At 72.6% G+C, this 49,836-nt stretch carries 41 protein-coding genes and 1 pseudogene; 22 read left to right on the forward strand and 20 right to left on the reverse strand.

Annotated elements, in window-relative coordinates; translation table 11 throughout:
- Positions 1-243 precede the first annotated feature (243 nt).
- From ACFY2B_RS41825 to ACFY2B_RS41835, 3 genes are all read left to right on the forward strand, one after another.
- A complete protein-coding gene (locus ACFY2B_RS41825) occupies positions 244-1,389 on the forward strand; it encodes a serine hydrolase domain-containing protein (RefSeq protein ID WP_390768306.1) in 1,146 nt (381 codons plus the stop codon).
- A gap of 252 nt (positions 1,390-1,641) precedes the next feature.
- A complete protein-coding gene (locus tag ACFY2B_RS41830; RefSeq protein WP_390768307.1) occupies positions 1,642-3,255 on the forward strand; it encodes a purple acid phosphatase family protein in 1,614 nt (537 codons plus the stop codon).
- Between the two features lie 286 nt (positions 3,256-3,541).
- Entirely contained in the window at positions 3,542-4,318 is a 777-nt protein-coding gene (locus ACFY2B_RS41835; protein WP_390768308.1) for a methyltransferase domain-containing protein, read from the forward strand.
- A gap of 55 nt (positions 4,319-4,373) precedes the next feature.
- Here the strand turns inward: ACFY2B_RS41835 and ACFY2B_RS41840 are convergent, their stop codons facing one another.
- Positions 4,374-4,976, reverse strand: a complete 603-nt coding sequence (locus ACFY2B_RS41840) for a DUF4232 domain-containing protein (RefSeq protein ID WP_390768309.1) — start codon at positions 4,974-4,976, stop codon at positions 4,374-4,376.
- Positions 4,977-5,265: 289 nt separating this feature from the next.
- On the reverse strand, positions 5,266-5,736 hold the full coding sequence (locus ACFY2B_RS41845) for a carboxymuconolactone decarboxylase family protein (RefSeq protein WP_390768310.1): 471 nt from the start codon (positions 5,734-5,736) through the stop codon (positions 5,266-5,268).
- A 197-nt stretch (positions 5,737-5,933) separates the two neighbouring features.
- Between ACFY2B_RS41845 and ACFY2B_RS41850 the strand changes: the two genes are divergently transcribed.
- Positions 5,934-9,404: a phosphodiester glycosidase family protein gene (locus tag ACFY2B_RS41850; RefSeq protein WP_390768311.1), complete on the forward strand. Its 3,471-nt coding sequence runs from the start codon at positions 5,934-5,936 to the stop codon at positions 9,402-9,404.
- Positions 9,405-9,529: 125 nt separating this feature from the next.
- On the opposite strand, the gene htpG is transcribed toward ACFY2B_RS41850, so the two are convergent.
- A complete protein-coding gene (gene htpG, locus ACFY2B_RS41855; protein ID WP_390768312.1) occupies positions 9,530-11,428 on the reverse strand; it encodes a molecular chaperone HtpG in 1,899 nt (632 codons plus the stop codon).
- A 172-nt stretch (positions 11,429-11,600) separates the two neighbouring features.
- Here htpG and ACFY2B_RS41860 point away from each other — a divergent pair, with 172 nt between their 5' ends.
- Positions 11,601-13,061, forward strand: coding sequence for an MFS transporter (locus ACFY2B_RS41860; RefSeq protein WP_390768313.1), 1,461 nt, complete (start codon positions 11,601-11,603; stop codon positions 13,059-13,061).
- A complete protein-coding gene (locus ACFY2B_RS41865) occupies positions 13,051-14,556 on the forward strand; it encodes a pyridoxal phosphate-dependent decarboxylase family protein (RefSeq protein ID WP_390768314.1) in 1,506 nt (501 codons plus the stop codon). The genes ACFY2B_RS41860 and ACFY2B_RS41865 overlap by 11 nt, the downstream gene beginning before the upstream one ends.
- A 30-nt stretch (positions 14,557-14,586) precedes the next feature.
- Here ACFY2B_RS41865 and ACFY2B_RS41870 read toward each other — a convergent pair whose 3' ends face one another.
- Positions 14,587-15,681, reverse strand: coding sequence for a PP2C family protein-serine/threonine phosphatase (locus ACFY2B_RS41870; RefSeq protein WP_390768315.1), 1,095 nt, complete (start codon positions 15,679-15,681; stop codon positions 14,587-14,589).
- Positions 15,682-16,054: 373 nt separating this feature from the next.
- On the opposite strand from ACFY2B_RS41870, the gene ACFY2B_RS41875 reads away from it, so the two are divergent.
- Positions 16,055-16,387, forward strand: a complete 333-nt coding sequence (locus tag ACFY2B_RS41875) for a nucleotide pyrophosphohydrolase (protein WP_390768316.1) — start codon at positions 16,055-16,057, stop codon at positions 16,385-16,387.
- Between the two features lie 180 nt (positions 16,388-16,567).
- Here ACFY2B_RS41875 and lysA read toward each other — a convergent pair whose 3' ends face one another.
- The 3 genes from lysA to ACFY2B_RS41890 all read right to left on the reverse strand — a co-directional run bounded on the left by lysA (position 16,568) and on the right by ACFY2B_RS41890 (position 19,736).
- Complete coding sequence (gene lysA / locus ACFY2B_RS41880) at positions 16,568-17,905, reverse strand: diaminopimelate decarboxylase (RefSeq protein ID WP_390768317.1); 1,338 nt, start codon at positions 17,903-17,905, stop codon at positions 16,568-16,570.
- A gap of 14 nt (positions 17,906-17,919) precedes the next feature.
- A complete protein-coding gene (locus tag ACFY2B_RS41885) occupies positions 17,920-18,273 on the reverse strand; it encodes an SAV_915 family protein (RefSeq protein ID WP_390768318.1) in 354 nt (117 codons plus the stop codon).
- 404 nt (positions 18,274-18,677) lie between these two features.
- Positions 18,678-19,736 (reverse strand): cation diffusion facilitator family transporter, encoded by a 1,059-nt coding sequence (locus ACFY2B_RS41890; protein ID WP_390768319.1) that lies wholly within the window; start codon positions 19,734-19,736, stop codon positions 18,678-18,680.
- 409 nt (positions 19,737-20,145) lie between these two features.
- On the opposite strand from ACFY2B_RS41890, the gene ACFY2B_RS41895 reads away from it, so the two are divergent.
- The 4 genes from ACFY2B_RS41895 (at position 20,146) to erm (ending at position 24,340) form a co-directional block, all read left to right on the forward strand.
- Positions 20,146-20,580, forward strand: coding sequence for a hypothetical protein (locus tag ACFY2B_RS41895; protein WP_390768320.1), 435 nt, complete (start codon positions 20,146-20,148; stop codon positions 20,578-20,580).
- 137 nt (positions 20,581-20,717) lie between these two features.
- The gene (locus ACFY2B_RS41900) at positions 20,718-22,007 is read left to right on the forward strand and encodes a PLP-dependent cysteine synthase family protein (RefSeq protein WP_390768321.1); all 1,290 of its coding nucleotides are present in this window, start codon (positions 20,718-20,720) and stop codon (positions 22,005-22,007) included.
- Positions 22,004-23,254 carry an MFS transporter gene (locus ACFY2B_RS41905; protein ID WP_390768322.1) on the forward strand — a complete coding sequence of 417 codons (1,251 nt, stop codon included), beginning with the start codon at positions 22,004-22,006 and terminating at the stop codon, positions 23,252-23,254. The genes ACFY2B_RS41900 and ACFY2B_RS41905 overlap by 4 nt, the downstream gene beginning before the upstream one ends.
- Before the next feature lie 294 nt (positions 23,255-23,548).
- Complete coding sequence (gene erm / locus ACFY2B_RS41910; RefSeq protein ID WP_390768323.1) at positions 23,549-24,340, forward strand: 23S ribosomal RNA methyltransferase Erm; 792 nt, start codon at positions 23,549-23,551, stop codon at positions 24,338-24,340.
- Between the two features lie 66 nt (positions 24,341-24,406).
- On the opposite strand, the gene ACFY2B_RS41915 is transcribed toward erm, so the two are convergent.
- The gene (locus ACFY2B_RS41915) at positions 24,407-24,925 is read right to left on the reverse strand and encodes an adenylate kinase (protein ID WP_390768324.1); all 519 of its coding nucleotides are present in this window, start codon (positions 24,923-24,925) and stop codon (positions 24,407-24,409) included.
- On the opposite strand from ACFY2B_RS41915, the gene ACFY2B_RS41920 reads away from it, so the two are divergent.
- Entirely contained in the window at positions 24,924-25,181 is a 258-nt protein-coding gene (locus ACFY2B_RS41920; RefSeq protein ID WP_390768325.1) for a hypothetical protein, read from the forward strand. The genes ACFY2B_RS41915 and ACFY2B_RS41920 overlap by 2 nt on opposite strands.
- Here the strand turns inward: ACFY2B_RS41920 and ACFY2B_RS41925 are convergent.
- Positions 25,178-26,410 (reverse strand): FAD-dependent oxidoreductase, encoded by a 1,233-nt coding sequence (locus ACFY2B_RS41925; RefSeq protein ID WP_390768326.1) that lies wholly within the window; start codon positions 26,408-26,410, stop codon positions 25,178-25,180. The two genes, ACFY2B_RS41920 and ACFY2B_RS41925, sit on opposite strands and share 4 nt — an antisense overlap.
- Before the next feature lie 260 nt (positions 26,411-26,670).
- On the opposite strand from ACFY2B_RS41925, the gene ACFY2B_RS41930 reads away from it, so the two are divergent.
- Complete coding sequence (locus tag ACFY2B_RS41930) at positions 26,671-27,558, forward strand: SDR family NAD(P)-dependent oxidoreductase (RefSeq protein WP_390768327.1); 888 nt, start codon at positions 26,671-26,673, stop codon at positions 27,556-27,558.
- A gap of 51 nt (positions 27,559-27,609) precedes the next feature.
- Positions 27,610-28,548, forward strand: a complete 939-nt coding sequence (locus tag ACFY2B_RS41935; protein WP_390768328.1) for an SDR family NAD(P)-dependent oxidoreductase — start codon at positions 27,610-27,612, stop codon at positions 28,546-28,548.
- A 42-nt stretch (positions 28,549-28,590) separates the two neighbouring features.
- Here the strand turns inward: ACFY2B_RS41935 and ACFY2B_RS41940 are convergent, their stop codons facing one another.
- A complete protein-coding gene (locus ACFY2B_RS41940) occupies positions 28,591-28,953 on the reverse strand; it encodes a DUF6300 family protein (protein WP_390768329.1) in 363 nt (120 codons plus the stop codon).
- Positions 28,950-32,546 carry a DNA polymerase III subunit alpha gene (dnaE, locus tag ACFY2B_RS41945; protein ID WP_390768330.1) on the reverse strand — a complete coding sequence of 1,199 codons (3,597 nt, stop codon included), beginning with the start codon at positions 32,544-32,546 and terminating at the stop codon, positions 28,950-28,952. Before dnaE ends, ACFY2B_RS41940 begins: the two co-directional genes overlap by 4 nt.
- Before the next feature lie 226 nt (positions 32,547-32,772).
- Between dnaE and ACFY2B_RS41950 the strand changes: the two genes are divergently transcribed.
- A complete protein-coding gene (locus ACFY2B_RS41950) occupies positions 32,773-33,750 on the forward strand; it encodes a LysR family transcriptional regulator (RefSeq protein ID WP_390768331.1) in 978 nt (325 codons plus the stop codon).
- A gap of 10 nt (positions 33,751-33,760) precedes the next feature.
- On the opposite strand, the gene ACFY2B_RS41955 is transcribed toward ACFY2B_RS41950, so the two are convergent.
- Positions 33,761-34,561, reverse strand: a complete 801-nt coding sequence (locus ACFY2B_RS41955; RefSeq protein WP_390768332.1) for an aminoglycoside adenylyltransferase domain-containing protein — start codon at positions 34,559-34,561, stop codon at positions 33,761-33,763.
- 205 nt (positions 34,562-34,766) lie between these two features.
- Here ACFY2B_RS41955 and ACFY2B_RS41960 point away from each other — a divergent pair, with 205 nt between their 5' ends.
- Positions 34,767-35,303 carry a PhnD/SsuA/transferrin family substrate-binding protein gene (locus ACFY2B_RS41960; protein WP_390768333.1) on the forward strand — a complete coding sequence of 179 codons (537 nt, stop codon included), beginning with the start codon at positions 34,767-34,769 and terminating at the stop codon, positions 35,301-35,303.
- A gap of 51 nt (positions 35,304-35,354) precedes the next feature.
- On the opposite strand, the gene ACFY2B_RS41965 is transcribed toward ACFY2B_RS41960, so the two are convergent.
- The 7 genes from ACFY2B_RS41965 to ACFY2B_RS41995 all read right to left on the reverse strand — a co-directional run bounded on the left by ACFY2B_RS41965 (position 35,355) and on the right by ACFY2B_RS41995 (position 43,004).
- Entirely contained in the window at positions 35,355-35,783 is a 429-nt protein-coding gene (locus tag ACFY2B_RS41965; protein ID WP_390768334.1) for an SRPBCC family protein, read from the reverse strand.
- Positions 35,784-35,878: 95 nt separating this feature from the next.
- Positions 35,879-37,093: an MFS transporter gene (locus ACFY2B_RS41970; protein ID WP_390768335.1), complete on the reverse strand. Its 1,215-nt coding sequence runs from the start codon at positions 37,091-37,093 to the stop codon at positions 35,879-35,881.
- The gene (locus ACFY2B_RS41975; RefSeq protein ID WP_390768336.1) at positions 37,093-37,626 is read right to left on the reverse strand and encodes a GNAT family N-acetyltransferase; all 534 of its coding nucleotides are present in this window, start codon (positions 37,624-37,626) and stop codon (positions 37,093-37,095) included. Before ACFY2B_RS41975 ends, ACFY2B_RS41970 begins: the two co-directional genes overlap by 1 nt.
- The gene (locus ACFY2B_RS41980; protein ID WP_390768337.1) at positions 37,623-38,834 is read right to left on the reverse strand and encodes a type III PLP-dependent enzyme; all 1,212 of its coding nucleotides are present in this window, start codon (positions 38,832-38,834) and stop codon (positions 37,623-37,625) included. The genes ACFY2B_RS41975 and ACFY2B_RS41980 overlap by 4 nt, the downstream gene beginning before the upstream one ends.
- Entirely contained in the window at positions 38,831-40,162 is a 1,332-nt protein-coding gene (locus ACFY2B_RS41985; RefSeq protein ID WP_390768338.1) for a DUF6271 family protein, read from the reverse strand. The genes ACFY2B_RS41980 and ACFY2B_RS41985 overlap by 4 nt, the downstream gene beginning before the upstream one ends.
- The gene (locus tag ACFY2B_RS41990; RefSeq protein WP_390768339.1) at positions 40,159-41,190 is read right to left on the reverse strand and encodes a phytanoyl-CoA dioxygenase family protein; all 1,032 of its coding nucleotides are present in this window, start codon (positions 41,188-41,190) and stop codon (positions 40,159-40,161) included. The genes ACFY2B_RS41985 and ACFY2B_RS41990 overlap by 4 nt, the downstream gene beginning before the upstream one ends.
- Positions 41,191-41,513: 323 nt before the next feature.
- Positions 41,514-43,004, reverse strand: coding sequence for a glycoside hydrolase family 3 protein (locus ACFY2B_RS41995; protein WP_390768340.1), 1,491 nt, complete (start codon positions 43,002-43,004; stop codon positions 41,514-41,516).
- 445 nt (positions 43,005-43,449) lie between these two features.
- Here ACFY2B_RS41995 and ACFY2B_RS42000 point away from each other — a divergent pair, with 445 nt between their 5' ends.
- From ACFY2B_RS42000 to ACFY2B_RS42010, 3 genes are all read left to right on the forward strand, one after another.
- On the forward strand, positions 43,450-44,214 hold the full coding sequence (locus tag ACFY2B_RS42000; RefSeq protein ID WP_390768341.1) for a GntR family transcriptional regulator: 765 nt from the start codon (positions 43,450-43,452) through the stop codon (positions 44,212-44,214).
- A 277-nt stretch (positions 44,215-44,491) separates the two neighbouring features.
- Positions 44,492-45,844 carry an AAA family ATPase gene (locus ACFY2B_RS42005; RefSeq protein ID WP_390768342.1) on the forward strand — a complete coding sequence of 451 codons (1,353 nt, stop codon included), beginning with the start codon at positions 44,492-44,494 and terminating at the stop codon, positions 45,842-45,844.
- Positions 45,845-45,962: 118 nt separating this feature from the next.
- Positions 45,963-46,472, forward strand: coding sequence for a GNAT family N-acetyltransferase (locus tag ACFY2B_RS42010; protein ID WP_390768346.1), 510 nt, complete (start codon positions 45,963-45,965; stop codon positions 46,470-46,472).
- Between the two features lie 56 nt (positions 46,473-46,528).
- On the opposite strand, the gene ACFY2B_RS42015 is transcribed toward ACFY2B_RS42010, so the two are convergent.
- Complete coding sequence (locus tag ACFY2B_RS42015) at positions 46,529-47,287, reverse strand: class I SAM-dependent DNA methyltransferase (RefSeq protein ID WP_390768343.1); 759 nt, start codon at positions 47,285-47,287, stop codon at positions 46,529-46,531.
- A gap of 121 nt (positions 47,288-47,408) precedes the next feature.
- Between ACFY2B_RS42015 and ACFY2B_RS42020 the strand changes: the two are divergent.
- From ACFY2B_RS42020 to ACFY2B_RS42030, 3 genes and pseudogenes are all read left to right on the forward strand, one after another.
- A pseudogene (locus tag ACFY2B_RS42020) lies at positions 47,409-48,172 on the forward strand (nucleotidyltransferase domain-containing protein).
- An 80-nt stretch (positions 48,173-48,252) separates the two neighbouring features.
- On the forward strand, positions 48,253-49,209 hold the full coding sequence (locus ACFY2B_RS42025) for a GlxA family transcriptional regulator (RefSeq protein ID WP_390768344.1): 957 nt from the start codon (positions 48,253-48,255) through the stop codon (positions 49,207-49,209).
- A gap of 103 nt (positions 49,210-49,312) precedes the next feature.
- Positions 49,313-49,836: glyceraldehyde 3-phosphate dehydrogenase NAD-binding domain-containing protein (locus tag ACFY2B_RS42030; protein WP_390768345.1), on the forward strand; the 524-nt coding region annotated here is incomplete at its 3' end.

The following is a 49,836-nucleotide window of genomic DNA, read 5'->3' on the forward strand; positions in this document are numbered from 1 at the left end:
TGCCGTTGCGAGGGTGTCCAGGTCTTTCGTCACACATCGACAATGGGCGCCCTCGCGCCATGCCCGCAGGCGAACCCTTGGACTCATTCATCTAGAGGGCCGGCCCCGACACCTCGGGGGCTCGCAAGGCGATTCGCTCAGGGCCGTGCCGGGGTCGGCCCACTCCTTGCAGATGATCCGTGCGACGGCGCGGGACCCGAGGATGGCGTCACCGCCCGAACGCCGATCTTCGCAAGGAGCCCCATGCGACCGCACAGCCGCAGAGCCGTCCTCACCGCCTCCCTCGCCGTGGCGGCGGGCACACTGGCTCGCCCGGCCCTCGCCGCGCCCGGTGCCACCGCGCACACCCCCGCGGCGCCCGACGCGAAGGCGCTGAGCGCCGCTCTCGCCGGGCTGCCCGGAACCGACGCGACCGCCGCCCTCGTCCGGGTCGGCGGCACCGGCGGCAGCTGGCGGGGCAGCGCGGGCGTCCACGATCTGGCGAGCGGACGGGCGGCCGACCCCGATGCCCTGTTCCGGGCCGGTTCGACGACGAAGGTGGTGACGGCGGCGGCCGTGCTGCGGCTCGCGGCCCAGGGCGCGGTCGACCTGGACGCACCGGTCCAGCGTTACCTTCCCGCCCTGCTCGGCCCGGCGTTCGAACCCGTCTCCGTACGCCGGTTGCTGAACCACACCAGCGGCATCAGGGCGGGTGACGGCTGGGGCGAGGACTTCGATGACCAGTACGCACACCGCTTCGAGACGTTGTCCCCGGCCCAGGTGGTGGCGTCGGCGGTGGCGAAGGGTCCGGAGTTCGCCCCGGGTGAGCGGCAGCAGTACCTGAACATCAACTACACCGTCCTCGGGATGCTGATCGAGGAGGTGACGGGGCGCTCGTACGCCTCCGAGGCCGCCCGGCTGGTGCTGCGCCCCGCCGGGATGACGCACACGTACTTCCCGGGCACCGACCCGCGCATCCGCGGCCCGCACAACCACGGTTATCAGCTGGTACGGAACGCCGACGGGACCACCCGGTTCGTGGACGTCACGGACTGGAACCAGGCGGACCGCTTCGCGGCGGGCGACATGATCTCGACGGCGGCGGATCTGGAGCGGCTGATCACGGCGCTGTTCCGGGGCCGGATCGTCCCACGGCCGCAGCTGCGGGAGATGGTCACGCTTCCGCGGGACATCGCGGACGCCACCTACAGCGCCGGACTCCAGCGGTTCGAGTACGGGCACACGGTCTACTGGATCAAGTCCGGTGCCCGCTACGGCTACAGCACGGCGCTCGCCGCCACCCGCGACCTGCGCCGCACACTGGTGTACTCCGTCAACTCCACCGATGCCAAGGGCACGTCGATGAACCCCGTCGCCGAGCGCATCGCCATGGCGGCGCTCAAGCCGTAGCGAGCCGGGGCGGGTCCGCGCGCCGGCGAGCGCGCGGTTGGGGGGGGGTGCGTGCGCGCGGGTGGGTGGGCGTGCGCGGGTGGGCGGGCCAAGGGCAGGGCGGTCACTGGCAAAGCAGGGGGAAAGGAATCGCTCCACGGCCCGTCAACCGCCGTGTGATGGCCGGGTGGCAACGCGGTGTTCACGCGGGCGCCGTCGAGGGCCGCCAGTGTGCGGTGCCTGTCAGCTCACCTGCACGTCAGAGAGGTCACCATGACCGCACAGGCAGATACGTCGGACAGAGCACCGCAGTCCCCCGAAAGGCTCAGCCGCCGTCACGCCCTGGGCCTGCTGGGTACCGCGGGGGCCGGCGCGGCGGTAACCCCGTTGCTGGGCGCGGGCCCGGCCGAGGCCGCCGTCCCGTTCGGCGCGCCGGCTCTCCACCTCACCGCGGACTCGTCCGGCGCGCCCCCGGTCCAGGGCCTGCACCTGACCTTCGGCGCGGACCCGTGCACCCAGATGACCGTGTCGTGGATCACCGACACGCCGGTGACCAGGCCCGAGGTGCACTACGGCACGCTGAAGCACGGTTTCGGGTCCAGCGTGGCGGCCCGCACGGTGAGTTACCTGGACGGCACGTCCAACCGTACGGTCCACGTCCACCACGCCACGCTGAACCGGCTCACTCCGGGCACCGACTACGTCTACCTCGCCACGCACGAGGGGACGACGCCCGACAGCGGTACGTTCCGCACCGCCCCGCGCGGACGGATGCCGTTCACCTTCACCAGCTTCGGCGACCAGTCCGCTCCGCAGGTGACGTGGGCGGCGGACGGCACCGTGGCGCTCGACGCGAACTCGACACCCGCCACGAAGGACATCGTGACGGGCATCGAGCAGGTCGCCCCGCTGTTCCATCTCCTCAACGGCGACCTGTGCTACGCCAACCTCGACGTCGACCGGGTCCGTACCTGGAACAACTTCTTCACCAACAACACCCGTTCGGCGCGGTTCCGCCCCTGGATGCCGGCCGCAGGCAACCACGAGATCGAGAAGGCGAACGGCCCGCTCGGCCTCGGCGCCTACCAGGCGTACTTCTCCCTCCCCTCCACCGAGACCGACCCGGAACTCGCGGGCCTGTGGTACGCGTTCACGGCCGGTTCGGTGCGGGTGATCGTGCTGCAGAACGACGACAACTGCCTCCAGGACGGCGGCGACGTCTACATCAGCGGCTACTCCGGCGGGCGCCAGCTCGCCTTCCTGGAGAAGGAGCTGAAGGCGGCGCGCTCCTCCCGGGACATCGACTGGGTGGTCGTCGCCATGCACCAGGTCATGATCAGCTCCTCGGACGCGAACGGTGCCGACCTGGGCCTGCGCCAGAAGTACGGTCCCCTGTTCGACCGGTACGGCGTGGACCTGGTGCTGTGCGGTCACGAGCACAACTACGAACGCTCGCTGGCCGTCCGCGGTGTCGTCGCGGGCAGCGAGACCCTGACGCCCCGTCCGGCCTCCCAGGCCACCGACGCCATCGACACCGGGCTCGGCACCGTGCACATGGTGCTCGGCGGTGGCGGTGTCTCGGGGACCACCAACGAGAAGTTCTTCACCGACGGCACCGCGAAGGTGATCACCGCGGTGTCCGCGACGGCGGGCGCGAACGGCAAGCGCACCTCCACCTACGTCAAGGAGGAGGCGGTCTGGGTGGGCGTCCGCGACGTCGAACACCCCTACGGCTTCGCGGCCTTCACCGTCGATCCGGGCCGGCACGCCGGTGACACCACCCGGATGCACGTGACGTACTACAACGTGAACAAGCCGCACGGCGAGCTGTCGGTGTTCGAGACCTTCACCCTGCACCGCAAGCGCTCCGACGGCCACACCGGCTGACCCTGCGCGGAGCCACCGCCGACGCTGACGCATACGGGCCGGACGGCCGCCGCCGGCCGCCCGGCCCGTGACCCGCCGCATTTCCGCCGCCGTGCAGCCGCCTCGCGCCGGTACCGGCACGGGGCGGTGCCGGCACGGGGCGGTGCCGGCACGGGGCGGTGCCGGCACGGGGCGGTGCCGGCACGGGGCGGTGCCGGCACGGGGCGGTGCCGGCACGGGGCAGGACGGTTCACCGACCGGCGGGATCTGCCCCCTGCCCGCTCCCGCTTCTGGTTGGCTCGGCGGCATGAAGTCCTCTGTGTTCGAGACCGCCACACCCGATCCGGCCGGGTATCTCAACCGGGTCGCCGGGTCCGAGGTGGGCCGCTCCTACAAACGACGCATGCTCGACGAACTGGCCTCGCGGCCGGGGCAGACGGTCCTCGACCTCGGCTGCGGCAGCGGTGCCGATCTCGAAGCGCTCGCGGCAGCGGTCACCGCGTCGGGCACGGTCATCGGCATCGACCACGACCAGCACATGGTGGACACGGCCCGGGCGCGCGCGGCCGGTCCGGCCACGGTGGACGTCCGGCTCGGCGACCTTCACGATCTGCCGTTGCCCGACGACGCGGCCGACCGGGCGCGCACCGATCGCGTACTTCAGCATGTCGCCGAACCCCGTACGGTGCTCGGCGAGATCCGCCGGGTCCTGCGGCCGGGCGGACGGCTGGTCATGGGCGAGCCCGACTGGGAGACGCTGGCCGTGGACCATCCGGACGGCGACCTGACCCGTGCGTACACCCGCCACGTGGCCGAGCGGGTGATCCGCAACGCGGGAATCGGCCGGCAGCTCCCCAGACTGGCGGCCGAGTCCGGTTTCACGGTGCCCGAGGTCGTCCCCGTCACCCCGGTCTTCCGGAACGTCCGTGCCGCCGACCGGATCCTCGGCCTGGAGCGCTGCACACGGCGGGCCGTCGCCGCCGGCTACTTCACTGCCGAGGCGGCACGGACCTGGCTGACGCACCTCGCGCAGGGCCCCTTCCTGGCGACGGTGACGTTCTACGTCGTCGTCGCCGAGGCGTGAGGAGGCGAGCTCCTCCGGTCGTCACCCGGAGCCCTGCAACGGGCCGGGCCGGTGCCTACTTCCCGGTGCCCACGGGGTCGACGGTGATGGCGGAGCCGGAGCCGTCGGTCACCGGGACGTTGATGCTGACGGGCAGGGTGAAGGAGTGGGTCTCGTCGGGCGGGGTGACGACGAGGCTGGTGAAGGTCGCGCCGGTGCCGCCCGAGTCGTTCGGCGGGTAGTGCAGGGTGAACCGGGTCTCCTCGCCGGGCTGCACGCTGACCTGCGGCGCGGAGAGCTTGCTCCGGTCGGCGCTGACGGTGCCGTCCTTGCCCTTGAGGTCGGCGCCCGGGAAACCGTGGAGGGTGCAGGCGGCGGAGCCGGTGTTCTTGAGGTTGACGATGAGGGTGCCTTCCGCCATGCCGCCGGAGGTGCTGAAGCCGAGTTGCGAGGTCTGGCAGGCGCCGGAGCCGCCGCCCGCGACCTGGCCGCCGTTGACGGCTTCGTGGCCCGTGGACGCGCCGGCGGAGCCCTGCGTACCGGAGTTCTGGGAAGCGGAGTCCCCGGCGGAGGGGGAATCGCTCGTACCGGAAGACCCGCTGTCGTCGCCCTGGCAGGCGGTGACCGATAGGCCCGCGGCGACGGCGATGGCGAGGAGGGAGAGCTTCTGGACGCGCATGGTTGCCTTTCAGGGCGTTCCCGCTCACTTTGCAGGAGCGAGCAACAGTGACGGCTTGCTGATCAACTAGACCACGCGGGCGCTTGAAGGGTTCCGATCAACATCGCATCGACATTGCATCGGCATCGCTCCCCTACATTCCGGCCACACCGGCTTCGCGGGGCCGGGGCAACGCCCTGCGGAGCCGGGCCGCCGGGGCCGGAGGCGGGGCCACCGCCCGCGCGCGACGGCAGCAGCCCCGAACCGGTACTCGGACCGGGCGGCCGGGTGGTCCGAGCCGCCCAGCCGTCTAGCCGAACTGTCCGACCTGGTAGTCCCCGGCGGGCTGCCGGACGATGACATTCAGCCGGTTGAAGGAGTTGATCAGAGCGATCAGGGAGACCAGAGCGGTGAGTTGCTCCTCGTCGTAGTGCTTGGCGGCGTTCGCCCAGACCTCGTCCGTGACGCCCGCCGAGTCGGCGATACGGGTGCCCTGTTCGGTCAGCTCCAGCGCGGCGCGCTCGGCATCGGTGAAGACCGTGGCCTCCCGCCAGGCCGCGACCATGCTGAGCCGCACCGCGGTCTCACCGGCCGCGGCCGCCTCCTTGGTGTGCATGTCGAGGCAGAAACCGCATCCGTTGATCTGACTCGCGCGGATCTTCACCAGTTCCTGCGTCGCCGAGGGCAGCGACGTGTCCCCCAGCGCCTTGCCCGCAGCGGTGAAGTGCTTCAGGATCTTGGCCACGGTCGGGTTGGCCAGGACGTTCAAACGGGCTTCCATCGTGTGCTCCTCTGTCGTTGTCGACGGCTGCACACAGAGGACGCAAGGAACCGACCAGATGTGACATGGGCCGGTGTGATCCGGGTCTCCGACGCCACCTGCCCTTACCCCGATCGTGCCCTTACGGGCGCCCGAGTCCCCGGACCGCCACTTTGCGTTCAATGCATCGTTGATGTGGCTGCATAGTTTCAGCCACCATGAACTCAGCTGACCAGCACACTGACGGGCTCACCCGACGCGGTCTCATCGTCGGCGCCGTCGCCGCCTCGCTCGTCGCCTCCGGCGGCGTCGCGAGCGCGAACCCCGCCCGGCAGAGCGGAGCGAGACCGGCCGGGAGCGGCGGTACCGTTCCCGGCGACCCGGCCCGTGGCGATCTCGGCTTCTCCGTCCCGCAGTACCTGACGACCGTGCCCGGGGAGTCGGTCGAGGTGGACCGGGTGGACCGTCCCGTGGCCCCGGGTATCGTCCTGACCACCTTCAACACCTTCGGCCGCAGCGGCTGGACCCGGGTGCACGTGCTCAACGCCGACCTGGGCGACCGGTCGGTCGGCGTCGACCTGGTCGCCGCCGGGGTGAGCGACACCCGCCCGGTCTCGGCCGCGGCCGACGCGCAGCACTCGGTCGCCGCCGTCAACGGTGACTTCTTCGACATCACCGAGACCAACGCGGCCATCGGCCCGGAGGTCCAGAGCGGCCGGTTGCGCAAGGGAACGAACCAGCACTCCACCGTCGCGATGATCGGCGCCGACCGGGTGGCCCGGCTCGCCGACTTCATGATCTCCGGCACGGTCACCGTGGCCGGCACGAAGCGGACGCTGGCCGCCCTCAACTCCGCCGGCGTGCCCGCGGACGGCATCGCCGTGTTCACCCCGCAGTGGGGGCCGGGCAGGCGCACGCTCATCCCGGGGTCGGGTCCCTACACCGAACTCGTCGTCGCGGACGGCAGGATCACCTCGGTGGGCAGCGCGCTGACCGACACGGCCGTACCGGACAACGGTCTGGTCGTCCTCGGCCGCGGTGCCGCCGCCGCCCAGCTCGCCGGCGCCCGCCAGGGCGACCCCGTCACCGTGGCGTTCGAGCCGAAGACCGACAGCCCGTCGGCGCCGCACATGGCGCTCGGCAGCAACGCGGTGCTCGTCCGCGGCGGCACGGCGATCACCTTCCCGCCCAATGACGGCAACGACGCGCTCAAGCCGCGCACGGCCATCGGCTGGCTGGACGGCGGACGCCGCCTGCTGCTCGTCGCGATCGACGGATCGGCCGAGTTCTCCGCCGGGCTCAGCTTCAACGACACGGCCAAGCTCCTGGTGCGGCTCGGCGCCACCGAGGCGTTCATGCTCGACGGCGGCGGGTCCACCGAGATGGTCGCCCGGCGTGCGGGCGACAGCGCGGTGAGCGTCGTCAACACCCCCTCGGACGGCGCCGAGCGGCCGGTGCCCAACGGCGTCGGCCTGTTCGGCCCGAAGGGCTCCGGCATCCTGCGCGGACTCGACGTTCGGCCGGTGGCCGACCGGGTGGTGCCCGGACTCACCCTGAACGTCGTCGTCAACGGCTACGACGAGACGTGGTCACCCGTGCCGATCGACCGGCACCCGGTCACCTGGACGGCCCGGCCAGGCTCGCTGGGCCGGGCGGACGACGGTGTCTTCCGGGCGAAGAAGCCGGGCACCGGCACGCTGCGCGCCCAGTCCGGCCCCGCCCGCGGCGAGAGCGAACTGCGCGTCGTCGGCGAGCTGCACCGGCTGGCCTTCGCCCAGCGGGCGGTCACGATCGGACCCGGCGCGACGACGGCCGTCGATCTCGTCGGCCACGACGCCGACGGGTTCAACGCCCCGGTGTCGGCCCACGACGTGACGCTCGACTACGACAAGGCCGTGATCAGCGTGACCGCCCGCGCCGACGGGCGTCTCGGCGTCACCGCGGCCGCGGACGCGAACACCAAGGCCGCGATCGTCACGGCCACCGTGGGACCGGTCGCGGCGAAGCTCGCGGTGACCGTGGGTCTGAGCGCCTCGTCGCTGGCCGAGTTCGAGCCGGGCGAGACCTGGACCGCGGTCTCCGCCCAGGGCACCGCGTCGGTCGACATCGTGCCGGCGGCCGACCGGCCCGGCGCCGCCGCGGACAACCACGCCGTGCGCCTCACCTACGACTTCACCGGCAAGCCCAGCACCTCCGCGGCCTATGTGGTGGCGTCCGCGCCGATCACCCTGCCCGCCGGGACCAAGAAGCTGTCGTTGTGGGTCTACGGCGACGGCCGGGGTCACTGGCTGCGCGCCATGCTGCGCTCGCAGGGCACCACGAATGTGCCGTTCACCTTCACCACCGCCGTGGACTGGACGGGCTGGCGCCAGGTCGTCGGCGACCTCCCCACCGGCTTCTCGGATCCCGTCACCCTGCTGCGCCTCTACATCGCCGAGACGTCGCAGACCAACAAGAACGCCGGGCAGTTGACGTTCGACGCGCTCGCCGCCCAAGTCGGCCAGCAGCCCGACACCACCGAGGCACCGCAGCCGGACCCGTACGTGATCGAGCAGGGCGGCCTCCCGCACGGCCGGTGGACGTTCGCGGTCCTGTCCGATCTGCATGTCAGCGCCGCGGCGGGGCCCGACTCCTTCTCGGCGCGGCAGGCGGCCCTCGCGCTGGACCAGGCCGTTGCCGACAAGCCCGACTTCATCCTCATCAACGGCGACTTCGTGGACAACAACGGCGCCGCGGACTTCGACCTCGCCAACAAGCTGCTGAGCGAGCACGTGCCGAGCGGGCTGCCGGTCCACTGGACTCCGGGCAACCACGAGGCCGGGCTGTCGGCCACCGGGGGGCTCGACGCCTTCCTGGCCGCGACGGGCCGGCCGAACAAGCAGGTCTTCGACCACAAGGGCACCCGGTTCATCCTGCTGGACTCGCACACCGGCGACATGCGCACGTCCGACTGGGACCAGGTGCCGTTGCTGGAGTCCGAGTTGGCGAAGGCCGCGAAGGACCGGTCGGTCACGGGCGTGGTCGTCTCCTTCCACCACCCGCTGCACGACCCGTCCGGTGCCGAGGCGTCGCAGCTGTCCGACCAGTTGCAGGCCGGCCTCATCAAGCGCTGGCTCGCGGACTTCCGGGAGACCTCGGGGAAGCCGATCGCCCTGTTCACCGGTCATGCCCACACCGCGTCGGTCACCCGCGCCGACGGCGTGCTCGAAGTCACCACTCCGGCCGTGGGCAAGACGCCCTACAGCTCGCCCGACCAGGGCGGGTTCTTCGGCTGGATGAACGTCGGTGTCGATCCGCGCCCCGCTCGGATCAGGGCCGGACAGCCCAGCCCGGAGACCCGGGACTGGCTCCAGGCGGAGAGCCGGCCGCTGATCGACGGGATCACACTGTCGGCGCCCGGCCAGATCCCGGTGGGTTCCCGGGCTGCGGTCTCCGCGACCGCCACCACCAGCGAGTTCGGCCTCACCTTCCCGTTGCGCTTCCCGGCCAGCGTCGTCTGGGGCGGGGACTCGGGGCTCGTGGTGGCCCGGTCCGCGTCCGAGGTCCGAACGGCCACGCGCGGCCCGAAGACCCGTGCCGTACTGGATCTGACGTCCGGCACGCTCATCGCCGTACGCCCCGGGACGGTCACCGTCACGGTGACGTCGGGCGGTCTGACCGGCACGGCGACCGTCGACCTCGTCTCGTAACGGGGCGGGTTCCCGCCGCTCACGGCCGACGGAGTCGGCCGTGAGCGGCGCGGCGAACCCGGCCCGCGCCGGTGGAGGCGTACGCCGGGGAGAGCACCGCAGTCCCGGCGCCCCCGGGGTGGTCGCTACAGCGTGCGCCCCATCCGGTCCGCGACCAGTTGCACGAAGCGGGCGGGTTCCTTGGGGCGTCCGCCCTCGGCGAGCACCGCCAGCCCGTGCAGCAGTTCCGCGGTGTCCGTCAGCTCCGCACGGTCCGCACTCTCCTCGTACGCCTGGTGGAGGCCCCGCACGAGCGGATGGCCGGGGTTGAGTTCCAGGATGCGCTTGCTCGTGGGCACCTCCTGCCCCATGGCGCGGTACATGTCCTCCAACGCGGGCGTGAGGTCGTCGGTGTCGGAGACGACACAGGCCGGGGAGACGGTGAGGCGCGACGAGAGGCGTACGTCCTTGACGTCCTCGGCCAGTTGCTCCTTCATCCAGCCGAGCAGAGCGGCGTACTCCTCGTTCTGCTTCTCCTTCTCCTCGTCCGTCCCCTCGTCGGCGTCGGTCCCGAGGTCGATCTCGCCCTTGGCGACCGACCGCAGCCGCTTGCCCTGGAACTCGCCGACGGCGTCCACCCAGACCTCGTCGACCGGGTCGGTGAGCAGCAGCACCTCGACGCCCTTGGCGCGGAACGCCTCCATGTGGGGGGAGTTCTCGATGTTCTGCCGGGACTCGCCGGTGATGAAGTAGATGTCGTCCTGACCGTCCTTCATCCGCTCCACGTACTCCTGGAGCGTGGTCGGCTCCTCGCCGTGGGTACCGGCGAAGGACGCCACGGCCAGGATGGCGTCGCGGTTGTCGGAGTCGGTGATCAGCCCTTCCTTGAGGACCGCTCCGAACTCCCGCCAGAAGCCGGCGTAGCGCTCCGCGTCGGCCGCCCTCATGTCCTTGATCGCGGACAGCACCTTCTTCGTCAGCCGCCGCTGGATCAACTGGATGTGCCGGTCCTGCTGGAGGATCTCGCGGGAGACGTTGAGCGAGAGGTCCTGCGCGTCGACCACGCCCTTGACGAACCGCAGGTACGACGGCAGCAGCGCCTCGCAGTCGTCCATGATCAGGACGCGCTTGACATAGAGCTGAAGGCCGCGCTGGTGGTTCTGGGTGAACAGGTCGTGCGGGGCGTGCTCCGGCAGGAACAGCAGGGCCTGGTACTCGAAGGTGCCCTCGGCCTGGAGCCGGACGGTCTCCAGCGGGGCGCGCCAGTCGTGGCTGATGTGCTTGTACAGCTCGTGGTACTCGTCGTCGGAGACCTCGTCGCGCGAGCGGGCCCACAGGGCCTTCATCGAGTTCAGGGTCTCGGGTTCGGCCGTGGCCTCGTCGCCCTCGCCCTTCTCCGGGGCCATCCGGATGGGCCAGGTGATGAAGTCCGAGTACCGCTTCACGATCTCCCTGATCTTCCAGGGGGCGGTGTAGTCGTGGAGTTGGTTCTCGGGGTCGGCCGGCTTGAGGTGGAGGGTGACTGCGGTGCCCTGCGGGGCCTCGTCGACGGCCTCCAGGGTGTAGGTGCCCTCGCCGTGGGAGCTCCACCGGGTGCCCTGGGTCTCGCCGGCCCTGCGGGTCACCAGGGTCATCTCGTCGGCCGCCATGAAGCCGGAGTAGAAACCGACGCCGAACTGGCCGATGAGCCCCTCGGCGCCGCCGGTGTCCTTGGCCTCCCGCAGTTCCCGGAGGAACTCGGCGGTCCCCGAGTTGGCGATGGTGCCGATGAGCCGCCCGACCTCGTCGTACGACATGCCGATGCCGTTGTCGCGCACGGTGAGCGTGCGGGCTTCCTTGTCGGCCTCGATCTCGATGTGCAGATCGGAGGTGTCCGCGTCGGGCGCGTCGTCGCGCAGCGCCGCCAGACGCAGCTTGTCCAGTGCGTCGGAGGCGTTGGAGACGAGTTCGCGCAGGAAGACGTCCTTGTGCGAGTAGACCGAGTGGATCATCAGCTGGAGCAGCTGACGGGCCTCTACCTGGTACTCAAACGTTTCGGTCGGCATGTTCGGTGTGTCCCTCACAGGTCCTGCTCGCCGGATCTGGCGAGCATCACTGTAAAGCACCAAGTCAGCGCACAGCCGCCGTTGTTCGCCGAACGGGGCGTCCTCTTGTGTCCGGCGGGTGGATGTTCCATGCTCTGCGCCGTCCGCCCTCCGCCGCGTCTCCGGGACTCGTATGAACCCCACCGGTACCCCGGGCCCGCCCGCCGAGCCCGGTCCCGGCCTGCCCGGACCGCCGGGCGGGACGGCCACGGACCGCGGTGCGGACGACGGCGAGCCAGGCGCTGCGCCGGGGCTGTCCCGCACGGTGCGGATCGGCTACGGGCTCGGTTCCCTCGCGACCGGCACCTTCGGCACCGTCCCCGGGCTGATCCTGCTGTACTGCCTGACCGATGTGCTGGCCGTCGCGCCCGCGGTGGCCGGGGCGGCGGTCTTCCTGCCGAAGGCATGGGACGTCGTGGTCAACCCGCTGGTGGGGGCGCCGGCCGACCGCAGCCGGGCACAGGGCGGCTCCCGCCGGCCCTTCCTGCTGGCCGGCGCGCTCACCCTGCCGCCGCTGTTCGCGCTGGTCTTCGCCGCTCCCCCGCTGCACGGCGCGGGCGCCGCCGGATGCGTCGCCGTGCTGTTCCTGCTGGCGGCGACCGCGTACGCGGTGTTCCAGGTGCCGTACGTGACGCTGCCCGTGGAGCTGGCCGAGGACCCGGTCGAACGCGGCCGGCTGCTGGGCTGGCGCGTCGGCTTCCTCGGTGTCGCCATCCTGCTGTCGGGGGCGCTGGCGCCCGCCATCGCCCAGGCCGGGGAGGATTCCCGGGCCGGCTACCGGACGATGGGTGTGGTGGTCGCCGCGCTCCTCGCCGCGGGGATGCTGGGGGCCTGGCGCGGCACCCGGCACGCCCCGGTCGCCGCGCGCAGCGAGGCGGAGGGGCCGCTGCGCGCGCAGTTCGCCGCCGTCCGCGGCAACCGTGCCTTCGCGGCCCTGGCCGGCATGTGGACGGCCCAGGCGCTCGCGGTCGGCACGATGCTCGCGGGTGTCCAGTACTTCGCCACGTACACCATCGGCTCGGCAGGTGCCGTCACACCGCTGTTCGCCTGCATGATCGGCCCTCTCGTGCTGGTGATGCCGCTGTGGAACCGGCTCGCCCGCGCCCGGGGCACGGAGCGGGCCCAGTGGTGCGCCTCGTTGCTGTTCACGGCCGGCGCCGCGGCGCTGTTCCTGGCCCGGTACACGCACGCCGCCGTCGGGTACGCGGCGGCGGCCCTGGTCGGTGTCGCCTACGCGGGCCTTCAGTTGCTGCCGCTGACCATGCTGGCGCAGATGCTGTCGGCGGACGCCGCGCGCACCGGACGGCGCCGCGCCGCGACCTTCACCGGGCTGTGGACGGCGGCCGAGACGCTGGCGCTGGGACCCGCGGTGTTCGCGCTGGTGCTGGCGGTCACCGGGTTCCGCGCGTCCGCCGCCGACGAGGAAGTGGCCCAGCCTGCCTCGGCCCTCACCGCGGTCGCCGTAGGGACGAGTGTGCTGCCCGCCCTCGTCTCCCTGGCCGCGCTCCTGCTGCTCGGCCGCTACCGGCGGGAGTCCGCCGCCCCGGCCGCCGCCCTCACCCGCGCACAGAGAGAGAAGGACCGTGCCCCCTGACCCCGCCACCGCGACCACCGAGAACACCGAGACCGCCGTTCCCGCGCTGCCCGCCGGCCGCCCGGCCGACGAGTTGCTGGCCGAACTGCGCGAGCTGCGCGCCGGTGACGCCCCGACCCGGGGCGGCCGGACGTTCGCCTATGTCTACGACGCCGGGCTGCCCGGCCTGGACGAGCTGGCCGCCGCCGCGTACGGCGTCTTCGCCACGGTCAACGGCCTGGACCCGACGGTCTTCCCGAGCGTGGCGCGGCTGGAGAACGACGTGGTGGGCACGGTGGCCGCGGTGCTGGGGGCGCCCGGCGCGCAGGGCAGTTTCACCAGCGGCGGCACGGAGTCGATCCTGCTGGCCGTGAAGACCGCCCGCGATCACGCCCGTGCCGTGCGCGGGGTGACCCGGCCGCAGCTGGTGCTGCCGTCGACGGCGCACGCGGCCTTCCACAAGGCGGCCCACTATCTGGGTCTGGAGACGGTGGTGGTCCCGGTCGACCCGGTGACGTTCCGCGCCGTCGCGCCGGCCGTCGCGGACGCGGTCACCGACCGGACCGCGCTGGTGGTGGCGTCGGCTCCGTCGTACGCGCACGGCGTACTGGATCCGGTCGCCGAGATCGCGGCGGCCGCGGCCGAACGGGGCGTGCTGTGCCATGTCGACGCGTGCATCGGCGGCTGGTACCTGCCGTTCCTCGCCCGGACGGGCCGCCCGGTCGAACCGTTCGGCCTCTCGGTGGTGGGGGTGACCTCGGTCTCGGTGGATCTGCACAAGTACGGCTACGCCGACAAGGGGGCGTCCGTCGTGCTGTACCGGGACGGCGAACTGCGCCGCCACCAGTACTTCGCGCACGCCGACTGGCCCGGTTACCCGGTGGTGAACCCGACGGTGCAGGGCACCAAGCCGGGCGGGCTGCTGGCGCAGGCATGGGCGGTGCTGCACCACCTCGGCGACGCCGGGTACACGGCGCTGGCCCGCCGCGTCGCGCGGGCCGCCGAGGAGTTGCTGCCCGGGCTGCGGGCCACGGACGGCATCCGGGTGCTCGGCGAACCGGCGGGCAGTCTGGTCGCGTTCACCGTGACGGGCCCGGGGGGCGCCCCCGACCTGGGCCTGGTGCTTCAGGTGGCGGACGAGATGCGGGACCGCGGCTGGTACCTCCAGCCGCAGCTCTCTCACGCCGGGCTGCCGCCGAACCTGCATCTGACGCTGACCCCGGCGACCGGCGACCGGGTGGCGGCGCTGCTGTCGGACCTCGCCGGGGCGGTCGCGGCGGCCCGGGCGAGCGAGCCGGTGACCGTGGATCCCGCGCTGGCCGAACTGGCCGTCGGGCTGGACCCGGACAGGCTGACGCCCGAGGACGTGGCGAACTTCGTGGCCTTCGCGGGGCTGGGCGAGGGGCAGGGGCTGCCGGCCCGGACGGCGCCGGTGCTGGTCCTGCTGGACGCGCTGCCGCCCCGGCTCAAGGAGCGCCTGCTGACGGAGTTCATCGGTTCGCTGTTCCGTATCTGACGCCCCCGTGGACGCGGGGGGGGTCGACGGTCAGGTGCCGGTGCCGTCCCGGCGCGCGATGACCAGGGCCATGTCGTCGGTGCGCCGGCCTCCGGTGTACTCCTTGAGGTCGCCGGCGATCCGCCGGACCAGCGAGCCGGGTTCCTCGTCCGCCCAGGCCGCTACGCGCGCGCAGAGCGGGTAGAAGATCCCCTTGTCGTCGCGGGCCTCGCTCACTCCGTCCGTGTAGAGCACCAGCCGGTCGCCGCGGACGAACGGATACGTCGCGCAGACGTACGCGGAGGCGGACATGTCGCCGAGGCCGAGCGGCGGCGCGGGCTCGGGCACCGCCAGCGGCCCGGGGGTGGAGCCGTGCAGCAGCAGCGGGGGCGGATGCCCGCAGCTGATCAGGCGCAGCACCGGTTCGTCGTCCGGGATGTCCACGATCACGGCGGTCACGAAGCGTTCGCCCAGGTCCTCCTCGGACTGCGAGAACTCCGCGAGTCCCCAGGAGACGGCGTCCTCCATGTAGGCGACCAGTTGCGGCAGCGAGACGTCCAGGTGGGCCGCGGCGCGGAAGGCGCCCAGCACGATCGCCGTGTCGCTGATCGAGGCCAGCCCCTTGCCGCGGACGTCCCCGATGAGCAGCCGGGTGGAGCGGGCGGAGCGGGCGGCGGCGTAGAGGTCGCCGCCGACGCGAGCGTCGGCCTCGGCGCTGCGGTACACGGAGGCGAGGGTCATCGGGCCGGCCCGGTCCGGGAGCGGGCGCAGCACGACGCGTTGTGCCGCGTCCGACACCGAGCGCACCCGGACCAGTTCCCCCTCCCGTCTGACGCGCAGACGGGAGAAGACGACGAGGAAGACGCAGAGCCCGATGAGGGCCGCGATCTCGACGAGGACGCTCTCCGTCTCCAGGGTGTGCCGCTCCAGTCCCGCGGTGGTCAGCGCCAGCACCGCCAGGCCGCAGACCAGCATGGTGGCCGCCGGACCGGCGCCCACGGCGGTGGCGGCGCAGAGGACGACCAGCAGATGGGCGATGTGGATGTCCGGTGGCAGGAACAGGTCGGCCACCGGGATGGCGAGGATCGCCAGTACGGGGCCGAGCAACCACCATGAGGCCGCCGCCGTCCGGCTCCGGGATCGCATGACCCCATTCGCCGTATTGCTTACGGTCTCAGCCGTCATACAGTCTCCTGTACCTTTTGCCCCTCCCTTCCCTAACACACGGTCCTCCGCCCCGTCATCCCCCTGGGACCCGCCTCCACCGATCGGGCCCGGCCCCGCGACTGCCGGAGCGACGCCCCGTCGGCACCGCTCCGTGTCCGATCGGGCTCGTACGGGCACAGATGAGCACGGATGAGCACGGACGGGAGTCGGCACCGTGGGAGCCGGGGGCGCGGGCGGAAGGTACCGGGACGGCCGCGGGTACCGCCGGCGGCGTGGTCTGGACGGCCGCGGACGACCGGGCGAGAGTCGACCCCGTTCGCCTCCACCTCCCGAACGGAAGGGCAGAGATCCCGTGGACCTCACCGAGTTGCAGGAACGGGCCGTGCGCATCCATGACCTCTACGACGAGCTGAACCGCCGGGAGCGCGGCCGGGTCTGGGCCCGCAACGAGTTCATGCTGGGCTTCATGGGGGACGTCGGTGACCTGGCCAAGCTCGTCATGGCCGAGGACGGCGCACGGGAGGCGCCGGGCGGGCGGGCCGCGCTGGAGCACGAACTCGCCGACTGCCTGTGGTCGGTACTGATCCTGGCGTACCGCTACGAGGTGGACCTCGAAGGTGCCTTCCGGCGCACCATGACGGAACTCGACGAGGCCATCGGCGCCCGGCTCCCGCGACGTCCGTAGCACGCCGGCCGCCGGGCTCCGGCCGCTGCCGGGTCCGCGGTGCGGCTGCCGGGTCCGCGGTGCGGCGGCCGGGTCTCCGCCGCGGCGGCCCGAGGCCACCGGTGTCCGGCAGCGCCCGGCGGGACCCGGAGGAACGGGCCGCGGCGGCTCGCAAGGCACCCCGGCCCGTCCTGCGGTGGGTCAGAGACCCACGTCCCTGCCACGGATGTCCTCCAGGGACTCGCGCCGGACCAGAAGGCGCGCGCGGCCCTCGCGCACCGCGACGACCGGCGGGCGGCCGACCATGTTGTAGCCGGAGGCCATCGACAACTGGTAGGCGCCCGACACCGGGACGGCGAGCAGGTCGCCGACATGTATGTCGTCGGGCAGTTCGACATCGGCGGCGAGGAAGTCGCCGGCCTCGCAGTGCCGGCCCACCACTGTCACCGGTGCCGTCCGCGACGTCATGGGCCGGCCGATCAGCCGGGGCGCGTACCGCGCGCCGTACAGAGCGGGCCGCGGGTTGTCGCCCATGCCGCCGTCGACGGCGACGAAGGTGCGTCCGGCCGTCCGTTTGACGGACAGCACGTGGTACAGGGCGACGCCCGCCGGTCCCACGACGGCCCGGCCCGGTTCGATGATCAGACGGGGCACGGCGAGCCCCGCGGCCGCGCACGCCGCGGCCAGTTCCGCGCGGACCGTGCGGGCCAGCCGGGTGAGGTCGAGGGCCTGTTCGCCGGGGCGGTAGGCGATGCCGTGCCCGCCGCCCAGGTCGAGTTCGGGCAGCACGAGACCGTACCGCTCGTGCAACTGGGCCATGAATCCCACCAGGCGCCGCACGGCGACCGCATAAGGTTCGACACTGGTGATCTGGGAACCCAGGTGGCAGTGCAGGCCGGTCAGTTCGAGCTGCGGCTGGTCGAGGATCCGGGCGATGGCCCGCTCGGCGCCGCCGTCCGCGATGGACAGGCCGAACTTCTGGTCCTCGGTCCCGGTCCGGATCTTCTGGTGGCCGCCTGCGCTGATGCCGGGCACCACCCGCACCATCACGCGCTGGCGGCCGCCCGGCCCCACGGCGGCGGAGAGCCTGGCGATCTCCGACGGGCTGTCGATGACGATGCGGCCGACACCGAGCCGCAGGGCGGCGTCCAGGTCCGCGGGGGACTTGGCGTTGCCGTGCAGCACGATGCGCTCGGGCGGGAAGCCCGCGGTGACCGCCAGTTCCAGCTCACCCGCCGAGCAGACGTCGAGGCCCAGGTCCTCCTCCGCCACCCAGTGGATCAGGGCCCGGCACAGGAACGCCTTGGCCGCGTAGAGGACTTCGGCCTCGGGGAAGGCATGCCGGTACGTACGGCAGCGCTCACGCACCTCGTTCTCGTCCAGCACGTAGACGGGAGTGCCGAAGCGCTCGGCGATCTCGGCCAGCGGCACACCGCACACGGCGATGTCGCCCCCGTGGTGTTCGCTGCTCGACGCGGGCCACACCGACAGGTCGGTGGCGGTGACCGCGGTGGGGACGGGCTCGTTGACGACGCTCATGCTGTCACCGCCTCTCAACCGACCCGCAGCGCCGCGGTCACGGACGCCGGGGTGACGGGGACGACCGACGCGGGTGTCGGTGCGGGCGCGGGCGCGGAGAACGGCGGGTCCACCGTGATGCGGGTCACCGCGAGCGGCGCGACCAGTGTGCGGAGCGCGGGCTCGGCCAGCTTGATCCACGCCTGCTCGGCGCCGAGCGTCGCGGTCAGCCGCCGCACCGAGGTGAAGCCGACAGCCGTCCGGCTGCCCAGGGGAGTGCGGAAGATGCGTACCGCGTGTCCCGACGGTCCCAGCCGGACCGGGACGAAGAGAGGTCCGGCCGGGTGCCGATCAGAGGGTTCCGGGTCGTCGCCCAGGAGTTCTGCCATGGGATGCCTCCGAGAGGATCCAGTGTGGTTCACATGAGTGCTTGCTCGCCCTGGACGCGGGGAGGCGGCCCAGGGCGCACGGACGACGTTATGCCCGTCCGTCTCGGCCCACCGATGCCTCATGACGCGACGCTGACGGGCAGTGGTCCAACGCTGACGGCTCCCTGACACCGGCAGGAGAGGCGCACGGACCCGCGGTCCTGCCGCCCTTCGCCGGGCCGTGATGTGACGTGGGCCGCTTCCGTTCCCGCGGCCCGTGCGGGGGTTCGGTTCCCGCGGCCCGTGCGAGGGTTCCGTGCCCATAGCCCCATCAGGGTTTCCGTGCCCGTTGCCCATGCCGGGCGGGCGGCACATCACCGCCCGCCGCTCAGTCGGGGTACGGCGTCGGGGGTGCGACTCGCCGTTCAGTGGGGGTGTGGCTCGTCGCGGTGCGTGGGACCGTGCGGCTCCTCGCAGTGACCGGCCTCGTCGGCCCGCTCCCCGGGGCGGGTGACCTGGAGGACGGCCTCGGCGGCGTGGTCGACCTGCAGAGTGGTGTGGGTGATGCCGTAGTCGTGACGCAGCAGTCCCTCCAGGTCACGGCGGACGGCGTGGCAGTCGCCGTTCGGGTCGACCAGGACGTGCGCGGACAGCGCCGGCTGCCCCGAGGTGATCTGCCAGACGTGCAGATCGTGGACCTCGACGACGGCCGGCCGGGCGACGAGCGTGTCGCCGAGCAGGTTCGGATCGACGTCGGCGGGTGCGGCCTCCAGGAAGATCCGGCCGGACTCCCGCAGCAGCCCGTATCCGGCCTTCGCCATCAACGCGACGACGACGAGCGTGGCGATGGCGTCGGCGCGCGCGAAGCCGGTGAGCAGCACGACCAGGGCGGCGACGGCCGTGCCGATGAACGCGAACAGGTCGTTGAGGATGTGCTGGTAGGCACCCTCGACGTTGAGCGAGGTGCGGTTGGCCTTGGAGATGCACCAGGTAGCGGCGATGTTCACGGCGATCCCGGCGAGCGCGGTGGCGAGCATCAGCCCGCCCGCCACGTCCGCGGGCGTGATCAGCCGGCGCACCGCCTCGTAGGCCAGCCAGGCACCGAGCAGCAGCAGCGTCAGGCCGTTGGCCTGCGCGGAAAGGATCTCGGCCCGCTTGAGACCGTAGGTGAAGCCACCGCGCGCCGGGCGGGCGGCGAGCCGCATGGCGACGAGTGCGAGCACGATGGAGGCGGCGTCGCTGAGCATGTGCGCGGCGTCCGAGATCAGTGCCAGGGAACTCGCGATGACACCCACGACGACCTCGGCGGCCATGAACACCGTGATCAGGGCGAGCGCGATGGCCAGCCAGCGGCGGTCGGCATGGGCCGCCACCCCATGGGAGTGGCCCGCGTGCCCGCCCGCGGCGTGCCCGTGTGCCGCGCCGTGGTCGTGCGCCGCGCCGTGGTCGTGCGCCGCGCTCCGGTCGACTTCGTACTCGCTCATCTCGGGTGCCTTCCCCCTCTGCACGACGGATGCCCGACTCGCAGTGAAACCCATGGCCGGGGGAAACGCCAAAGGCTGCACCGGTGACCGTTGTCATGTCCGTTAATCATCCTCTGACCTGCAAAGACATCGGCCGGTTCGGGTAGCTGGGACACCTCGCCCGCCCTGCCGCGGGAGCGGATCCGCCCGCACGGCGGACGGAGCGCCGCCAGGAGATCCGAAGATCCGGCGGCGCCGTTCACCCGATGCGGTGATCGGACAGATGTGCTCATCGACGCGTCGCGCCCAGCCCCGGCGGGCTTCCCGGGCAGATCGACGGCGCTCGGCACGGCGCCCGGCCACTGACCGGAAGCACGCCCGGCACGCCCCCTCCGCACTATCCGCACATGATCGACTACCTTGTGTGCTCATGGTGGCTTGGTCGGTACGTCGCGAGCGCCGGCCCGCTCCCAGGGCCGCGGCCGCACTGGTGGTGCTGCTCGCCGCGCTGATCCACCTGCTCGGCTGCGCCCACGGCCCGGCGCTCACGGGATCCGCCCGGGCCGACACCCCCCTCCTCGTCGCCGCGGTGTGCGACCGGACCTGCGCGCCCGACGCCGTATCGTCCACGCGGCCGGCGCCCGCTCCCGGCGGCGAGCAGCCGCACTGCCAGGACTCGGACGAACCGACGGTCCAGCCGCCCCGCGGCATCGCCCCGCCGGTCCCCGCCGTGGACGGCACCGCGCCTGCCGTCGCGGACCACGACAGGTTCCCCGCCCCGAGGACGGGCCCGCCCGACGGGCCGGCCCCCGGACCGGCCACGGACGGCAGGTCCAGAGCCCGTCTGGGCGTGTGGCGGTCCTGACCGGCCCGTGAGCCGCACGGACGCGCGGTGCGGCAGTGCCCGCCGCGCGGACGTGCGCCGCCGGTCGTCCCCTTTTCCTTCCGACCAGCAGTGGCCGGCACACGCCCGTGTGCCCCGGCCGCGGGAGAAGCACGCCCATGAACCAGCACGACGGCACCACGGTGCCGCACTCCCCCACGCCGCCCGCCCCCGACTCACACCGTCCCGAACCGCCCTGCCCCGACCCGCACGATCCCGTGCGACCGGCCCCCGTACCGCTCCCCCCCGTACCGCACCATCCGGTCCTGCGCCGTTCCGTCCCGCGCCTTCAGGTGCCGTCTTCCCCCGCCGGGCTGCTCGCCGCCGCCAGGCATCCGCAGCACACCCCCGCCGGACTCGTCGGCGACACCCCGGTCCTGTGGATCGGTGAGCCCTTCACCGCCGCCGGGCGCGGCTTCTGGGCCAAGCTCGAAGGCCACAACCCCGGCGGCATCAAGGACCGCACCGCCCTCTACATGGTCGACGCTGCCCGCGCGCGGGGCCGGCTGCGGCCCGGTGCCCGCATCGTCGAGTCGACCTCGGGCACCCTCGGCCTGGGTCTGGCCCTGGCGGGCGCGGCGTACGGTCACCCGGTCACCGTGGTCTCCGACCCCGGCATGGAGCCGTTGCTGACGGGCCTGCTCACCGCCTACGGAGCCGAGGTCGACCTGGTCACCGGCCCGCACCCGGAAGGCGGCTGGCAGCAGGCCCGCCGCGACCGGGTCGGCGAGATCCTCGCCGACCTGCCCGACGCCTGGTGCCCGGACCAGTACCACAACCCCGACAACGTGGCCGCCTACGCCCCGCTCGCGCACGAACTCGTCGCCCAGCTCGGCCGCATCGACACGCTGGTGGTCTCCGTCGGCACCGGCGGCCACTCCGCGGGCATCGCCTCCGTGCTGCGCGGCTACTTCCCGCGACTGCGCGTGGTCGGCGTGGACGCCACCGGCTCCACCATCTTCGGCCAGCCCGCGGCACCGCGGCTGATGCGCGGCCTGGGCAGCAGCATCTTTCCGCGCAACGTCGCCTACGGCCTCTTCGACGAGGTGCACTGGGTCGCCGCGCCCGAGGCGGTGTGGGCCGCCCGTCATCTGGCCCGGCACCACTACGCCACCGGCGGCTGGAGCGTGGGCGCGGTCGCGCTGGTCGCCCGCTGGCTGGCCGGCGTCCTGCCCGCCGAGGACCGTGTGGCCGCCGTCTTCCCCGACGGGCCGCAGCGCTACGTCGGTACCGTCTTCGACGACGCCTACGGCCGGCGTCACGGTCTGCTCGGCCGGCCACCGGCCGACGAGCCGGACGAGATCGGCGACAGCGGCGCCCGGGCCGTCACCCGCTGGACGCGCTGCACCCGGGTCACCGACCCGCTCGCCGGCCCCGGTGTGCCCCAGCTCTCGGGGGCCGCGCGATGAGGTACCTGTGGCGGCAGACCCGCTCCTTCCCGCCCGCCGCACAGCTGCTGATGGCCAATCAGTTCGCCATCAACCTCGGCTTCTACATGCTCATGCCCTACCTGGCCGTCCACCTGTCGGGGGCGCTCGGGCTCGCCGCCTGGGCGGTCGGGCTGGTGCTGGGCGTGCGCAACTTCTCCCAGCAGGGCATGTTCCTCATCGGCGGCACCCTCGCCGACCGTTACGGCTACAAGGCCCCCATCCTGGCCGGCTGTCTGCTGCGCACGCTCGGTTTCGGACTGCTCGGCTGGGTCGACGGCCTGCCCGCCCTGGTCGTCGCGTCCGCCGCGACGGGCTTCGCGGGCGCCCTGTTCAATCCCGCCGTGCGGGCCTATCTGGCCACCGAGGCGGGCGAACGCCGCGTGGACGCCTTCGCCACCTTCAACGTCTACTACCAGGCGGGCATGCTGCTCGGCCCGCTCGTGGGACTCGCCCTGCTGGCGGCCGATTTCAGGGTCGTCGGCACGGCGGCCGCGGCCGTCTTCGCCGCGCTGACCCTGCTCCAGTGGTACGCGCTGCCGGCCCGGCACGACTCCGCGGCCGGCACCGGCGAGCGGGCGAGTGTGCCGGCCCAGTGGCGCACGGTCGTCGCCAACCGGCCCTTCCTGCTGTTCGCCGTCGCCATGATCGGGTCGTACGTCCTGACGTTCCAGGTCTATCTCGCCCTCCCGCTGGCCGCCGCCGACGCCCTGGGCGCGGACGGAACAGCGGTGACCAGCGGCCTGTTCGTGGTGTCGGCCGCCGTCGCCGTCATGGGCCAGCTCCGGCTCACCGGCTGGGCCAAGCGCCGCTGGAGCGCCCACGAGGCGCTGGTGCGCGGGCTCACGGCGATGGGGCTGGCCTTCGTTCCGCTGGCGCTCGTCCCGCACCGGGCAGCGGCCGTCGTCGCCGCACTGGTGACCGCGGTCGTCCTGCTGGCGGCCGGCGGCGCGGTGGTCTACCCGTTCGAGATGGACACCGTCGTCTCGCTCTCCGGCGACCGCCTGGTCGCCACCCACTACGGCCTCTACAACACCGTGTCCGGCCTGGGCATCACCCTCGGCAACCTCGCCACCGGCGTCCTGTGGGACTTCGCCGTGCGGCACGACGCCCTCTGGCTGACCTGGGGCGCCCTGGCCTCGACGGGCCTCGCGTGCGCCGCCTCGATCGCCGCGCTCGCACGCACCGGGCGGCTGACCGTCCGGCCACGGCAGGGTGTGACGGCCTGATCGTCCCGGCTGTGAGGTCCCGGGCCGCGCGGCCCGGGACCTCACAGCCGGGCGCTGCGACCGGGGGAGGTGACCGGTGCGGTGCCGGTTCCGAACAAAATCGTTGTGGCCGCCCGGCGCCCCTGCTGTACGGTCCTGCCCATGGGTCTCTGCATGGCAATGACGCGGATCCGTCGCTCCTAGCGGCGGCAAGCGACCTCGACGGCACGCTCCGCCGCTTCCAGCACGTCAACTGCTGGGCGGCGCTCCCCGCGCTGCCCGGGCTTCCCGATCGACGCCCGGAGCGAACCAACCGTGCCCACCTACCGTCACGGCCGACACGAGTTCGGCCAGAACTTCCTCACCGACAACAGCGTGATCGACGCGATCGTCGGGCTCGTCTCCCGCACCGACGGACCGATCGTCGAGATCGGTCCCGGCAGCGGGGCCCTGACACTGCCGCTGCAGACGCTGGGGCGGCCCATCACCGCGGTCGAACTGGACCGTGGGCAGGCGCGCTCGCTGGGCGGCCGGGTCGATCCCCATACGACCACGGTCGTCCACGAGGACTTCCTGCGCTACCGGCTCCCCCGCTTCCCGCACACCGTCGTCGGCAACCTCCCGTTCCACCTGACCACCGCGATGCTGCGCCGCCTCATGCACGCCGAGCGCTGGAGCACCGCGGTTCTGGTGACCCAGTGGGAGGTGGCCCGCCGCCGGGCCGGCGTCGGGGGCGCGACGATGATGACCGCCCAGTGGTGGCCGTGGTACGAGTTCACCCTCGAACGCCGGGTGCCCTGCGCCGCGTTCACCCCGCGGCCGGGCGTCGACGCCGGCCTGATGGTCGTCCGCCGGCTGTCCGAACCGCTGCTCGCGCCGGCCGCGCGCCATGCCTACCAGGGGTTCGTGCACGCCGTCTTCACCGGCCGCGGGCACGGCCTGCGCCAGATCCTGCCGCGGCTCGCCCCGCCGCACCGCGCGGACGCCGTCCGGCGTTGGCTCGCCGCACAGCGGTTCGGCAGTACGCCGCTGCCGCGCGACCTGTCCGCCCGGCAGTGGGCGGAGTTGTTCACGGTCGTCCGTCGACCGCCGCCGGACCACGGATAGTCCAGCGGCGGGACAGGTCCGCCGAGGATGCGGAGGTGCGGTGCGTGGTGTGCGGCCCGGGCCGGCTCAGAGGGCCGCCAGCCAGTCCGCCACCGCGCCGGGGCGGCCGAAGCGGTGTGTCGCCAGCGGCGCGAACCGGGGGTCACGGGTGCGGCGTTCGACCTCCTGGTGGCGGGCCGTGTGCTGGGACCAGGCCCACCAGGCGGGGTGCTGCCGGCTCAGCCAGTCGGACCAGGTCTCCCGGTTGCCGCCGTAGAGCGCCTCCCGGGTCACCGTCCGCCGGATGGACCGGCGCAGGATACGCGGCATGACGACCCTTCTCGGGTAGTCGAGCCAGATGACGGTGTCCGCCCGTTCCCACAGCAGGTCGCGCACTTCCGGATAGCCGAGCGAGTCGAAGATCCAGCGGGGTCCGGCGGTGAGCGCTGCCACGTCGTCGGTCAGGGTGGGGTTCACGGACCAGCCGGGGCCGTCGAAGTACAGTGCGTCCATCTCGTGGTAGGGGATGCCGAGACGGCTGCTCAACGTCCGGGCAAGGGTGGATTTGCCCGCACCTGTGACACCTACCACCAAGATCCGTTCCATGGAGGTGCACCCTACCGCCGCCCTGGCGGCGGCCCCCGGGGCGGACCGGGCCAGTACCGGACGACGGCCGCGCGGGGCCACCGGCTACGAGCGGCCGACGGCTGCGAGCGGCAGCGCCGCTGCCCACCCGCCGACCTCGTCCAAGGCCTGTGCGCCGGCCCCGTCCGACGCCGTGCCGGCCGCCGCCCGGGACGTCGCCTCGGTGGCGGTGCTCCGTGCGCGGGCGCACACCGTACGGCCGGCACCCTGGGGCTAGCGCAGCGCGCTGCGCGGTGGACGCTCGCGGAGGGCTCCGTATCCGATGAAGTAGGCGGGCAGCCGGCTCACCAGGCGCGACGAGGCCAACAGGCCGGCCACGCGCCGCGCCCGCCGCGCGTCGCCCATGGGCGGTCGCCCTTGCAGCACGGGGGCGATGAGGTGGGCGTGGGCCAGGCGCTGGAGCCGCTGGGTGGCGATCGTGGTGGGACGGCGGCGGCGCTGGATGCCACGCACGTCGTGCAGGCCCACGCGCCCGCGGCGCAGCGGTCCCACCAGGTGCCGCGCCGCGGCCACGGCGTCCTGCACGGCGAGGTTGATGCCGATGCCGAAGACCGGGGACATCGCGTGCGCGGCGTCGCCGATGCACAGCAGCCCGGGGCGGTGCCAGCGGCGCAGTCCGTCCTGGTGCACGTCGAGGAGCTTGACCTGGTCCCATGAGCGCAGCCGGTCCGTGCGGTCCGCGATCCAGGGGACGGCGGCGGCGTACTGGGCGCGGAAGCGGTCGAGACCGGCGGCCCGGCGCCGGGCGTCGGAGCCCTTGGGGATGATCGTGGCGCACTGCCAGTAGTCCCCGCGGTCGATCATCGCCGTCAGGAACCGCTCGCCCGCGGCGCCGACGAACCCGCAGGGGTCCCCTTCCTGTCGCGGCAGCCGGAACCACCAGGCGTCCATCGGGCAGCGGTAGTGACGCAGGCCCAACTCCGGCCGGGAGCGGGCCAGTGAGGAGCGGCCGTCGCAGGCCACGGTGAGCAGGGCGCGCAGTTCTCCGGTCCGGCCGTCCTCGGTGCGGTAGCGCACTCCCGTCACCCGGCCGCGTGCCACCAGGAAGGAGGTGGCCTCGGTGCCCATCCGCAGCTGGAAGGCGGGCTCGCGCCGGGCCTCGTCGGCGAGGAGGTCAAGGAGGTCCCACTGCGGCACCATCGCCACGTAGTTGTACGGGCCGGGCAGCACCGACAGGTCGGCGACGGTGATCTGCGGGCGGCCCGGCCCCGCGGGCAGTTGGACGGTGCGCAGCCGGCGCTGCGGCAGCCGGGCGAACTTCTCGGCCAGGCCCAGTTCGTCCAGGAGTGCCAGCGTCGAGGGGTGCACGGTGTCGCCGCGGAAGTCGCGCAGGAAGTCGTTGTGCTTCTCCAGGACCGTCACGTCGACGCCGGCCCGGGCCAGCAGCAGGGCGAGCACCATGCCCGCGGGACCACCGCCCACGACACAACACGTGGTCCGTTCCATCACGGCCCTGCCTTTCCGGAGAGCAGTAATTCATCATCCAATGAATAGAATACTCGCCGGGCCGCCGCTCGGCAGTCGGAACGAGCCACCGAAGCGAGTTCGGCCGGAACCAGCCCCATGGAGCCGCCCGGCCCGCCCGGGGCGCGGGCCCGACTCGGCACCACGGGTCCGGCACACGTTCAGATCCATGACGATCACGCATACCGACCGTGCCGAACTTTCGTTGGACTCATGGACCGGGCGTTCCTAGCGTGGCAGGCATGAGTGCTGCGCGCATCGCCCTCGTCACGGGCGCCAACCAGGGGCTCGGCCGCGCCCTCGTCGAGGGGCTGGCCGCCCGCCTGACCCCCGCGGACCTGGTACTGCTCACCGGCCGCAATCCGGAGCGCGTGGCGGACGCCGCCCACGGGATCGCCCGGTCGCCCGGCGGTCGCGCCCGGGTCGAGGGACGGGTGCTGGACGTCACGGACACCGACGCCATCGCCCACCTCGCCGACGAACTCGCGGCGCGGTACGGCGGGATCGACATCGTCGTCTCCAACGCGGTCGCCCGGCTGCTGCCCGACGAGTCGCAGGCGGAGCGTGCCGATGAGTTCATCGACGTGTCCAACACCGCCACCCACGCCGTGCTGCGCTCCTTCGGCCCCGTACTGCGCCCGGGAGGCCGGCTGATCGTCGTCGCCAGTTCCCTGGGCACCCTCGGCCACCTGGATCCGCGGCTGCGTCACCTGTTCGACGGCGCGAGCCTCGACCAGGTCGAGTACGCGGTCGAGTCCTGGCGCAGCGCCGTCCACCACGGGACCGCGGCGGAGGCCGGCTGGCCGCGCTGGCTGAACGTGCCCTCGAAGGTGGCCCAGGTCGCCGCCGTCCGCGCGGTGGCCGACGAGCGCCGTACGCACGACCTGGCCACCGGCACCCTGATCGCCGCCGTGTGCCCCGGCATGGTCGACACCCCCACCTCGCGCCCCTGGTTCAGCGACTTCAGCCGGGCGAAGTCGCCCGCCGAGGCCGCCGAGCCGGTGCTCGACCTGATCTTCGCCGAGCACGTCGACCCCGCCCTCCACGGGCAGTTGGTCCGCTTCGGCAAGGCCCTGCCCTGGCGCGACGGCACCCCTCCGGGGGAGCAGGACCGGATGCTCACCCCCTGACCGCGCGGCCGGCCCACACGCCTCAGCACACAGCACTGCAGGAGTTCACCCATGAGCGCTATCACCACCCCGTTCGGTTTCGCCAGCACGGCCGCCGAGGTGGCGGCGGGCATCGACCTCACCGGCCGCCAGGCACTGGTCACCGGCGCCTCCTCCGGCCTCGGGGCCGAGACGGCGCGCGCGCTGGCGGCCGCCGGCGCGGCGGTCACCCTGGCCGTGCGGGACGTGGCGGCGGGCGAGCGGATCGCCAAGAACATCACCGCGACGACCGGCAACCAGCAGGTGCGGGTCGCCCGTCTGGACCTGACGGATCCCGCGTCGGCCGACGCCCTCGCGGCCGGCTGGCGGGGTCCGCTGCACATCCTGGTCAACAACGCCGGTGTCATGGCCTGCCCCGAGCGGTACACCGAGCAGGGCTGGGAGTGGCAGTTCACCACCAACCACCTCGGTCACTTCGCCCTGGCCACCGCCCTGCACGACGCGCTGGCCGCCGCCGGCGCCGCCCGGATCGTCGTCGTCAGCTCCACCGGTCACCAGCAGTCCCCCATCGTCTGGGACGACATCAACTTCGCCTTCCGCCCGTACGACGCGTGGCTCGCCTACGGTCAGTCCAAGACCGCCAACGTCCTCTTCGCGGTGGAGGCGACCCGCCGGTGGGCCGCGGACAACATCACCGCCAATGCCCTGATGCCGGGTGCCATCTACACCAACCTCCAGCGTCACACCGGCGGCCGGGGCAGCGGCCGGGTCCCGGCGGAACTGATCAAGACGGTGGAACAGGGTGCCGCCACCTCCGTCCTGCTGGCCACCTCACCCCTTCTGGACGGCGTCGGCGGCCGCTACTTCAGCGACTGCAACGAGAGCGAGGTCGTCGACCGGCGCACCGGCACTCTCCACGGCGTGGCCCGCTACGCCGTCGACCCCGCGGGCGCACGGCGTCTGTGGACGGTGTCCGAGGAGTTGCTCGGCAGCCACGACCGGTCCGCCTGAGTCCCCGCGGGTCCCGTTGGGTTCACCCGGGCCGGCCTTGGTTCACAGGGTGCCGGCCCGCCACCGGGCCTCCTCCGCGCCGAGGTCCGCGGCGCACGGCACCCGGGCGCGTACGGCGTCGAGCCAGTCCAGCAGGAGCCCGCCGACCGCCTCGTCGAGGTGGGCCCCGCTCGTCCCGGCGCTCCGGGCGAGCAGCGACAGCAGCCGGCCCGCGACCGGCTCGTCCCGGTCGCAGGAGCCGCACAGCGCCGTCTCCTTGAGTCCGTCGACCCGTGCCCCGGCGCGGTTGCGCCAGGTGTGCGGATACCGGACGACGAGGGCCACCGGGGCCGCGCACCGGGGGCAGGGCGGGGTCCGCGAGTTCCGCAGTCCGACCGGGACCGGCCGACCCGCCCGTGGTATCACGCGACCCCCGTCCAGGCTTCGGCGCCGAACGTGCCCTTGACGTCGGAGGCGAGGGTGGCGGCGTTCACCCTGGCCTGCAGGGCGTAGACCGTGGTCCCGCGCACGCCGCGCACGCTGAGGTGGACGGGGGTGTCGCCTGGATGCTCGGTGAGGATGCGTTTCAGCTCGCTCACCAGGCGGGCGGTGATCCGGTGGGCGGGCAGCGCCAGGCGGACCGGGGGCCGGCCGCCGTGCTCGGCCGAGGACACGTCCAGCACGCCCAGTTCCCTGCCGAAGACGTTCAGGGTGCCGTCACGGTCCTCGATCCGGCCCGTGACCGAGATGACGTGGTCCTCGGCCAGTGCGTGCTGCACCAACTGGTACGCGGCCGGGAAGAACAGCACCTCGACGGCGGCGTCCCGGTCCATGAGCTGGACGACGGCCCACGCGTTGCCCTGTTTGGTCACCTTGCGCTGGACGCCGGTGATGAGCCCCGCGAGCCGCACCTCCCCCGAGGTGCGGCCGGAGGCGAGCAGTTCGGCGACGGTGCAGTCCCGCGCCGCGGCGAGGATGTGCTCGGCGCCGTCCAGCGGATGGGCGGAGACGTAGAGACCGAGCATCTCGCGTTCGGTGGACAGCAGTTGGCGACGGGGCCACTCCGTGTCGTCGACGGGCAGGTCGAGGCCGAAGGACGGGGCGCCGCCCGCCTCGCCGCCGAGCCCGGCGAAGAGGTCGTCCTGTCCGTGGCTCGCCGCCTTCTTCACCGGGATGATCGCGTCGACGGCGTCCTCGTGGACGGCGGCCAGGCCCTTGCGGGAATGCCCCAGGCTGTCGAACGCACCGGCTTTGATCAGGGATTCCACGGCCCGCTTGGTCAACGCGGGCAGTTCGGCCTTGTGCAGGAAGTCGGCGAAGGAGGTGAACCTTCCCTTCCGGCGGCGGGCGTCGATGACGGCCTCGATGACGCCGTCGCCGACGTTGCGCACGGACCGCAGGCCGAAGCGCACGTCGTCGCCCACGGCGGTGAACTCGGCCACGGATGCGTTCATGTCGGGCTGGAGCACACGGACGCCGTTCCTGCGGGCGTCGGCCAGATAGACGGCGGCCTTGTCCTTGTCGTCGCCCACCGAGGTGAGCAGGGCGGCCATGTACTCGGCCGGATAGTTCGCCTTGAGGTAGGCGGTCCAGTAGGAGACGAGTCCGTAGCCAGCGGTGTGGGACTTGTTGAAGGCGTAGCCGGAGAACGGAAGCATCACGTCCCACAGCGCCTTGACCGCTTCGTCGGAGAAGCCGTTCGCCCGCATGCCGCCGTGGAACTTCTCCCATTCCGCGGCCAGGACCTCGGGTTTCTTCTTGCCCATGGCGCGGCGCAGCATGTCCGCGCCGCCCAGGGTGTAGCCGGCCAGCTGCCGGGCGATGGCCATGATCTGTTCCTGGTAGACGAGCAGGTGGTGGGTGGAGCCGAGGATCGGGTCCAGGGCCTCCTTCAGCTCCGGGTGGATGGGGGTGGGATCCTGTCTGCCGTTCTGGCGCAGCGCGTAGTTGGTGTGTGCGTTGGCCGCCATGGGACCGGGCCGGTAGAGGGCGTTGGCCGCGGCGATGTCCTCGAACCGGGTGGGTGCCATCAGCTTCAGCAGGGCCCGCATGCCGCCGCCGTCGAGCTGGAAGACGCCGAGGGTGTTGGCCTCGGCGAGCAGCCGGTAGGTCCTGGCGTCGTCCAGGGGGATGACGACGGTGGCGGGGTCGCCGTCCATCGGGTCGACGGTGGCGAGGCTGACGCCCCGGTTCTCGCGGATGTTCTCGATGGCCTGGTCGATGACGCCCAGGTTGCGCAGTCCCAGGAAGTCCATCTTGACCAGGCCCATGGCCTCGCACGACGGGTAGTCGAACCCGGTGATCCGGGCGCCGTCCGAGGCGCGCAGGTGGAGCGGGATCCGGTCGGTCAGCTCCGTCTTGGACAGGATCACCGCTGCGGCGTGCACACCGGTGCCGCGGGTCAGCCCCTCCACTCCGCGGGCGGTGTCGACCACCCGCCGCACATCGGGCTCGGCGTCGTACATCCGGCGGATCTCCCCGGCCTCCGCGAACCGGGGATGGGACGGGTCGAAGAGGGCGTCCAGCGGGACGGACCTGCCGTTCTGGTCGGGCGGGAGCGCCTTGGTGATCCGCTCGCCGTGGGAGAACGGATAGCCCAGGATGCGGGAGGAGTCCTTGATCGCGTTCTTGGCCTTGATCTTGCCGAACGTGTTGACCAGGGCCGTGTACCCGTCGCCGTACTTCTCGATGACGTAGCGGACCATGTGGTCGCGCCGGCGGTCGTCGAAGTCGAGGTCGACGTCCGGCGGGTTGATCCGCTCGGGGTTCAGGAACCGTTCGAACAGCAGGCCGTGTTCCAGCGGGCAGAGTTCGGTGATGCGGGTGGCGTAGGCGACGAGGGAGCCGGTGGCCGAGCCGCGGCCGGGTCCGAGCGGGATCCCGTTGTCCCGTGCGTGGCGGCAGATGTCCGCGACGACCAGGAAGTACGAGCTGAAGCCCATGGGGCCGATGACCGCCATCTCGGTCTCGAACCGGTCGAGGACGTGCCGGGGCACGGGGTCTCCGTAGCGTGTGACCAGCCCCTTGTGGACCTCCTTGCGCAGCCAGGACTCCTGGGTCTCGCCCGGCGGCACATCGGGGAACCGCGGCATCTCGTCGACGTGGTCGAAGACCTCGTCGTAGGACTCGATGCGTTCGGCGATCAGCAGGGTGTTGTCGCAGGCCCGCGGCAGCTCCGCGAACAGTTCACGCATCTCGGCGGCCGATTTCAGGTAGTAGCCGGAGCCGTTGAAGCGGAACCGCCCGGGGGCGTCCTTGTTCTTGCCGACGCCGATGCACAGCAGGTTGTCGTGGGCGTCGGCCTGGTCCTCGGTGACGTAGTGGGCGTCGTTGGTGGCGAGGAGCGGGAGGTCCAGTTCCGCGGCCAGGCGGATGAGGCCCGCGCGGACGTCCCGCTCGATGGCCAGGCCGTGGTCCATCAGTTCCAGGAAGTAGTTCTCCCGGCCGAAGATCTCCTGGTAGGCCGCCGCGGCGGCCTTCGCCTCCGCGTACTGGCCGAGGCGCAGCCGGGTCTGTACCTCTCCCGAGGGGCAGCCGGTGGTGGCGATGACGCCCTCCGGCCGACGGGCGATCAGGTCGCGGTCCATGCGCGGCTTGCCGGCCGGGAACTGGCCCTCGTAGCTGGCCTGGGTGCTGAGCCAGAACAGGTTGCGCAGGCCCTGGGCAGTACGGGCCCACATGGTCATGTGCGTGAACCGGCCGCCGCCGGAGACGTCCTTCGAGCCCTCCCCGTCCTCGCTCACGGCACGCCGGCCGCCAGGCCCCCAGAACTCCTGCTTCCGGTTGAACCGGGACGAGGGCGCCACGTACGCCTCGATGCCGATGACCGGCCGGACGCCGTCGAAGTCCTTGGCGACCCGCGCGAACTCATGCGCGCCGAACATGTTTCCGTGGTCGCTCATGGCGATCGCGGGCATCCCCTGCCGGCTCACCTCGGCGAACATCGGCTGGAGCTTCTGCGCGCCGTCAAGCATCGAGTACTCGGTGTGGTTGTGCAGATGTACGAAGGAGTCCGGCACGGGTCAGTCATCTCCGCATCGAAGGAGGTCGGGTGAGCGGGGCCACGAAGGTCGGCGGGCTTGCACAACCAAGGGTTGTTCGATGTCGGCGATCAGGGATCTCGGCCCGACGACCTGCGCGTCAAAGATTTGTGACTGGTCCATCAAAGCGAGCCTCCGGGCGCCGGATCAAACAACCTCGCACCGGCGAGTCACAACTGACTGTTGTGTGACTAGGGTGGACGATGTGGACCTCAACGCTGTACGCACCTTCGTCGCGGTCGCGGAATCAGGACAGTTCCAGCGGGCGGCCGTCGATCTGTCCCTCACCCAGCAGGCGGTCTCCAAGCGCATCGCGTCGCTGGAGAACGAACTCGGGGTGCGGCTGTTCACCCGCACGGCCCGCGGAACCCGGCTCACCGTCGACGGACAGGTGTTCCTGCCGCACGCCCGCGATCTCCTGCACGCCCGGGACCGGGCGACCGCCGCCGTCAGTCCCGGCCGGCGTGCGCTGCGCGTCGACGTGGTCGGCCGCCGGCTGTCACTGGCGGGTCTGCTGCACGACTTCCACCGGGCGCATCCCGGCATCGCGCTCGACGTCATGACTCTCTTCGACGCGGACACGGCCGTCGCCGCCCTCCGGTCGGGCACCGTCGACGCCACCTTCCGCGCCATCGCCATGCCGGGTCTGCGGCTGCCCGACGACATCGAGGCCGTACCGGTCTACGACGAACCGCTCCAGTTGCTCACCGGCCCCGCCCACGAGTTCGCGACCGCCACCGCGCTGACCCCCGCGCAGTTGGCGGGCCGCCGCATCTGGATGCCCGGCAACGTGCCCGGCACGGAGTGGACCGCGTACTACGACGCGCTGGCCGCCGAGTTCGGCCCGACCATCGAGACGGCCGGACCCGACTTCGGCATCGAGGCCCTGCTCGACACGATCGCGGCGTCCACGACGCTGGCGACCTTCCTCAGCGAGCGGACGCCCCTGGTCTGGCCGGCCGGTTACGACCTGCGGCGCATCCCGCTGCACCGCCCCACCCCGGTCTACCCGCACTCCCTGCTCTGGCACCGCCGCAACGGACACCCCGCCCTCGCCGCGCTGCGCGACCATGTGGCCGCCGGGCGGCCGAACCGTCCCGGCACCGGCGTCTGGACGCCGCGGTGGGCCCGGCACCGCCCGCCGCGGCAGGCGGACGACCGCCGGGGTCCGGAGCCCCGCTGACCCGGGTCCCTCAGCTTCCGGCCGCCCCAGCGGCCTCGTCGACGCGCTCCGCCGCCCAGGCCAGGAAGGCCCGTACCTCGGGGGCGGGCAGGGGCAGCGCGGACGCGCGCGGGCGCTCGAAGCTGCGCACCGCGGCTTCGACGAGCGGCCGGAACTCCGCGGCGGCCGCGGCGATCTCCCGCGCCGCCCGGCGCTTGGCCGCCCAGTTGCCGGTGCGGCAGAACACCACCGAGCGGCAGCCGTTGAGGACCCGGTTGTCCGCGAGGTGGCCCTCGCCGTCGCAGTGCTCCCGCAGGGAGGCACGGATCGCGGCGAGCAGGTCCGATCGCCGCGGCGCGGCGATCGCCTCGCGGGCCGGGCGGCCGTACAGGGTCAGCCCGCGCTGGTGGGCGACGGAGCGGTCGATGACGTACCAGAAGGACGGGGACCGCGTGGCGTCGAAGCACGCCTTGCCGGGCAGCAGCGCGCCGGTGTTCAGGTCCAGCAGGTATCCGGCCCCGACGGCCGGTCCGGCGACGCGATCCGCCGGGTAGACCACCAGTTCCAGCCCCGCCGCCGGGCAGGGCAGGCGTGGGTGGGCGAGGGCCGACGCCAGCTCGCGCGGGGACCGCTCCGGCAGTGACGGGTCGACCACGACGGTGACGTCGACGTCACTGCGCCCGTGCCGGTAGTCGCCCAGCGCCAGGGAGCCGACCGCGACGACACTCACCAGCCGGGGTCCGCACACCGCGCCGGTGCGCCGGACGAGTTCCGCCAGGTAGGCGCGGACCTCGACGGGGACGGCGCGCGGCTCTTCGAGCGCATGGATCACACGGCCAGTATCCAGGCCGTCCGCCGTCCCGCCGTGCCGTGCCGCGGCGGGTCGCCCGGCCGGGCTTGTCGGGGCAAATTTCTGAGCGGCTGGCTCACCGTTCAGGGGCCTGTAACCCTGCGGCGTTGGCCGTCTCACCTGCCCTGCCGATGTTGGGTACGGCACCGGCGCCCGCACGCGGTCCGTACAGAAGGTTGTTCACCCCATGCCCAGCAGATTCCGCACACCTCTGGCCGCAGTCTCCGTCCTGCTGCCCCTCGCCGCCGTGACCGCCAGCGGTTCCAGCGCCGCGTCCAGCGGCGACAGCGCAGCGGGCGGCCGCAACCCCGACAAGCTGGTGATCGCGGCGATCCCCTCGGAGGACTCCACCTCCCTCGCCCAGCGTTATACGGCCGTCATCAAGCTACTGGAGGACGAGACCGGCAAGAAGGTCGAGGTGCAGAAGGCCACCAACTACGCCGCGGTCATCGAGGCCCAGCGCGCCCACAAGGCCGACGTCGCCTTCTACGGTCCGCTGTCCTGCGTCGTCGCCAAGGACAGCGGTGTCGGCATGAAGACCGTCGCCGCGCCGGTCCCGGAGAAGGGTGGCGACCCCGGCTACCGCTCGGTCGGCTTCACCAAGGCCGGCTCCAGCACCCGGGCCGTCCTGGTCGAGGTCGGACGGCGCAAGATGGTCGGCGGCCAGGAGGACATGATCACCGGCATCGCCCTCGACCTGGCCGGGGGCCGCACAACCGCCTGACCGCGCCGCCCGATCGGGCGGCGCCGGGGCCGCCGGGTCCGGCCGGCGTGGTCACGTCCCGCAGCCGGTCCCGGTACGTTCCAGCAGGTCCTTGAGCCGGGCCAGGTCGGCGGCGACCATGTCGGCGTCCCGCTGGAACCCGGCGTCGCTCATGCCCGGCCGGCGGCGCAGGGTGAACACCACCTCGCTGCCGGTGCCGTCCGGGATCACGCGGAGCGGGTTGTGGACGGTCTCCCCCGAGGGCAGCGTGACGTCGTGGTCGAGGACGCCCAGGTCGTTGGCGGGCACGAAGGCCACCACGACGCGGCCCATCGGGGAGGACGGTGCGACCCACCGGCCGTCCGTCTCCTCGATGGACTCGCCCAGCCCGCGTGCCCACGCGGGCAGGTTGGCCGGGTTCGAGGCATAGGCGTAGACGGCCGCCACGGGACGGTCGACATGGATGCCGAGGTGACGGGATTCCCCGCGGATGTGGTCCATGGCAGCGACCGTAGCGGGCCGACGGACGGTCTTCTTGAACGAATCGGACCCGGCCGGACCGCGGGCCCCGGCCCGCGGCCCGGCCTGTCCTTCGGTCACTTCGCGGCCGCGGGGACGAGGGAGCCCCACCGGATCCGCGTCGCCGACAGGCAGACGATCAGCGCCGAGACGGCCACCGCTGCCATGCCCGGGACGAGTCCGGCCGCGCCCGCGATGAAGCCGATCAGGGCCGGGCCGACGAGCAGTCCGGTGGTGCCCATCGCGGCCACCAGCGCCAGGGCGTCGGAGCCCTTCGCCGCCGCGGCGACGTACACGCACGGCGTGACGGCCGCCGCGCCCAGACCCACGCAGGCGAAACCGGCCAGCGTGGGCACCACCCCGCCGGCCAGCAGGGCGAGCGCGAGCCCGATGCCGGCCACCGCGCTGCCGACGCGTACGACGCGCCCGTCGCCCCACCGGGTGCGCCAGCGGTCGGCGAAGACACGGGCCACCAGCATCATCCCCGAGACGACGGCGATGCCCATCGGCGCGAGTGTCCCGGACGCCTTCGCGACGTCCTTCATGTAGAGCGCGGACCAGTCGTTCATGGCGCCCTCGGTCACGGTGCCGAACACCATGGCGCACCCCATCCACAGCGTCATGCGCGACGGCACGGTCAGCGCCGGGCGGCGCCTCTTCGCGCCCTCGGGTGCCTGCGCGCCCGGGGCTTCGCCCGCCGCCTCGGCCGGCTGCGGCTCCCCGTCGGTGAGCAGTCCCGGCCGGGCGTACGCGAGCAGCAGCACCAGCAGGACGACGGCGGCCCCGAAGTGCGCGGTGAGGGCCGACGTCACGAGGTTCACCCCGGACGCCAGCAGGGCCGCGCCGAGCAGTCCGGCGCTGAACGTGGCGTGCAGTTGGGCCATGGCGGTGCGCTGGAACTTCGTCTCCAGTGCGGCGCCCTGCGCGTTCATGGCGACGTTCAGCGCCCCCACGCCGACGCCGTCGCAGCAGATGACCAGCAGGGCCACCGGATAGTTCGGCACCACCGACAGGAGCACCAGCACGGCCGCGAGCAGCAGGGCCGACGCGAGGGCCAGCCGCCGGGAGCCCAGCCGCCGCATGAGGTACGCGACGAGCGGGAAGGAGGCCGCGGCCCCCGCGCCGCAGGCCATCAGCAGCAGGCCCAGCTCCGTCTCGGACAGGCCGAGCCGGGCCTTCAGCGTGGGCAGCCGTGCCGCCCAGGTGGCGTACTGGAAGCCGAGGATGCAGAACAGTGCGGCGATGGCCCACTTGGCGCGGCGTGCCTCGGCACCGGCGCGGAACCCGTTCATCAACCCGCTTCCTCCCCTTCGAGGGCCCGGCTCGCGTGCACCCCTGTCGACATGTAGACGGCGTTCGTGCCGTACCCCGGCGGGACGTGGACCTCGGGATGCGGCCGGTAGCCGTGGGCCCGCCAGAAGCCCTCCATCCCGTCGATGGCGACCAGGGAGATCCGCTCGTACCTCCGCGTGGCGGCGGCGTCCGTGAGATGGCGCAGCAGCCGCAGCCCGAGACCCCTGCCGCGCAGCGGCGCGGCGACGACGATGTCGTGCAGATGAAGGTTGCGGGTGTGGAAGGTCAGCTCCTCCGGCCGGCTCAGGTCCGGGTAACGGAACATCGGGTAGGGCAGGGCGAGCACATAGCCCGCGATCCGGTCGTCGAGGTCGAGGACGAAGCAGGTGCCGGGCGAGATCCGGCCCCTGGACTCCAGGGCGGCCTGGCCCTCCGTGAGCGAACTGCCCGCGTAGGCGTCCGCCTCCAGGGCGGCGACGTGCGGCCAGTCGGCGTCGGCGACGGTACGGATGCGCAGCGGGTGGCCGGTCACCGCGTCCCCTCCACGGCCTTGACGGGGCCCTCGTGTCCGTCGCGCGTCCAGGTGTGGGGCAGCGGGCGGAATCCGTTGAATCCCCGGGTGGTGTAGCTGGTGGCGTAGGCCCCGGCGGACAGGATCCACACGGGGTCCCCCGAGGCGACGGCCGCGGGCACGGGTGTTCCCTGGTGCCGGGTGCCGTAGGCGTCGTCGCTGTCGCAGGTGGGTCCCGCGATCACCGCCGGCACCCGGTCCCCGCCGGGGTGGCCGGGGAAGACGAGGCGGTAGCGGAGCTGGTCCATCTCGTAGAGGCCGTTGAACTTGCCGCAGCTCAGGTACAGCCAGTGCGCCGTCTCACCGCCCGGCTGCTCCCGGGTGGTCAGCCGGTACACGTGCGCGCGGATGGCGCCGTGGTCGGCCACCAGGTGGCGGCCTGGCTCGATGACGAAGCCGAGGGGGGCGGGGCTGAGGTTCCTGAGCTGTTCCATGCCGTCGCGGATGACGGCGAACATCTTGTCCAGCGGCGGTTCGAGCGGGCGGCCCTGCCGGTCGAGGTAGCCGAGCGCGGGCAGTCCCCCGCCGAGGTTGACGTGATCCAGCACGATGCCCGCCGCGCCGAGCGCGGCCATCGCGTCGCAGAGCAAGTCGAACGCCTGCCGCCAGGCGTCGGCCGTCATCTGCTGCGAGCCGACGTGCACGGACAGTCCGGCCGGTACGAGGCCGGCCGCCCGTGCCGCGGTCAGTACCCGTACGGCGGCGTCCTGCCCGCAGCCGAACTTCCGGCCGAGGCCCCACAGGGCTCCTTCGCCGCTGGTGGTGAGCCGGCAGAAGACCCGGGAGCCGGGCGCGTGCGCGGCGATGGCCGCGACGTCCTGGAGGCTGTCGGTGGCGAAGGTCCGCACCCCGAGCCGGTACGCCTCGGCTATGTCCGCGTCGGACTTCACGGTGTTTCCGTAGTGGATCCGGTCGGCGGGCACTCCGGTTCCCAGGGCCTGGGCTATCTCGGCGGGGCTGGCGGCGTCGAAGCCGGCGCCGCGGCCGGCGAGGCAGTTCAGCACCTCTTCGACGGGGCACGCCTTGAGCGCGAAGCGCACGGCGATTCCGGGCAGTTCCCGTACCAGTTGGTCGTACTGGCCCTCGATCCCGGTCAGGTCGAAGACGATGCGGTCCGACGTCGCGGCGGCGAGGGCGGACGCCAGCCGCGCGGGCAGCTGAGCGTTCACCCGCCCGCGCTCCCGAACCCGTGGTCCCCGGCCGCCGCCACCAGCGGGGCCCAGGCGCCGGTCAGCAGCGCGAACTCCTCGATGTCCCGTTCGGCCTCGTCGAGGAGCTGGTCGCGCCGGGTGGCCAACTGGTCGGCGAACGCCTCGTACCGGCCGCCCAGTTTGCGGTAGGAGGTGTCGACGCGGTCGAGTCGCCACACGTTCTCGGAGCGGTCCTGGCCGGTGCTCTCGCGCAGGAACGCCACGACGGTGTCGGGCCGCACGTGCCCCTGGCCGTCGAGCAGTGTGTCGCCCGCCGCCGCCATCCTGGCGTAGACGAAGTTGAAGTACAGCATGGACAGCAGGAACTTCACGAACCGCGTCTGGTAGGCGGTGAACCCGGCGTCGGTGCGGCGTTCCGGGGTGTAGAAGTTCTCGATGGTGCGGTTGTGCAGTACACCGGGCAGCGCGGCGTCGTGGACCAGGTGGATGAGGAAGTAGTCGCTGCCGATGGTGCTGGTCGCCGGCGGCAGCGGTACGCGCTCGTACACCTCGTGGTCGAAGCTGATGTTGCACATGTCGACGCGCATGGGGTCGACCACGGTGAGCGTCGAGTGGTCCCCGGTGAACGGGGCGGACCCGGCGCCGGTGAACGACTCCTCGACCAGTTGCCGCTTGCTCTCGTCGGGCCAGTCGACGGGCGCCCACAGGCTCACGACGTCGTGGTAGACGCCCTTGTCGAGCCGGGCGATCTCGCCGATGTCGACGGACAGTTCGCCGATGAAGGAGGAACCCACCATGGACACGGTCCGCGGGGTGAGGACCGGATCGAGGAGTGTCTCGGTCACGCCCTCGGACGCCTCGGCGGCGGTCTTGCCCAGCGACAGCAGTTCGTGGTGGACGGGGAAGACCGTGGCGCCGTCCAGCACCTGGTAGGTGCTGTCCGAGTCCCTGCGGTGCACGGACCGGCAGCCGAGCGCGGCAGCGATCAGGAAGACCCGGTCGGTGCAGGCGCCGTAGGAGACGTCGGCCGGCAGCAGGAGCCGGAGCACGGTCTCGGGCTCGGCGGCGCCGGACCGCTGGATCACGCTCCGCAGGAAGTCCCGCTGCGCCGCCTCGTCGACGTGGTGCACGACGACGTTCGCCGCCGCCGGGAGGTCCGCCACGGCGCGGGCGTGGGCGGACCGGGTGGCATCGTCGGCGGAGTCGAGGATCAGCAGGTGGACCTCGACGCCGAAGCGGCGGGCCGCGTACGCCGCCTCCTCGCCGATGGCGGCGATGGTGGCGGAGCACTCACGGTTCGTGGGGAGGGCAAGGCAGATCCGGTCGGGGCGACTCGCGCGGTTCACTCGGCGCCCGCCCGTCCGCTCCAGGGGTCGAGGCCCAGCAGGTTCCGGCCCAGGCCGTCGAGGGTGGCGGCGCCGTAACGGAGCGCTTCGGGCTTGTGCGCGTCGCCGAGCAGGGTGGCGTTCCAGTCCGGGGTACTCAGGGTCCGCCACGACTCGACCCGCGAGTTCCGCAGCGTCTCGTGCTCCTCCAGGGCGGGCATCATCGACAGGTACTGGCAGGCCCGGACACCGTTGTCGGAGCTGTTCGGCGCCACGCCGTGCGCCAGCATGCCGTTGAAGATCAGCAGGTCGCCGGCCTGGAGTTCGGGACGGACGACCGGGAACTCCGCGCGGTCGATCCTGGGCCTGATCGGATCGCGGTCCGCGGGCTGCGCCGGCCGCCACTCCTCGAACCGGTGGAACAGCTCGGGCGCGCACTGGAAGCCACCCAGCTCGGGCTGGGTGTCGTTGAGGGCGATGATGCCCTGCACGCGCTGCGGCAGCACCGCGAGGGTGGTGTCGACGTCCCAGTGCAGCTCGATGTCGAAGCCCTCGTCGGTGGGTGCGATGAGGGAGCGGGACCGGTTGCCCCGGTTGGGCGGGTTGAGGTTGAGCCGGTCGAGGGTGACCCACAGCTCCTCGCAGTCCCAGACGTCGACGAAGGCGTCGTAGACGCGCTGGGTCTGCCGGCTGTCCCAGATGAGCTGGTGGTGGTACGCCTCGACGAAGCCGTAGACGTGCAGGTCGCGGTCGAGGTCCGAGCGGAACTCGCGCTCCTCGTACCAGGTTTCGGGCCGGTCGGGGTCCAGGCCCTGGAATTCCCAGGCGAATTCGAGCAGGCTCTTCGCCGCGCCCGGCGAGATGGCGTTCCGGACGACGACGTATCCGTACGTCTGCCAGAAGGCGTAGTCCTGCTCGGACAGCACGCGCAGCGGCCGGGACTTGTCGATGTGTCTCAGCGGAGTCTGGGCGAGGTAGGTCTCGCCGTCCGCGCTGAAGTAGGGGCGCTCGGAAGCGGCGCGGTACAGATAGGGGGCAGGCGTCGGCATGCAATCACTCCAGGGATCGAGTTCTTCAGCGGCCGAGTGGCTGAACCCCAGATCGCCACGATGATCGAACTGAGGTTCCCTCAACTTGGACTAGACCACTTGCCGGTGTCAACGCGCTCCGGCCGAAGCTGCCGCCAAGTGCCTGCGAACTGCCGGTGGTCGGGGCGACGGCGACCGAGGCGGCCGTCCGGTCCGCGGCCGGCCCGCCGCAGCCGCCTGCGCTGCGGCGCGGGGGTGGCGAACACCGCCGTGGTACGGGCATGCCGCCAGGGGCCCCGCGGCACGGCCGTGCCGCGGGGCCCCTGGCGGTGGCGGGTTCGAGGTCAGCCCGCGACGATCCGCTCGGCCGCGGCCGCGCCGCAGACCTGGGCGGCCCCGTGCGTCGCGATGTACAGGGCGCCGCGCGGAGTGGACTGCGGGATGCCCATCTCCACCACGATCGTGTCCGGGCGGGCGGCGAGCAGCATGTCCAGCGCCCGGCGCATCCACGGGTGCCGGTGCTCGTCCCTGACCACCGCGACGACCCGCCGGTCCCGGGCCGCCGCCAGCGCCGCGGTGCCCGCGTCCGCCCCGGTGAAGCAGCCGCTGACGGTGCCCGGCAGCAGTCGCTCCAGTTCAGCGGCGACTCCCCACGGGGTCACGTCCCCGACGGCGATGTTCGGCTCGGGACTGAACGTGGCGACGTACACGGGCCCGTCCACCGCGGGCGCGGCCGTCTCGCACCGCACGCTGAGCGCGCGGCGCGCGGCGACGAGTCCGACCTCCGGGTCCGCCACCGCCTCCGCCCGCGCGGTCCGCCGCGCCTGCACGGTCCAGTGGGCCAGCCTGCGCACCCTGGCGGCGGCGTCGGCGAGCCGTTCCTCCGGGAGTTCGCCGCTGACGACGGCCGCCACCAGGGCGTCGCGCATCTTCAGCACGGTGCCCTCGTCGCACAGGCCGCCGCCCACGCAGATCGCGTCGGCGCCCGCCGCGATCGCCAGCACCACCCCGTGCTCCAGGCCGTACGCCTCGGAGATGGCCCGCATCTCGATTCCGTCGGTGACGATCAGTCCGTCGTAGCCCAGTTCGTCGCGGAGCAGGCCGGTGAGGATGCGGTGCGACAGGGTCCCGGGGCGTTCCGGGTCCAGTGCCGGGACCAGGATGTGCGCGCTCATCACGGCCTTCGTACCGGCCTCGATGGCAGCGCGGAACGGCACCAGTTCGCGCCGGTGCAGCGTCTCCTCGTCGACGTCGATGCGCGGGACGGCGTGATGGGAGTCCACATTGGTGTCGCCGTGCCCGGGGAAGTGCTTGGTCGACGCCGCGACACCGCTGGACTGCAGGCCCTGGACGTACGCCGCGGTGTGCCGCGCCACCAGTTCGGTGTCCGCGCCGAAGGCGCGTACGCCGATGACCGGGTTGTCGGGGTTGGCGTTGACGTCCGCGGACGGCGCCCAGTTGAGATTGACACCGCAGCCGGCGAGCCGCCGTCCCAGTTCGCGGGCGACGCGCCGGGTGAGGTCCGGGTCGTCGACCGCGCCGAGCGCGTGGTTGCCGGGGAACGCGGAGCCCGTGTGCACGTCGAGGCGGGTGACGTCGCCGCTCTCCTCGTCGATGGCCACCAGCAGATCGTCCCGTTCCGACCGCAACTGGCCGGTGAGGGCGGCCACCTGTTCCTCGCTGACCACATTGCGGCCGAACAGGGCCACGGAGGCCAGACCTTCTCCGACCCGCCGGCGCACCCAGTCCGGCGCCGCGGTGCCGGCGAACCCCGGTTGCAGTACCGCAAGGGCATCGCGGGTGAGGGTCTCGTTACCGGTGGCAACAGTGATCATCGGAAGCGTCATCCCTTCACGGCGCCGTCGGGCAGGCCGGACGGAGCCGCGTGTTGCAGAGGTGGAAAAATTTGCAGAAGACTCAGAAATCGGGTGGGAAGAAGTCAGATGGGCGACCGGACGGCACAGGGCACACCACCGCGATGGCCGGACCGCGCGGCGCCTCCTCCTCCCTCGGGGCTGCCACCGACCCGCTCCCGGCGGTGGACCGCGCACGCCGCCACCGCGTGCCGGCACAACCCGTCACGCTAATGGTGTAGACCTGCATGAGGGAGCTTGGCCTAGACTTTTGGGCAGCGTCAAGGTCACCAGGGGGTCGAACTCGACCATTTGGCGAAGAAAGTCGTACCGGACACGGCCGCGGACCGCATTCTTCATCTGGACTAGACCATAGACCGGTTGGAGGTTATAACGGGGTCCGTCGACCGAGCCGGGAAGGCAGTCCATGACCACCGACGTCAGCAGCAGCCCGCTCCGCAGGGCCGCGCCCGGCCGCGCGGCGCGCGTCCCGAAGTACTACACGATCAAGCAGCAGGTGCTGGAGATCACGGATGCGCTGAAGCCCGGCTCCCGCATGCCCGCCGAGCGACTGCTCGCCCTCCGGCTCGACACCTCTCGCACCACGGTCCGGCAGGCCCTGCAGGAACTCGTGGGCGAGGGCCGGCTCGACCGCGTCCAGGGCAAGGGGACGTTCGTCGCCCGGCCCAAGCTCTACCGCACCCTCCTGCTCACCTCACACACCGAGGACATGCATGCCCAGGGCCTCGAACCCGCCTCGCGGGTGCTGGACGTCCGTCATGTCGAGGCGGACGAGAAGCTGTCGGGCCTGCTCGGCGTCACCACCGGCGAGAGCGTGCTGCGCGTCGAGCGGCTGCGGCTGGCGAACGGCGAGCCCATGGCCATCGAGACGACCCACCTGTCCGCCCGGCGCTTCCCCGAACTGCACGGTTCGCTGGCCAGGTACAGGTCGCTGTACACCGCTCTCGCCGAGGTGTACGGCGTACACCTCGGCGAGGCCGAGGAGGTCATCGAGACCTCCCTCGCCACACCTCGCGAGGCCGCGCTCCTCGCCACCGAGGTGGGCCTGCCGATGCTGCTGCTGTCCCGTCACTCCCGGGACGCGCACGGCACACCGGTGGAATGGGTCCGCTCGGTGTACCGCGGCTCCCGCTACAAGTTCACGGTGATGCTGACGCCGCCGACGGGCTGACCGCCCGGCGGACTCGGCCCGTCACCGCTCGCCGCCCCGGCCCCCACCACGCCGCCACGCGGTCCCCCTTCCGACTCCCCGGCTCCGCACGTGCACGGACGCCGCCGACGTCCCGTCCTCCCTCCCCCTTCACCGACCTCGCTCTGGAGACGGTCCTGCCCGGCCCCAGACCCGACGCACCTCCCCGCACGGCGAGCACCAGGCGGCTCCCCGCGGGCTCACCACCCGCCCGGCGTCCGGACGCCGGGGCAGCACCGAACGACGAAATGGGCGTGAAGTGAGCGATACAAGCACGGTGGACGCGCTGGCGGCGGCGTTGGTCAACGCGCGCGAGGCCGCCTGCCTCACCCAGGAGGACCTCGCGGAGAAATCGGGGCTCAGCGTGCGGGCCATCCGCAACCTGGAGACCGGCCACACCGCACGGCCCCGGAAGCAGTCCCTGCTCCTGCTCGCCAAGGCCCTCGGCCTGTCCCCCACGGAGGTGGCCCGGCTGCTGCGCACACCCCGCACCGAGAACCGGCCCGAGCGGCCGTCCTGGCTGCTGCCCGCGGAACTGCCCGCGGCCCCGGTCGGCCGGCTGGTGGGGCGGGAGCGGACCGTCACCTCCCTGCGGGCCCACCTCGCCACGCGACCGGCCCGCGGCCACGGCCGGCCCGCGGTCGTCGTCGGACCTCCCGGCGCGGGAAAGACCTCCCTGGTGCTGGAGGTGGCACACGGCGTACGCGATCTGTTCCCGGACGGGCAGGTCTTCGTCGATCTGCATCCGGCGGCCACCGACCCGTTCACGCCCGACAAGCTCGTACGCCGCATCCTGCGCTCGCTCGGCGGCGTACCCGCCGCGGAGAACCCGGAGGAGGCGAGAGCCCAACTGCGGGACACGCTGAGCCGAAGACATGTCCTGGTGGTCCTCGACAACGTGGACAGCGAGGCGCAGGTGCGGCCGCTGCTGGTGGACGACGCCCGCAGCGCGGTCCTGGTCGCCGCGCGACGTGAACTGACCGCGCTGTCCGGGCAGGTGCGGCACCTGATCGGGGCGCTCGGCGCCCGGGACGCCCACCAGTTGCTGGAGGACCTGGTGGGGACCGTGCGCACCCGCGCGGAGCCGTCGGCCGCGACGAGCATCGTGCGCTCCTGCGGACGGCTGCCACTGGCCCTGCACATCGCCGGCCTGTGGCTGTCGGCACGGCCGCACCGGACACTCCACGACCTCGCCGACCGGCTGGTGGACGAGCGGAACCGCATGCCGTTCCTGCGCGTCGGAGACCTGTCGCTGCAGGCGAGCGTGGCGGCCTGCCACCAGGTGTTACCCGCCCCCGTCGCGGCGTCGCTGCGCCGGCTCGGCGCGGTGCGCGGCGACTTCGGCGTCGACGACGTGACCGGCCGTGCCGCGCCGTCCCGGCAACTGGCCGTGGACCTCCTCGACGAACTGCTGAACCGCCAGGTCACGTATGTCAGCGAGGTCTGCGGGAACGGCCAGGTCCGCTACCGCTTGCACGACTCGGTGCGGCTGTACGTGGCGCACTGCTGCGCGGGCCCGGCGGACGACGGCCGCCCGGCGGGCCATGTCTGGCTCCCCCGCCAGACGGGGCGCACCCAGCACCGGATCCAGCGGCTGCGCCACGTCACATGAACCCGGCGGTCCGCCCCGCACGGCCCCACGGGCCGGGTCCGAACCGCCCGCCGCGCGGTCCCCGGTGAGCGTGTCACCGGGGCATGGCACCATCGCCGGAGGAGCCAGGGAGGTGCCCGTGCAACTGCGCAACGTCTCGGTGGACGACGTCGACGCGTACCTTCGGATGCGGTGCGATCCCGTCATGATGGCCGACCTGGGCGGCCCCCTGCCGCGGGCAGGCATGGCGGACAAGGTCCGGCGGGACGCCCGGCAGGCCGCGGCGGACCTCGCCTGGCTCAAGATGATCATCCCCGATCCGGACGTCCCGGACGTGGTGGCGGGGACCGTGACGCTCTGGTCCCATGACGGCGGGAGCGGACCGGTCTCCGAGATCGGGTGGATGGTGCTGCCGGAGTTCCAGGGGCAGGGGCTGGCCAAACGCGCCGTGCGCACCTTGCTCGAACAGGCCCGGGACCAGGACCGGTGGGGTGTCGTGCACGCCTTCCCGGCGACGGGGAACGCGGCGTCGAACGGCATCTGCCGCTCGGTCGGCTTCCGGTTCGTCTCGGAGGTCGACGTCACCTTCGCGGGCCGCGTCCTGAGAACCCGTCACTGGGCCATCACTCCGCGCACGGATCTGGTCTGAGGACGGCACGGTGCGGACGGGCCGCGTCGCCGCGGCCTCCGCCCCGCCCCCGGTGACTACGCCTGCTGCGGAAGGCGGTAGACCGACACATGCGAACGTGACTCGTCGGTGAACTCGGCGCCCGACCAGTCCGCGTGCCTGGCCTCCAGCTCGAACCCGGCCAACTGGGCCATGAGGTCCAGCTCGGCCGGCCAGATGTAGCGGTGCGGACTGCGGTCCAGCCGCGCCTGACCGGTCTCGTCGAAGTGGAAGTGGTGGGAGACGACTCGCTGGCGCAGCACGTCATAGGTGTCCAGGCCCAGATAGCCGGGTTCCGAGTGCCAGACGGTGGCCGCCTGGCCCGGCGGGAGCTTGCGCAGTTCGGGTACCCACAGCTCGATCACGAACCGGCCGCCGGGCCCGAGGTGGCGGGCCGCGTTGCGGAAGCACGCGACCTGCTCGGCCTGGGTGAGCAGGTTGGAGATCGTGTTGTAGACCAGGTAGACGAGGGTGTATGCGCCGGGGGCGACGGTGGTCGCCATGTCCCCCATGACCACCGGGATGGTCGCCTCGTCCGCCTTCGCGCGCAGGCGCGCCGCCATCGGCGGTGACAACTCGATGCCGGTGACCGGTACGCCGCGCGCCGCGAGCGGGACGGCCACCCGACCGGTGCCGATGGCGAATTCGAGGGCCGCGCCGTCACCCGCGAGCCCGGCGAGGCGCTCCACGGTCGGCGCCAGGACCTCCGGCGCGAACATGCCGGTACCCGGTGTGTCATACCGCTGGGCGGTGTCGGCGTCGTAGCTCTGCTGCGGTCCGCTCGTCTCCTCCTGCATTCCCCCAACGTTGGCGCCCCGCCGGGCCGATGTCCAAGGAATATCCACCGGCGACGGGCACCGGACCGCCACGGGTGACGGAGCACGCTTGTCCGCGCGGGCCGCCGCGCAGAACACTGGCCTGGTGACAGACGAGGTGACCCAGCAACTTCTCGACCGTTTCGTCGGCGCCCTGTGCGCCCTGCCGTCGCTGACCGCCGTATGGGCGCACGGCTCACTGGCCGGTGGCGACCACCGGCCGGGGATCAGCGACCTCGACCTGATCGCGGTGCTCGCCGAGCCGTGCACGGCCCGGGAGGAGGAGCAGGTGGCCGCCCTCCACCGGGACCTGGCGACAGCCTTCCCGGCGGCGTCCGCGCTGCACTGCAGCTACGTCGTGGCGGACACGTGGGACGACCACACCCTCCGCCATCTCACCTGGCGCACGAGGAGTTGATGCGCCGACCGGTCACCGCGGTGACCCGTTGCGAACTGCTCCGGTTCGGCAAGGTCCTGCACGGGCCGCCGCCTGCCGGGCTGCTGCCACCCGTCACGGACCGCCAACTCGCCGACTTCGTCGTCGACGACCTCTCGTCCTTCTGGCACCCCGCCCTGGACCACCCGGACCGGTGGCTCCGGGACATCTGGGTCGACCTGGGCCTGCTCACCCTGGCCCGGGCGCATGTCACGCTGCGCACCGGACGGCTGATCACCAAGTCCGAGGCCCTCGACGTGCTGAGGGACCTGAACGCCCCGGCGGACGTGGTCGAGGACATCAGGCGACGCCGGTACGGTCCGCCGGCTCCCGCCCCCGCCCCCGCACCGTGGGCCTCGCGCCGAGCGGAACTCACCCGGGTCTTCCTCCGCCGCGCGATCGAGGACGTGGTGGCCGGCCACCGCCCGTAGCGGCCCGGCAGCGGGCCGCGGCCCGGTGCCGCGTGGCCGCGGTGCCGGAGCGGTCCCGCTCACCCACGTACCCTGGCCCCGTGCCACCCTCCCGTCTGCATCGCGTCGCCGTCCTCGTGCTCGACGGGGCGAAACCGCTCGACGTCGGGATTCCCGCGCAGGTGTTCACGACCCGCGCGAGCATGCCCTACGAGGTGCGGGTGTGCGGCGCGGAGCCGGGCCTCGTGACCGGCGGCGACGGGCTCTCGTACCACGTCGCGCACGGCCTCGACACGCTCGCGTGGGCCGACATCGCCTTCGTCCCCGGCTATCGCTTCCCGGACCGTGACGACCCGCCGCGGGCCGTCGTGGACGCCCTGGTCGCCGCCCACGACCGGGGCGCGCGGCTCGCCGCCATCTCGACGGGCGCCTTCGCGCTCGCCGCGACGGGCCTGCTCGACGGCAAACGGGCCACGACACACTGGCATTACACGCGGGCGCTCGCGGCGAAGCACCCGCTCGTCCAGGTCGACGAGAACGTGCTGTTCGTCGACGAGGGCGATGTGCTGACATCCGCGGGGGCTGCCTCCGGCATCGACCTGTGTCTGCACATCCTGCGCCGCGACCTCGGCGTGGCGGCGTCCAACCACGCGGCCCGGCGGCTGGTCGCGGCCCCCTACCGCAGCGGCGGCCAGGCCCAGTACGTGCCGCGCAGCCTGCCGGAACCGCTCGGCGAGCGGTTCGCCGCCACCCGCGAGTGGGCCCTGCACCGGCTGGACGAGCACCTGACCCTCGAAGTGCTCGCCCGGCACGCGGCGGTCTCCCCCCGCACGTTCTCCCGGCGTTTCGTCGAGGACACCGGGTACACGCCGATGCAGTGGGTCATGCGCGCCCGTATCGATCTCGCCCGGGAACTGCTCGAACGTTCGCAGCGGAGTGTCGAGCAGATCGCCGTCGACGTCGGTCTCGGCACCGGCACCAATCTCCGGCTGCACTTCCAGCGCATTCTCGGCACCACGCCGAGTGAATACCGGCGCACCTTCACCCAGGGCGAGTAGCCCGCCGCCGCATGGCAAGATCCTTGCGAACCATGGCACTCCCGCCGGTGTCGTAGCGGGCCGCCGTGGGCGAGGCTGACCGGGAGACGAAGGGAAGCCCATCATGACCCGTATCGCCGTCAACGGATTCGGCCGCATCGGACGCAATGTGCTGCGCGCTCTGCTGGAACGCGACAGCAAGCTTGAGATCGTCGCCGTCAACGACCTCACGGAGCCCGCCACGCTCGCGCGGCTGCTCGCCTACGACACGACGGCCGGACGGCTCGGTCGCCCGGTGACCGTCGACGGGGACACCCTCGTCGTCGACGGCCGCCGCATCAAGGTGCTCGCCGAACGCGAACCGGCGAAGCTGCCATGGGCCGAACTCGGCGTGGACGTCGTACTGGAGGCGACCGGCCGCTTCGCCTCGGCCAAGGCCGCCCGTGCCCACCTCGACGCGGGCGCGAAGAAGGTGCTCGTCAGCGCCCCGTCGGACGGCGCCGACGTCACGCTCGCCTTCGGCGTCAACACCGACGCCTACGACCCGGCCGCACACACGATCGTCTCGAACGCCTCGTGCACGACGAACGCCCTCGCACCGCTGGCCTCGGTGCTCGACGGGCTCGCCGGCATCGAGCACGGTTTCAT

This window comes from Streptomyces sp. NPDC001270 (genome assembly GCF_042896695.1).
GTDB lineage: Bacteria > Actinomycetota > Actinomycetes > Streptomycetales > Streptomycetaceae > Streptomyces.

Bases quoted from the DNA above. Each gene is read 5' to 3' on its own strand.
- ACFY2B_RS41870 (WP_390768315.1), bottom strand. From the start codon at position 15,681: ATGCGATCCCGGAGCCGGACGGCGGCGGCCTCATGGTGGTTGCTCGGC.
- ACFY2B_RS41925 (WP_390768326.1), bottom strand. From the start codon at position 26,410: ATGGAACGGACCACGTGTTGTGTCGTGGGCGGTGGTCCCGCGGGCATG.
- ACFY2B_RS41830 (WP_390768307.1), top strand. From the start codon at position 1,642: ATGACCGCACAGGCAGATACGTCGGACAGAGCACCGCAGTCCCCCGAA.
- ACFY2B_RS41900 (WP_390768321.1), top strand. From the start codon at position 20,718: ATGAACCAGCACGACGGCACCACGGTGCCGCACTCCCCCACGCCGCCC.
- ACFY2B_RS42015 (WP_390768343.1), bottom strand. From the start codon at position 47,287: ATGCAGGAGGAGACGAGCGGACCGCAGCAGAGCTACGACGCCGACACC.
- htpG (WP_390768312.1), bottom strand. From the start codon at position 11,428: ATGCCGACCGAAACGTTTGAGTACCAGGTAGAGGCCCGTCAGCTGCTC.
- ACFY2B_RS41995 (WP_390768340.1), bottom strand. From the start codon at position 43,004: ATGATCACTGTTGCCACCGGTAACGAGACCCTCACCCGCGATGCCCTT.
- ACFY2B_RS41845 (WP_390768310.1), bottom strand. From the start codon at position 5,736: ATGGAAGCCCGTTTGAACGTCCTGGCCAACCCGACCGTGGCCAAGATC.
- ACFY2B_RS41970 (WP_390768335.1), bottom strand. From the start codon at position 37,093: ATGAACGGGTTCCGCGCCGGTGCCGAGGCACGCCGCGCCAAGTGGGCC.
- ACFY2B_RS41965 (WP_390768334.1), bottom strand. From the start codon at position 35,783: ATGGACCACATCCGCGGGGAATCCCGTCACCTCGGCATCCATGTCGAC.
- ACFY2B_RS41850 (WP_390768311.1), top strand. From the start codon at position 5,934: ATGAACTCAGCTGACCAGCACACTGACGGGCTCACCCGACGCGGTCTC.
- ACFY2B_RS41935 (WP_390768328.1), top strand. From the start codon at position 27,610: ATGAGCGCTATCACCACCCCGTTCGGTTTCGCCAGCACGGCCGCCGAG.
- ACFY2B_RS42000 (WP_390768341.1), top strand. From the start codon at position 43,450: ATGACCACCGACGTCAGCAGCAGCCCGCTCCGCAGGGCCGCGCCCGGC.
- ACFY2B_RS41915 (WP_390768324.1), bottom strand. From the start codon at position 24,925: ATGGAACGGATCTTGGTGGTAGGTGTCACAGGTGCGGGCAAATCCACC.
- lysA (WP_390768317.1), bottom strand. From the start codon at position 17,905: ATGAGCGTCGTCAACGAGCCCGTCCCCACCGCGGTCACCGCCACCGAC.
- ACFY2B_RS41835 (WP_390768308.1), top strand. From the start codon at position 3,542: ATGAAGTCCTCTGTGTTCGAGACCGCCACACCCGATCCGGCCGGGTAT.
- ACFY2B_RS41905 (WP_390768322.1), top strand. From the start codon at position 22,004: ATGAGGTACCTGTGGCGGCAGACCCGCTCCTTCCCGCCCGCCGCACAG.
- ACFY2B_RS41825 (WP_390768306.1), top strand. From the start codon at position 244: ATGCGACCGCACAGCCGCAGAGCCGTCCTCACCGCCTCCCTCGCCGTG.
- ACFY2B_RS41840 (WP_390768309.1), bottom strand. From the start codon at position 4,976: ATGCGCGTCCAGAAGCTCTCCCTCCTCGCCATCGCCGTCGCCGCGGGC.
- ACFY2B_RS41885 (WP_390768318.1), bottom strand. From the start codon at position 18,273: ATGGCAGAACTCCTGGGCGACGACCCGGAACCCTCTGATCGGCACCCG.
- ACFY2B_RS41960 (WP_390768333.1), top strand. From the start codon at position 34,767: ATGCCCAGCAGATTCCGCACACCTCTGGCCGCAGTCTCCGTCCTGCTG.
- ACFY2B_RS41920 (WP_390768325.1), top strand. From the start codon at position 24,924: ATGGAGGTGCACCCTACCGCCGCCCTGGCGGCGGCCCCCGGGGCGGAC.
- ACFY2B_RS41895 (WP_390768320.1), top strand. From the start codon at position 20,146: ATGGTGGCTTGGTCGGTACGTCGCGAGCGCCGGCCCGCTCCCAGGGCC.
- ACFY2B_RS41890 (WP_390768319.1), bottom strand. From the start codon at position 19,736: ATGAGCGAGTACGAAGTCGACCGGAGCGCGGCGCACGACCACGGCGCG.
- ACFY2B_RS41930 (WP_390768327.1), top strand. From the start codon at position 26,671: ATGAGTGCTGCGCGCATCGCCCTCGTCACGGGCGCCAACCAGGGGCTC.
- ACFY2B_RS41860 (WP_390768313.1), top strand. From the start codon at position 11,601: ATGAACCCCACCGGTACCCCGGGCCCGCCCGCCGAGCCCGGTCCCGGC.
- ACFY2B_RS41990 (WP_390768339.1), bottom strand. From the start codon at position 41,190: ATGCCGACGCCTGCCCCCTATCTGTACCGCGCCGCTTCCGAGCGCCCC.